Source organism: Microbacterium resistens (assembly GCF_031456305.1).
Taxonomy (GTDB): domain Bacteria; phylum Actinomycetota; class Actinomycetes; order Actinomycetales; family Microbacteriaceae; genus Microbacterium; species Microbacterium resistens_A.
The window spans coordinates 1-54,817 of the sequence record NZ_JAVDUM010000014.1 but is presented as its reverse complement, the minus strand read 5'-3'; the positions used below and the strand labels follow the sequence as shown (position 1 = coordinate 54,817).

Sequence of the window (54,817 nt, the reverse complement as noted above, 5' to 3'; positions counted from 1 at the left end):
ATCACCGCCGGCGCCCTGGCGCTCGCGCTGGTCGGCGCCCTCATCATCGCGATCTCGACAGGAGCATTCTCTTGATGCAGTCCTCAGCAACCGCCACGGAGATGCTCCGCCTCGCCTCGGAGGCCGCGATCGCCAAGGGCGGCGAGGATCTGGTCGCGCTCGATGTCTCCGAGCCGTTGCCGCTCGTCGACGTCTTCCTCCTCGTCACCGGGAACAGCGAGCGCAACGTCGCAGCCATCGCCGATGAGATCGAGGACCGGCTGATCGAGTCCGGTCACAAGCGCGTCCGCCGCGAGGGCCGGGCAGAGGCCCGCTGGGTGCTCCTCGACTTCGGGGACCTCGTTGTCCACGTCTTCCACGAGGAGGAGCGCACGTACTACGGTCTCGAGCGCCTGTGGAAGGACTGCCCGGTCGTCCCGATCGCGGCCGTCGAGACGGCGACCGTCCCGGAGTGAGGCCGGCAGCGGTGCGTCACCGTGGGTGAGGCGCCGCGCCATGCCGCGGAGCACGCGAGATGACCGACACCGCCGCACCGACCGCCCGCGTGCGGTCTCCTCGCCGTCGGACGACGCTGGCGCGCGGGCTGGCCGTCGTCGCGGCCGTGCTGCTCGTCGTCCTGCTGGCGGGGCTCATCCCCGGGCCCCCAGGGTCCGTGGTCGCCGCGGCGCTGCCCTGGATCGGGATACCCGTGGCCGGCCTTCTCACTGCGGCCCTCCTCCTTCGCCGGAGGCTCTGGATCATCGCCGTCGTTCCGGTCGCCGCCTGGCTGATCGCCGTCGGCTCCATGTCCGGCTTGCCCGCTGGATTCCCGTTCGGGGCGGGAGCGGGTGACACGCTCACGTTCGCCGCGCAGAACGTCGAGGCGCATTCCGGGACGGCGGGGCAGTCGGCGCTCGATCTCGGTCGGACAGCGGACGTCGTCGCCCTCACCGAGCTCGACGGCGACGCGCGGGAGGAAGCCGCCGCCGCGCTCGACGCCACGCACCCGTATTCCTACGCGGTCGGCACGGTCGGCGTCTGGAGCCGTCTGCCGATCGTGGATCAGCGACCCCTGGACCTGGGGCTGGGGTGGAACCGTGCGCTCGCCGCCGAGGTGGAGACGCCGGGCGGAATCATCACCGTGTTCGTCGTGCACGCGGCGTCGTGGCGGCCGGGCGACCAGGCCGAGCGGGACACGATGCTCGCGGAGCTCGGTCGCGAGATCGCGGACACGGGGTCCGAGCGCGTCGTCGCGCTCGGGGACTTCAACGCGGCGCCGACCGACCCGGCTCTCGCCGGCATCCGCGCGGAGCTGTCCGAGCCGGGGCTCTCCTCGCCGTCCTTCGGCTTCACCTGGCCGGCGGCGTTCCCCCTCGTCCGCATCGACCACCTCTACCAGCGGGGCCTCACGCCCGTTGAGAGCCGGGTGCAGCGGGTCGGGGCGAGCGACCATCTCGCCGTGATCTCCCGCCTCTCGTTCTGACCACATCGTGGACACGCTGCGGCACTCTGGACAGAGCTCTGGACAGGGCTCTGGAAGGGCGCTCTGAGCTTTCATCGACGCTCGGGTTGACCTGGCCCCTTGGGGCCGACTTTAGGGTGGACGCATGAGCGAGATGTTGCGTGTCGGCGAGGTCAGCGCCGAGGTCGGGGTGTCATCGAAGGCCCTCCGCGGCTATGAGGAACGGGGCCTGGTGGTCCCGGCGCGCGGCGAGAACGGCTACCGCCTCTACGATCGGCACCAGGTGCGCGTCGTCGCGCAGATCAGCAGGCTGAACGCCCTGGGCATCTCGCTCCGCGACATGCACGCGTTCGTGGACTGCCTGAACACGGACAGCGAGTATGCGGATGCCTGTCCGTCGACGCTCACGGAGTACCGGAGGGCGATCGATCGGATCGACCGCACGGTCGCGGTGCTGAGCGCGCAGCGGGACGCGCTCGTGCAGAGCCTCTCGGCGGCGAGCAGAAGGATGCTGGGCGAGCTCGCCGAGCTCGACGCCGCCAATCCGAACCTCGCGCCGCTTCCGGCCGACCTGCCGGCCCCGGTCGACGACGGAGCGGCCGATGCGCTGCTCGGCCGGCGTCTGCCCGCGATCCAGGTCGAGTCCACGGACGGCGAGCGCATCGACCTGGGCGATCTGGGCGCCGGCCGGACGCTCGTCTACGTCTTCCCGATGACCGGTGCGCCGGAGCAGGACATGCCGGACGGGTGGGATGCGATCCCCGGGGCACGGGGATGCAGCCCGCACAACTGCGACATGCGCGATCACTACGTCGAGCTCGTGCAGGCGGGCGTGCAGCGGGTGTACGGGCTGTCGAGTCAGCCGGCCGCCTATCAGCGCGCCCTGGTCGAGGCGCTGCGCCTGCCGTATCCGCTGCTGACCGACGAAACGCTCTCGCTCGCCGCCGATCCTGGCCTGCCGGTCCTGCGTGCGGCGGACCTCACCGTGTACCGGCGGCTTGCGCTCATCGTCCTCGACGGCGTCATCGAGCACGTCTTCTTCCCGATCTTCCCACCCGACCGTCACGCACAGGTGGTGCTGGACTGGCTGCGGGCCAACCCGCGCTGATGGCGGACTACCTGCCGTTCGCCGTGGCGTACCTCGTCCCGGCGTTCGTCCCCGGCGTGGAGGCCGCGACCATCATGAGCGTCGCGGTCTCGCCACGTCGTCGCGACGTGATCCCGCTAGGCCTCGGTCTGCTGGCGGGGAAGGTGGCGATCCTGCTGATCGCCCTCGCCGGGGCCGTCGCCCTGATGGCCGTCCTCGGGCCGTGGTTCCAGGTCCTGCGCTACGCCGGGGCGGCCTGGCTGCTCTGGCTGGCGATCGGAGGCCTCCGGCGCGCGTTCTCGAAGACGCCGACGGGACCGACGGGACCGGGCGTCGCGCCGCGAAGGGCTACCGGGGCCGTCGCCTCCTTCGGGATCGGCGCGGCGCTCACGCTCGGCAACCCCCTGGCGCTGACGTTCTACTTCGCGGTGCTGCCCGCCGTGGTCCCGCCGGGCGGGGCGTTCCAGGCCGCCCTCGTACTGTCCGCGATCGTCGTCGTCATCATGACGGCCTCGATCGGCCTCTACGCACTCCTCGGCGGGCTGCTCGGCCGTGTCCTCGCCGCCCGCCCGCGGATCGTCGACGTCGGGGCCTCCGCCCTGCTGATCCTCGCCGCCGCGCTGGTCCTGCTCCTCTAGCGCGATCCGCTACCGCCCACCGACCCCCGATCCGGCCTCGGAGCCGGCTGTGGGGTCGGCCTCGGGGGAGAAGAGCGGGAAGCGCTCGCCGGCGGTGACCGGCGTCGCGATGCGGTTCGAGGCCGGGGGCAGCGGGCAGTTGTACTGATCCGAGAAGCCGCAGGGCGGCACGAAGGAACGGTTGAAGTCGAGCACCACCGGGCGGGGTCCGTCGGAGGCGTCCTCCTCGTGATGGACCACGAGGAACCGTCCCGGTCCGTAGGTGCGGGTCGACGGGTCCTCGGTGCGGTTGGTCGGGTCGCCGAAGACCAGCAGCAGCGTGCCATCGTTGTCGAACGCGTCCAGGGCGTACTCGGTCCCGTCGATCGTCACGACGAGGTCGCCGGGGACCGCGTGATCGCGAGTGAGACCGTTGTCGCGCAGATGCTCGGAGGGCACGGTTCGTCCACCCTCGACCGGGATGAATGTGCCGGCCAGTCGCCAGGCGGGATCGTAGGGGAAGGTCTCGATGCCCTGGAACGCCCGCCGGCGCGGCGAGTCCGCGTCCCAGAAGCGCAGGCCGTGCTCGAGCTCTCCCGTGGTGAGGTGGCGGCGGGTGAGCTCCGTGACCGAGACGCTATCGGGCAGGGGCGCCGCGGCCTCCTCGGTGGTGACCGTCTCGCCCGGCTCCAGCCACCGGGTCTCGATCAGGGCCAGGTTCCCCTGCGGTGCCGTGACCGCCCCGATCCGCCGCGCCGTCCAGTCCTCGTGCGCGGTGCGGAGCTCGGCGTCGGACGGGGCCTGGTTCTCGGGCATGTTTTCAGCCTAGGTCCGGATGAACCCCGCGGCGCCGCCCCGCGTCATCGTTCGTCGCACACACCCCGACTGCAGATCCACACCCCGGGCTCGTTGCGCTGGATCCGGGCGCATGGCATCATATTGGAAAGCGCTTACCCAGGGCGCAAGGGAGCTTCGACGCACCGGCGTCGACCCGGACGCAGAGAATGGACCAGCAATGCCGCAGGAGAGCACTCGCGAGATCGGCATCATCTTGAACGGCGTCTCCGGACGCATGGGGTATCGGCAGCACCTCGTGCGCTCGATCCTCGCCATCCGCGACCAGGGCGGCATCGAGCTCCCCGACGGCACGAGGGTCACGGTCCGGCCGATGCTCGTCGGCCGCAGCGAGCAGAAGCTCGCGCAGCTCGCGGAGAAGCACGGGATCAGCGACTACACGACCGACCTCGACGCGGCCCTCGCGGACCCGGCCTGGGAGATCTATGCGGACTTCCTGGTCACGAAGGCGCGCGCGTCGGCGATCCGCAGGGCGATCGCGGCGGGCAAGGCCATCTACACCGAGAAGCCGACCGCGGAGAGCCTGGAGGAGGCTCTTGAGCTCGCCCAGCTGGCGAAGGACGCCGGCGTCAAGACCGGGGTCGTGCACGACAAGCTCTACCTTCCGGGGCTGCAGAAGCTCCGGCGTCTCATCGACTCCGGCTTCTTCGGACGCATCCTGTCCGTCCGCGGCGAGTTCGGCTACTGGGTCTTCGAGGGCGACTGGCAGCCCGCGCAGCGTCCGAGCTGGAACTACCGCGCCGAGGACGGCGGCGGCATCGTCTCGGACATGTTCCCGCACTGGAACTACGTGCTGGAGAACCTCTTCGGCGAGGTGCGGAGCGTGTACGCCCAGACTGCGACGCACATCACCGAGCGCTGGGACGAGAACGGGGAGAAGTACACCGCGACCGCGGAGGACGCGGCCTACGGCATCTTCGAGATCGAGGGCGGGATCGTCGCCGAGATCAACTCGAGCTGGGCGGTCAGGGTCGATCGAGACGAGCTCGTCCAGTTCCAGGTCGACGGGACGTTGGGGTCCGCGGTCGTCGGGCTCTTCGGCGCGAAGATCCAGCCGCGCAACGCCACGCCCCGCCCGGTGTGGAACCCCGATCTCGAGGACGCCCACGACTACGACGCCGACTGGATCGGGGTGCCCACCAACGAGGTGTTCCTCAACGGCTTCCGTCAGCAGTGGGAGGAGTACCTGACCTCCTACGTGCTCGGGACCGAGTACCGGTTCGATCTGCTGGCCGGCGCCAGGGGCGTGCAGTTCGCCGAGGCGGGCCTCGCCTCCAGCGCCCAGGGGCGCAAGATTGCCCTCGACGCCCTGAGCCTGGGCTGAGCGGATGAGCACGCTTCGTCTGCTGACCGCGAGCGGGGAGACCACCAGCGTCGACCTGGCCGAGGGCGGCCGCTACACCCGGCCGGAGCACCCGCTCCGGAGCCGGGTCGCCTATGCCGCAGCCCACGTTGTGCCGCGGGTCGTCGCCGACAACACACCCGGCCGCCCCGCCGACATCGACTGGGATGCGACCCTCGCATTCCGGCGCAACGTCTACTCCTGGGGGCTCGGCGTCGCCGACGCCATGGACACCGCGCAGCGGAACATGGGGCTCGACGCCAGGGCGACGAGGGAGCTCATCGCCCGCAGCGCCGAGGTCGCCAGGGAGGAGGGCGGGCACGTCGTCGTGGGGGTCAACACCGATCACGTCGAGGACGCGACCCTCTCGATCGACGGGGTGATCGACGCCTACACGGAACAGCTGCACTTCACGGAGGAGCAGGGCGCCGGCCCGGTCCTCATGGCCTCCCGGCATCTCGCGAGGGCGGCCGTCGGCGCCGAGGACTATCGTCGCGTCTACCGCGCGGTGCTCGCCGCCGCGACCACGCCGGTGGTGCTGCACTGGCTCGGCCCGGCCTTCGACCCTGAGCTGGAGGGCTACTTCGGCTCGCCCGACTGGCGGACGGCCTCCGAGGTCCTCCTGGAGATCATCGCGGAGAGCCCGGACCGGGTCGCCGGGGTGAAGATGAGCCTCCTCGACGCGGAGTCCGAGGTCGCGGTGCGCGCGAGGCTGCCCCATGGCGTCCGGATGTTCACCGGGGACGACTTCAACTACGTCGGGCTCATCGGCGGCGACGAGGTTCCCGCGGCCACCCAGCCGGAGGGGACGGGGCATTCCGACGCGCTGCTCGGGGCCTTCGCGGCGATCACGCCCGTCGCGTCGGCGGCGATCCAGGCGCTCGACGCCGGGGACGCCGAGGCCTATCTGCGGATCCTCGGGCCGACCGAGGAGCTCAGTCGTCAGGTCTTCGCCGCGCCGACCTTCTACTACAAGACCGGCGTGGCCTTCCTCTCCTGGCTGAACGGCCACCAGCCCGCGTTCCAGATGGTCGGCGGACTGCACTCGGCACGGAGCCTCCCGCACCTCTCGCGCATCGTGGAGCTCGCCAACGGCGCGCTCGCCCTGGAGCGGCCAGAGCTCGCACGCGAGCGCTGGCACGGCATGCTCCGGCTGAACGGAGTGGACGCATGAACGTCCCCGACTCCCGCCTGTCGATCAACCAGGCGACGATCAAGCACGCTCCGCTCGACGAGGCGCTCCGCGTCACGGCCGAGGCCGGCGTGCAGAGCATCGGGCTGTGGCGGGAGCCCGTCGACCACGTCGGGCTCGATGTGGCGACGCGGATGCTCGCCGACTCGGGGCTCCGGGTGACCAGCCACTGCCGAGGCGGGTTCTTCACCCTTCCGGACGGGGAGCGTCGCCGCGCGGCTCTCGCGGACAACAGGCGGGCGATCGAGGAGACCGCGGCGCTGGCCGCGGCGGGGGCACCAGGATCGGTCGCTGTCCTGGTGCTGGTCGCCGGCGGGCTCCCGGACGGATCCCGCGATCTCCTCGGAGCACGGGATCGGGTGCGCGACGCGATCGGTGAGCTCGTCCCCGATGCCGCCGCCGCCGGCGTGACGCTGGCCGTCGAGCCGTTGCATCCGATGTACGCCGCCGACCGAGCCGTCGTCTCCACGCTCGCCCAGGCGCTCGACATCGCGGGAGACTTCGACGCCTCCGTCGTCGGCGTCGCGGTGGACACCTTCCACATCTGGTGGGATCCGCAGGTGCGGGAGCAGATCGCCCGTGCGGGCCGGGAGGGGCGGATCGCAACCTACCAGGTCTGCGACTGGCGGACCCCGCTCCCGGAGGACGTCCTGCTCGCGCGCCATCAGCCGGGCGCCGGGGTCATCGACTTCGCCTCGCTCACGGGGGCGGTGATCGACGCCGGCTACACGGGCGACGTCGAGGTGGAGATCTTCAACGCTGACATCTGGGCGCGGGACGCGGCGACGGTCGTCGGGGAGACGGTCGAGGCGTTCGCACGATCGGTGTCCCCGCATCTGCCGTGAGCGCTGTGCGAGCCATACGGGGCTGTGTGTGGGCCGTTGCGGCGGGCCCGCTAGGGTCGCCTCATGAGCTCTGAGGCGTCATCGACGCGTGCCCCCGCCCAGGGCACCGCGACCCCGTCCGTCCGCGCAAGCGCCCCGACGCTGCACGACGTCGCGCGGGAGGCCGGCGTGTCGCTCGCCACCGCCTCGCGGGTCCTCAACGGCTCAGCGCGGAAGGTCGCCGAGTCGTTCCGCGAACGCGTCGAGGGGGCGGCCGAGCGGCTCGGCTACACCGCCAACCTCTCCGCCCAGGCCACGGCCCGGGGCACGTCCCCGATCATCGCTCTGCTCGTCGCCGACATCGCGGACCCCTATTTCGGACTCATCGCCGCCGGCGTCGCGCGCGGCGCGGACGAACGCGGCCTCATCGTCACGATCGCGGTCACCGAGCGGGACCCCGCCAGGGAGGCCCGGATCGTCAGGGCCTTGCGCGGGCAGCGTCCACAGGGGCTGATCCTGGCGGCGTCCCGGCGCGGGGAGGAGGATGCGACGAGCGCCGAGCTCGCGGCCTTCACCGCCCTCGGCGGACGCGTGGTGAGCTTCGGCGAGAGCATCCTGGGGGAGCGGTCGATCGAGATCGACAACGTCGGCGGGGCCCGTCTCCTCGGCCGCGAGATGGCGGCTCTGGGCTATCGGGAGGCCGTCGTGCTCGGGGCGGCCGAGGGCATCCGGACGTCGGATGACCGCATCGACGGCTTCATCGACGGCTTCACCGATGGTGTCCGCGGCGGCGGGGGGCGCATCGTCCGGATCCATCGCGGAGACTTCACGCGAGAGTCCGGGGCGGCCTCGATGAGGCGGGCGCTCGCCGACGGCGTCGAGCCGGGCACGGTGGTGTTCGGGATGAGCGATGTCGTGGCGATCGGCGCGATGTCCGCGATCCGCGATGCCGGTCGTGAGGTCGGCGCGGACATCGCGGTGTGCGGGTTCGACGACGTTCCCGCCAGCCTCGACATGACCCCGCCGCTGACGTCGGTGCGGGTGCCGCTGACGGAGCTGGGCCATCAGGCGTTCCGGGCTACCGTCGACGCCGAATGGACCCCGGAGCCGCTGTCCCTGGACGTCGTCCTCCGTGCCAGCACGCCGCGGGTGGACGGGGACCGGGCATGACCCGGGTGGTGCTGGCTCCCGACGGCTTCAAGGGGTCGATCTCGGCGGCCGATGCCGCCGACGCCCTCGCAGAGGGATGGGCCGACGTCGATCCCGGTGCCGAGCTGCTCCTCCGACCGATGGCGGACGGAGGAGAGGGCACCGTCGCGGCGTTCGCGGCGGCCGTGCCCGGCGCGCGGACGATGCGGGTGACCGTCGAGGGACCGGCCGGCGCGCCTGTCGAGACCACCTGGCTCCTGCTCCCGCCGACGGCGGACGCCCCGGAGGGCACCGGCGTGATCGACCTCGCGTCCACCTCCGGCATCGAGCTGCTCGACGCGCCGAGGCCCTGGGACGCCGACACCACCGGGTTCGGGCAGGCGATCGCCGCCGCGCTCGCCCACGGCGTCTCCCGGCTGATCCTCGGCATCGGATCGAGCGCGTCGACCGACGGAGGCACAGGGTTCCTCGGCGCTCTCGGCGCGCGTCTCCTCGACGGCGGCGGCGCCCCGATCCCTCGCGGCGCGCGCGGCCTCGCCTCCGTCACCCTCGTCGATCGTTCGGAGCTGGTCGCCCCGCCGCCGACGCTCGTGCTCACCGATGTGACCAATCCCCTCACGGGCCCGCAGGGCGCCGCCGCCGTCTTCGGGCCGCAGAAGGGCCTCATCGCCGCCGACGCCATCGCCGAGGTCGACCGGGGCCTCGACCGCCTCGCCGCCCTCCTGGACCTGGACCCCCGGACCCCGGGCGCCGGCGCGGCCGGGGGAACGGGCGGAGCGCTCCTCGCCTGGGGAGCGACGCTCGCGCCGGGGGCGCAGGAGGTCGCACGCCTGGTCGGGCTCGCCGAGGCCGTGGCGGGTGCCGATGTCGTGATCACCGGCGAGGGATCCTTCGACGGGCAGTCCGGAGCGGGAAAGGCCCCCGCCTACGTGGCCGCCCTCGCCGCGGAGGCGGGCGTCCGCGTCGCGCTCGCGGCCGGGCGGATCGCGGGCGACGCCGATGTGTCGTCGTTCGCCGCGTCGACCTCGCTCGTGGAGATCGCCGGCTCCACCGCCGCCGCGCTCGGCCATCCGGCCCGACACCTCCGCACGGCGGGATCGACCCTCGCACGCATGCTCCTCGGCTGAGCTCGGGCGCCCATCGAACGACAGAGGGGGCCTCGACCAGAACGGTCGAAGACCCCCTCCGCGTGGGCGATGCCTGCGTGGGCGATGCCTGCGTGGGTCAGACGGTCGCGGTCCCGGAGAAGTTCACGGTTCCGGCGCCGAAGACGACCGCGCCGGTCGCGAGCGCGTGGAGGTTCCAGCTGAGCGTCATCGGGCACTCCAGGCTCAGGCCGACGCCGTACTGGAGGGTCGTGGTCACCGTCACGGTGAGCGTCTGCGGGACGACCGGGTACGGCGGGATGCCGCCGATCGAGCCGCCGTTCGGCAGGAGCACGTTGGTGAACAGGAAGGCCGCGGGGAAAGCGCCGACGGTGGAGATGTTGCCGGCGCCGACGCCGAGTCCGACCGACGAGTTGTAGCTGTTGCCGTCGGACATCGTCAGCGTGGCCTGGGTCACCACGAAGGTGAAGGCGGGCTGGAAGATGTTCTGGAAGTCGATGCCGCAGCTGGTGCCGTCGAGACCGAACACGTTCGGCATCGCGATCGCGCCGCGGTTGCCGGCGACGATGGCCTGCGAGGTCCACGCCCCGGCGATCGCCCCGCCGATGATCGGAAGGCCGGCCTTGATGCAGGTCGGGCAGAGGGGGGTCGAGGCGGATGCCATCGGCGCGGCGGTCGCGGCGGCGACCACGGGGACCGCCCAGGCGGCGGTCTTCATGATGCTCCGGCGGCTGACGCCGGTCGGCTGCGCATCGGTGGGGGTGACGTTCTCGTTCATCGTCGTCGTTCTCCGTTCGAAAAAACGCTGCGGAGGACTCTGGCGGGGCGGCCTCCAAGGGACGTAACCGATCATTCTGAGAGGGGGCGATGCCGAGGCGGAAGATGTCGCCCAGAGATCGGAAGTCGTCGTCGGCTGATCCATCCGGCGGTCCCTTGCGCGAGGGACAGGAGAGGGCCGGCCGTCGCCGGTGGCGTAACAGGAGGTCGCATTCCGGGGCGGATCCGGCCCGGTCGTGGCACTCTCTTTGGACATCCGTGCGCACATCGCCGCGCGGACCGAGAGGAGCCGCATGCCCGCCGACACCGCCCGCTTCGCCACCCGGGCGGTTCACGCGGCCCGCGTCAGGGACACGGCGAACGCCAGGGCGACGCCGATCTATCTCACGGCCGGCTTCGAGTTCGACGATTTCGCGCACGCCGCCGATCACTTCGGCACGGGGACCGGATTCGGGTACACCCGGACCGGCAACCCCACGGTGCGCGCGGTCGAGCGTCAGCTCGCCGCCCTCGAGTCCGGCGCCGACGCCCTCCTGGTCGCGAGCGGCCAGGCCGCGGTATCCACGGCGCTGCTCACGGTCGCCGGGGCCGGCGACCACATCGTCTCCTCCACGCACGTCTACGAGGGCACGCGCGGTCTGCTCGCGGACAGCCTCGCACGCCTCGGCATTCAGACGACGTTCATCGACGACATCGCGGATCCGCAGGCGTGGCGTTCCGCGATCCGCCCGAACACGCGCGCGCTCTTCGCGGAGTCGATCGCCAACGCGCGCAACGACGTCCTGGACGTCGCCGCCATCGCACGGGTCGCCGATGAGGCCGCGATCCCCCTGATCGTCGACAACACGCTCGCCACGCCGTTCCTGCTGCGTCCGATCGAGCACGGCGCCGCCATAGTCGTACACTCCGCCTCCAAGTTCCTCGCCGGTCAGGGGTCCGTGCTCGGCGGCGTCATCGTGGACGACGGGCGTTTCGACCAGGCCACGGCGGGGCGAAACGCGCCGCACCTCCTCCTCCCCGGCCCCGGCGGCCTCGCGAGCACGGCGGAGCGGCACGGCGGGAACGCGCGCATCGCCTATGCCAGGGAGTCCGTGGCCCCGCGTTTCGGGCCTTCGCCCTCACCGCTGAACGCCTTCCTGATCGGTCAGGGCGTCGAGACCCTCGGGCTGCGGGTCGAGAGGCAGTCCCGCAACGCCCTCGACGTCGCACGATGGCTCGCCGCGCAGGAGTCGGTCGAGTCGGTCGACTATGCCGGCCTTCCCGGCCACCCGGAGCACGCGCGCGCGGAGCGCTACCTCGACGGGGGTTTCGGGTCGGTGTTCACGTTCACCCTGCGCGGAGGGCTGGCGGCGGCGCGGAGGGTCGTGGAGACGGTGCGGGTCTTCACCCACATGACCCACATCGGCGACGTCCGCTCCCTCGTGCTCCATCCCGCCACGACCAGTCACGTGCTCCGGACGGACGAGGAGCGCGCCGTCCTGGGGGTCGCCCCGGGGACCCTGCGCCTGTCGATCGGCATCGAGGACGTCGACGATCTCATCGAAGACCTCGCCGAGGCGCTCCCGACCGCGAAGGAGAACGCAGCATGACCGCCAGACCGCAGCACTTCGGATGGTTCCTCGCCCGTGGATTCGGCCCGCAGGGGTGGGGCTATCCCTCCCTGGACTGGGACTACGACTGGACGAGGCCGGACATCTACCAGGAGGCGGCCAGGACGCTGGAACAGGCCGGGTTCGACCTGGTCATCATCGAGGACGCGCCCTCGCTGGGATCGCCCTCCACGATCGACCTGCGGGTCAGGCACGCCTTCGGCGGCCCCAAGCACGACCCGCTGCTGCTGGCCCCCTACCTCTTCCAGGCGACCGAGCACCTCGGCGTCGTGCCGACGGTCAATCCGGCCGCGTACCTCCCGTACACCGCCGCCCGCCAGTTCGCTACGCTCCAGCATCTGAGCGGCCACAGGCTCGGGCTGAACGTCGTGACCGACACCGGCAGCGCACGACACTTCTCGGATGCGCCGCAGCTGGGTCACGACGAGGCCTACGACCGGGCCGAGGAATGGCTGGCGGGGATCAGGGACCTCTGGCGCAGCTGGGATGAGGGGGCGCTCGTGGCCGACCGCGGCAGCGACGTCTACGCGGACGGCACGAAGATGCGCGCGGTCCGCCATCGGGGAGACCGGTTCTCCTTCGACGGCCCCTTGAACGCCCTGCCGTTCACCGACGGCGAGCCGGCGATCGTCTCGCCTGGCGGGTCGGGGAGGGGACTGGGCTTCGCCGGGGCGAACTCGGACGTCCAGCTGGCGCTCGCGCCCCTGCACGAGGCCTCGGTCCGCGCCTACCGGACCAGGATCCACGACGCGGCCCGCGCGGCGGGCCGGCGTCCCGAGGACATCAAGATCCTGTTCGCGATCCAGCCGGTCATCGTGTCCTCGGCCGAGGAGGCAGACCGGATCGTCTCCGCGTCCCTCGACCCCGACGACGCCGCACTGCTCCAGATCGCGCGGAAGCAGTCCAGCGATCTGGAGACGGACCTCACGGCCCTGGATCCGGACCAGCCGCTGGACCTCTCGGTCTTCGGCGCCCACGTCTCACAGGGGAGCATCCAGCGCCTGCTCGGAGACCGTGGTGAGAAGGCGCCGCTGCGCGCGCACCTGGCGGCCCTCGCCCGGGCCGGCCGGATCTCCGACCGGACGGGATTCGTCGGCACCGCGGAGGAGTTCGCCGATCTCGTCGAGGAGCTGGGCGAATGGGGCAACGACGGCGTGCTGTTGTGGGGCGACTTCCACCCGGTGACGCTGCACCGCACGCTGGACGAGCTGGTCCCGGTGCTGCGGCGCCGGGGGATCCTCCGGCGCGAGTACGCGCCGGGAGGGCTCCACGCCAACCTCCGGGCGTTCTGAGCGCTCACCCTCTCGGACCGGGTTCCTCAGAGCGACCAGCGCGTTTAGAGCGACTGGCGCCTTAGTCCGACCGGCCTCTCAGGCCGCGTCCGAGGGGGGAGCGCTCAGGCGGACGAGGTGTCCCGGTGCGATCTCCCGCAGGTCTCCGATCGTCGTGATCGTGTCCGCCTCGTCCGCGCCGACGCGGGCGAGGCGCTCGCGGGCGATCTCCGGCTCCCGCACGAGCATGGCCTCCAGCAGTCGTCGGGTGTACGGGTGCTGCGGGGAGTCGAAGATCTGCGCGGTCGGTCCGAGCTCGACGACGCGGCCGCGATACATCACCGCGGTACGGCGGGCGATCTCACGGACCACCGACAGGTCGTGCGAGATGAACAGATAGGTGAGCCCGAGCTGCCGCTGCAGGTCGCGCAGGAGGTCGGCGACCTGTGCCTGGGTCGACCTGTCCAGGGCCGACACGGGCTCGTCGCACACGATGAACGAGGGGCGGACCGCGATGGCCCGCGCGATCGCGATGCGCTGGCGCTGCCCGCCGCTGAAGGACCGGGGGAGCCGTGCGGCGGCGTCGGCCGGGATGCCGACCCGCTCCAGCGCCTCGATCGCGCGCTCGACGGCGTCGGGCGCGCGGAGGACCTGCAGCGGCTCGAGGACCTGCTGCAGCGCGGAGCGCGTCGGGTTCAGCGACGAGTAGGGATCCTGGAAGATGATCTGCATGTCGCGCTGCCGCAGGCGCCTCCGTGCGGGGGACATCGCGGTGAGATCCTCGCCGCGGTAGTGCACGGACCCCGAGGTGGGGCGTTCGAGCTGAAGGATCGCGCGACCGAGGGTGGACTTCCCGCTTCCGGACTCGCCGACGACGGCCAGCGTCTCCCCCTCCTCGATGTCGAGCGTCACGTCGTCGACGGCGACGAGGCTGCGCGCGCCCCTGCCGCGCCCCCGTACCCGGAACTCCTTGCGGAGGGCGTCGACCCGGATGAGGGGATCCTGGTGGGCCGTCTCCGCCGTCGCCGCGTGCTCTGCCTGCTGCTCAGTCATCATGCGTCTCCGCTCCCGGCGTCGCGGCGAGGAGCTCTCGCGTGTAGGGGTGCTGCGGATCGGCGAACACCGTCTCGGTCGCGCCGGTCTCCACGACGTGCCCGTCCTTCATGACCGTCACGCGGTCGCACAGCGCGGCGACGACGCCGAGGTCGTGCGTCACGATCACGATCGTGAGGCCCTGCTCGCGCTGCAGGCGCGCCAGCAGGGCGAGGATCTGCGTCTGGATCGTGGCGTCCAGCGCGGTCGTCGGCTCGTCGGCGACCAGGATCTCGGGGCGGGCGAGCAGAGCCATCGCGATCAGGGCCCGCTGGCGCATCCCGCCGGACAGCTCATGCGGGAACTGACGCAGCACGCGGTCCGGATCGGGGATGCCGACGTCGTCGAGCGCGGCGGATGCGCGGCGCCGGGCCTCGGCACCGCGCACGCCCTGGAACCTGCGCACGACCTCCGTGAGGTGCCCGCCGATCCGGCGCAGCGGGTCGAACGACGTCAGCGGATCCTGGAACACCATCGCGATCGGCAGGCGCGGCGCGCGGGCAGACGCTCCGACCTCGGCGCCGTCGAAGGCGAGACGGCCGAAGGAGGCGGTCGCGCGATCCGGGAGGATGCGCATGAGCGCGCGGAGCAGCATGGTCTTGCCGGAGCCGGACTCGCCGACCACGCCCATCACGGTGCCGCGTCCGACGGCCAGGTCCACATCGTGGAGGATCCGTACCGTCTCGCCGTCGGGGCGGACGACGTCCACCGAGAGGCCGCGGACGTCCAGCAGCAGGTCGCTCATCGGCCGCCCTCCCGGAGCACGGCGGCACGGAGGCCGTTGCCGACGACGTTGGTGCAGAACACCGTGACCGCGATCAGGAGACCGGGCACGACGGCCAGCAGGGGCGCCTTCTGGAGCGAGCCCTGCGCCGCGTTGAGCAGGCTTCCCCAGGAGGCGAGCGGGGCCTGGATGCCCATGCCGAGGAAGCTGAGCGCGGACTCCGTCATCATCGCGTTGCCGACCGTCGCGGTCGCGGCGACGACGATCGTGGGGACGGCGGCGGGCAGGATGTGGCGCACGATGATCCGCAGCGGACGCTCGCCGACGAACGCGGCATAGCCGACATAGGTCCGCTCCCGCGCGGAGAGCGCCTCGGCGCGGACCAGGCGCGCGGTGTCCATCCAGCTGAGCAGGCCGATGATCAGGATGATGGTCCACAGGCCGGGGCGGAAGAACACGCTCGCCACGATCACGAGCACCATCCACGGCACGGACGAGAGCAGATCGACGAGCCGCATGAGCAGATCGTCGATGAAGCCGCCGAAGTAGCCCGCCACGAGGCCGACGACGACGCCGACCGTCATCGACGCGACGGTCGCGGCAACCCCCACGAACAGGGAGATCCGCCCTCCTTCGAGGACGCGGACGAGATAGTCGCGACCGAGGTCGTCGGTGCCGAGCCAGTGCGCGGCGCTCGGTCCCGTCCAGCGCTGGTCGGTGTGCGAGGTCGTCCCGTCGAACGGCAGCAGCGGCGAGAGGACGCAGAGCGCGGCGATGACGGCCAGGATCACGAGGGCCGCGACCGTCCCGGGACGGCGCAGCATGCGTGCCAGGACCGAGTCCTCTGTCGTGCGGATGCGGCGAGGGCGTTCCGCCGGGGTGGTCGAGGTGGTCATCGTGCCCTCCTTCCCAGGCGGATACGGGGATCCGCCGCGACGTAGAGCAGGTCTGCCAGAAGGTTGCCGAGCACGACCAGGACGGCCGACAGGAGCAGGACCGTGAGGATCACCGGATAGTCCAGGCTCGACGAGGCGGTGAGCAGGTACTCGCCGACGCCCGGCCACCCGAAGATCGACTCGGTGACGATCGCGCCGGTCACGAGGATCGGCACGGCGAGGCCCACCTGGGTGATGACGGGAAGGAGCACGTTGCGGCTGACGTGCCGCGAGAGGATCGTCCAGCGACCGGCGCCGAACGCGCGCTGGACGAGCACGTAGTCCTCGGCCTGCTGGGTGGCCGCGGCCGCTCGGACGTAGCGGGTGAGGTTGGGGAACAACGCGACGACGAGCACCAGGAACGGCATCGCGAAGTGCGCGAGGTAGTCCGCGTAGTCGGTGCGCCCGACGCTGTGCATCCCGAGGATCGGGAAGGCGCGCAGCTGGAACCCGAAGACGAAGATCACCAGCAGCGCGAACCAGAAGGTCGGCGTCGCGATGGCGACGGAGCAGACGCCGTCGATGATCCGGTCCAGGCGGCTGCCCGGACGGGAGCCGGCGGCGAGTCCCAGGACGATCGCGAGGATGAACGCGGTGAGGTATGCGGGGCCGATCAGCGCGATCGTGTTCGGGATGCGCGTGGCGAGGTCGGCGGCGATCGAATGGCGGCTCACGAGCGAGTAGCCGAAGTCGCCCTGGACCACGTTGCCGAGCCAGAGCCCGTACTGCACCCACAGCGGCTGGTCGAGGCCGAACTTGGCGCGCATCGCCTCCTTCGTCGCCTCCGACATCGACGGCGTGGTGATCGCGTCCACCACGTCGTAGCCGGCCGTGTTGATCAGGGCGAAGATCACGGCGGTGACGATCAGCAGCATCGGGACGAGCTGCGCCAGCCGCCGCGCGGCGAACATGAGCATTCCCCGGTCTCCTTCCGCTGTCTGTGCGCACGCAGGATCGTGCGCGTCCCTCAAGGATCATGCCGCAGAACGCCCGCCCCTCGGGATCCGTCGGGCGGATGCCGAGGGCGGGCGACCTGCGTCAGCTCACTGGACCTTGAGCTTGCCGAAGTTCTCCAGCGTGTAGATCGGGACCGGCGTCGCGTCCTCGACACCCGTGATCCGCTTGTTCACCGCGAGGATCTTCTTGTTGTCGGCGATGGGGTAGAAGACCGCGTCCTCGGCGATCTTCTGCTGCAGCTCCGCATAGGTCGCCGTGCGGGCGTTCTTGTCGAGCTCCGCCGCTCCCTTGTCGAAGAGGGCGTCGACGGCCGGGTTCGAGTAGGAGAAGTAGTTCGCCGAGGCTCCGGTGCGGAACAGCGCGCTGTAGGCGTCCGGGTCGTTGCCCATGATGTAGCCACCGAGGAAGAGGTCGAACTGCGAGTCCTTGCCCTTCTGCACCTCGGGGGTCAGGGCGTTCGGGTCGACCGCCTGGAGCTCGACGGTGATGCCGGCCTTCGCGGCCTGCTCCTGGATGAGGGTCGCTTCCGTCTGCTGCGCGGGATCGTTCGCGCTGTAGCCGAGGGTCAGGGCCGGCGTCGCGCCGGCGAGGAGCTTCTTGGCCGCGTCCACGTCGGTGTCGTACTTCTCCACGTCGGCCGTCGCGAACGGGTTGCTCGGGGGGAGGATCGAGTAGGCCTCGGCGTAGTAATCGGGGCTCAGGAACGCCCCGTCGCCGATCTGCGCGCGGTCCAGGCTCGTGAACAGGGCCTTTCGGACGTTCACATCGGGCACCTTCGCCGCGTTCACGCCGAGGTAGGCGACTCGGCCCTCCGCATAGGGGTAGGTGGTCACGTCCGTGCCGGCGAACTCCTCGACCTGGGCGGGCGTGACGAACGAGGCGTCGACCTCGCCGGTCTGGAGAGCCGTCTTCACGGTGTCGGCGTTGGAGACGATCCGCAGCGTGAGGTCCTTGATGTTCGGGGCATCGCCGTAGTAGTTCGGGTTCGGCTCGAACCGGAGGTACTCGCCGCGCTTGTACTCCGTGAGCCGGTACGGACCCGAGCCGACGGCGGCGGGATCGAGCGCAGTGACCGAGAAGTCCGTGACCGCGCCGTAGACGTGCTTCGGGATGATGTAGGTCTCGGTGGCGATGTTGCTGATCGCGGCGGCGCTGACGCTCGGGAGGTGGAAGACCACGGTCCGCGCGTCGGTCGCCTCGGCGGTGATCGGCTTGTCGCCGACGTACAGCAGGTCGGCGTTGCCGTTCTCCCGGATCGCCTTGTTCGTGTAGGTGAAGACGACGTCGTCCGCGGTGAGCGGCTCGCCGTCGGACCACTTGAGCCCGTCCTTCAGCGTCACCGTGACGGACAGGCCGTCGGCGGCGGGCTCGATCGACTCCGCGAGCTCGTTGACGACCTTCCCGTCGCCCTCGACGCGGGCGAGCGGCGAGTACACGATGTTCGAGAACGTGAGCCCCCAGCGGTCGCTCGCGTTGATGGGGTTCGTCGAGGACGGGTCCGAGGCGATCACATAGGTGAAGCTGCTCCCGGTCGTCCCCGCGGACGCGGCGGTCCCGGCGGCGTCGCCGGTGGCGGGGGCGCAGGCCGTGAGGGCCAGGCCGGTCGCTGCGACGATGGACAGGACGGTGGCGATGCGGTGGCGTCGCGCCATAGGAGGGCTCTCTTCGCTGTGGATGACAGATGTGCGGCCGTGCTCGGGAAGACGGCCTTCGAGGATAACCACGAGGTGCGGCCGATCCATTCCGGATGTAACGCCGTATGACGCGATCACGGCCGTGGCGCTCCGCGGCCACTCACGAGAACAGCGCGACGACTCGCATCGACCGCATTGCGGTTCGCACACCAACGATCCAGGTAGCCCAGAGGGTGGAGAGCCGCGATGTCTACGCGGCTGAGGAGTACGGGCGCGTCCCCTAAGACGCCTTGTCGCGGTGAACGACGACGTCGCTGCCGTTGAAGGTCACACGGATGTTGGTTCCTTCAGGGAACTCGTCTCGCAGGGCTTCGGGAGCAGCGGGCCCTACGGCGAACTTGACGAACGCGTCTTCGGACTTCGGTGCGCAGCTGCCTTTTATCTGGTCGTTGATCACGACCATCAGGCAGTGGTCCTCCTCGGGGCTCGGGTCCTTTACCGTCGACGTCCCGATCATCACGCCGTGGAAGTCCTCGTAGCGCGTCTCCGCACCCTTGCCGATCGCGTACTTCTCTGGCCAGGGCGATGATGATACGGACACCGTGGCGATACGCCCTTCGTCTCTTGTGATCCAGGCCCAGCCGACCCAGACCGCGGCGACGACGAGAACGAGTGCGATTCCGCCGGCGATATACCAGCGTGGACGTGAAGATGATGCGGTTCCTGATTCAGCCATGAGAGTTCCCTCAATTGACGAGAACTGCGCCACCGTAGGTCATGGTGTCGAAGTCGAGCAGCACCTGGACGTTCTGAGTGGGGCTCGCCATCGCGATGATCTTGTCGATATCCGCCTGGCTCTGAGTGGCACCGATCTTCTGGAGCTCGGCCGGTGAGAGGACTTCATCCACTCGCGTGACCACAGTCTCATCGGTCTGACTGGAGTCCGTCGCGTCCGGCGGGGTACCGGGAGAGGAACCGCCGTCGGGGAAGGCCGGCCCCGCGGCGAAGCCTGCCGACAAGACCATCGCAGCGGCGAGCGCCGAGACCTGGAAAGCAGTGCTGAATTTCTTCACTTCTACCCCCGTGTATGGTGAATTTCTTGCTACGAGATCGTCGCAGTTGCAAAACCGAGAGTTGCCCGGCATCTCGTGGCCGTTTCAGCATTCGCCTTTGCGAACCCGCATTTGAGACGATATGACAGTAGGCTGTGTAACGATTGAATCGTTGCCTGTTTGTGATGAGTGTCAGAGGTCCGTGCGATCGCAGCTCGATCCGGTGCGTGGGGTCTTCAACCCCCAGCTGACGCTTTCGGCGGCTGCGCTCCGTCGCGAACCGCGGTCATTCGCTCAGAGGGCGCGGACGGGCTGGCGAAGGAGGGTCCGCAGCTTCTCCGGCGCGGTCCTCCGCGGATCCTTGAAGTAGATCTCGTGGTGCGTGCCGACCATCTCCAGACCCTCGCCGGGGATGAACTCGTCATGCATCCGCGCGAGCACGTCGGCCTCGTCGTCGAAGGAGCCGACGTGAAGGGTCTGCACGCACCGGCCCTCCGAGAGCGTCGCGAGACGGACGTCGTCGAGTCGTGCGGGACGGTCCTTCGCGCCGGCTCGCGCGATGGCGCGATCGAACATCTCCTCGTCGATCCAGTCGGGGGTCATGATCATCATCGTCCAGTCCCACCGGCTCTTGTCCCGTGCGGCGGTGAAGGCCTCCATGTCCGCGGACCACCACAGGCCCTCGAGCGGCATCACGACGTAGTCCCGCCCCAGCTCCTGCTTGCTCGCGAACTTCAGCGTGTAGGCGACCGGGTAGAGCGCGGCGAGGGCATCCGCGTAGGCGGGCGAGCTGTTCGGGTCGCCGTGGCCGTCGACCATGAGGTACTGCATGTCGGGGACATCGAGCATCCGGAACCGCCCCTGCCTGGCGTGGTAGGAGTCGAGCTCCTTCTTGAAGTCGATCTTTTCGGTCATCAGAGCACCTGGACTCGGCTGGCGAGCCACGACCTTTCCGCCTCCAGGAGGCATAGCGAATAGGAGAAGACCTCGCGGGCGGCGAGGGGCAACGGGGACTGCTGCTCCTCGGCGGCGGTGATCGCGGCGAGACGCGCGTCGATCTGCCGCAGACGGGCGAGCAGCGTCGCCTCGTACTCGCCCTCCGGGATCAATGGGAGGTTGGCGAGCCCGACGAGGAAGGGGTGCGGGGGAGTTCGGACCTCGGCGAGCAGCGCCCTGGCGTTCTCGGATGCGGCACCGTACGCCGCTGAGGTGGGATGGAAGATGCGACGGGCACGCGATCCCGCCGGACGCTCCCTGACCTCGACGAGCCCCTTCTTCTCGAGCTTGGCGAGCAGGTAGTAGATCGAGGAGAAGCCGATGTCGGTCCACTGACGGATCCCGCGCTGCTCGATCACCTGCTCCAGGTCATAGCCGTGCTGGGGGCGTTCGATGAGAAGCCCCAGGATCGTCAGCTCGGAGGCGGTCAGAGTCATGGCCATACTCTAGCACTAGAATAATCAGCCGATCCCGCACGATGGTCGGCCCAGATGCAGGTCGATTCCCCGGATGGCGGGAGTCCCCGGCCGGACCGGGCCGTCAAACGGGGGATTTCCCGCCATCCGGGTCGCATGCGCAGTGCCGGATCGCACGCGCAGCGCCGGATCGCATGCGCAGTGCCGGATGGTGGGCGCAGTGCCGGATCGGACAGCGACTGTAGCCATTTCCGACGCCGTGGGGCGCTGGGCGCGGTTCGCCTCCGGCCCGCCCGCAGTCTTGTTCTCCGTGCGGGATCACCGCACGCATACGGAACGAATGGGGAGATACATGGCTGAAGTGAGTCGTCGAAGCGTCGTCAAGGGCGCCGCATGGAGTGTGCCGGTCATCGCGGCGGCGGTGGCCGTCCCGACCGCGACCGCATCCCCCGAGGTCATCCCCTGGAACCTCCAGGTCGAGGGGTCCTGCTCGGGGCTGATCGGGATCACCTCGGGCGGCGGGTTCATCCTGACGAACACCGGATCCGAGCCGATCCCCGGGGGCACCGTGTTCGCCTGGACCGAGCAGTACGACGTGACCGGAGAGCTGATCTGGCGCTCGCTCTCCAAGAGCTGGGTCGACAACGACACCGGCCTCACCTGGTGGGACCGCTCCTCGGACGGGTTCACCTTCTCGCGGTGGAGCAGCTGGACGAGCGATGACCCGTGGTGGGCCGTGATCAAAACGGACCGCAAGAGCCGCACGGTGACGTACGTCGTCCCCGCCGAGGGGTTCGCCCCTGGGGCCCGCGTCAGCACAGGATGGCAGACGGCCCTCATGCACTCGACCTTCTCGGCGAAGTTCGTCTTCACCTCCGGCAACGGCGGTGCGATCACGGGCGATGAGAGCGTGGAGTTCCGGCCCAACCTCATCGTCGGGTGCAACGTGCAGGACCCGAAGAGCCTCTCCGACGAGGAGCTGGCGGTGCTGGCGCCGGACCTGAGCGCGGAGGAGCTCGAGACGCTCAAGCAGGAGATCGCGCGCCAGACCCCCTGAGACCGCCCCGCCGTGTTGAGACCGCCTCCGCCGTGTTCGGGCGAGCGGGGGCGAGGGGTGGGAAGGCGTCTCGGGGGAGGCGCCTTCCCACCGTTTCCGCCGGCGTACGACGAGGCTCCGTGACGGGGGACCCGTGGCGCGGCTCCGTGATGTAGGCCGCGTGATGCGGAGCCGGTCAGCCGGCGCGGCCGTCCCGATGGCGCTCGGCCTGACGGACGAGATCTTCGAAGAGGCCGCGGTCGGCCGCGTCCTGCTCCGGATGCCATTGGACGCCGACCGCGTACCGGTCCTCCCGGGGATCCTCGACGGCCTGCACCAGGTCATCGTCGCTCCGGGCCGTGACGATGAGACCGTCGCCGACCCGCTCCACGCCCTGATGGTGGTGGCTGTGGATGACGCGCCGACCGCTCCCGACCGCGGTCGAGAGGCGTGATCCCTCCGGCACGTCGACGGGGTTCTCCGCGAACCTTCCGCCCCCGGCGCGGTACCTGTCCGTCCCGAGGGTCTCGGGGAGGTGCTGGTGCAGGGTCCCGCCGCGGACCACGTTGAGGAGCTGGAATCCCCGGCAGATCGCGAGGAGGGGCAGCCGGAGTCGTTCGACCTCGCGTAGGAGCGCGGTCTCCCAGGAGTCGCGGCTCTCATCCGCCGGATCGGACTCCGGATGCCGGGGGCGTCCGTAGATCGCTGGATCGATGTCGTAGCCGCCGGTGAGGATCAGGCCGTCGATGCGATCCAGGACCGCCGCCGCGTCCCCGGGGCGGGTGAGCGGCGGAAGAAGGACGACGGTGCCGCCGGCCGCGCCGACCGGGTCGATGTACGAGGCGTGCAGGAACGCCGCGCGCGCATCCCACACCCCCTGCTGGATGCGGTCGAGGTAGGTCGTGAGACCGATGACCGGGCGACTGCGCGGTGGCGCGCCGTCCTGTTCCGCTGCCTTCATCTGTGCGTCCTCTCTGGGCGAAGCGACCCCGTCGCGATGCTGCTCCTCCGGCCCGCGGGAGGGCGTCAGGATGCGCCTCCGGAGCGGTCCGAGACGGCCACGTCGGAGGGTTTCCCCGGTGTTCGTCGACGGGTTGACGAATCGGGGGTCGTCAAGCATAATGACTGATTAGCGAGCGCTAAGTCAAGAGCGTGAGGTCGAAGGTGACCCGCGCAGATCGCATACATCAGATCGTCTGTCCGGGTCCGGTTCCCGACCGGCCCCCAAAAGCTGGGAGAAGATCATTCACACGCTACGAAACCCACGGATCGGCCAGGGGCGTCCCGACGCCCGACGGCCCCTTCCCCGCGTCCTCGGCGTCCTCGCCGTCGTCTCCGCCGCCTTCGCGGTCTCCGCCTGCACGGCGGGCCCGCCGACGGCAGAGGCGACGGGGGAACCCGTCAAGGGGGGAGCGATCACCGTCGGGGTCAGCATCGACCCCGGCTGCATCGACCCGCACCAGACCTCGGCGATCGCCGCGCAGGAGATGCTCGGGCAGACCGTCGACCGTCTCACCGATCAGAACTCCGAGACCGGCGAGATCGTCCCCTACCTCGCCGAGTCCTGGGAGATGGGCGCGGACGGACGGTCGTTCACGTTCCACCTCCGCGACGGCGCGACGTTCAGCGACGGCACGCCGGTCGACGCGACCGCGGTCAAGGCGACTTTCGACGGCCTTGTCGCGCTGGGCGCCAAGGCGCCCAGCGCCTCCCAGGCGCTCGCCGGATACGGCGGAGTCACCGTGATCGATGACCGGACGGCCGAGATCAGCTTCGATCAGCCCAACGCGCAGTTCCTCCAGGCCACCTCGACGGCGACGTTCGGCATCGTGTCCGCCGCGAGCGCCGCGAAGACGCCGGAGGAGCGGTGCGCGGACGGCGTCATCGGCTCCGGTCCGTTCGTCCTGTCCTCCTACGTCCACAACGACCAGCTCCAGCTGAAGAAGCGCGACGGCTACGCCTGGGGCTCGTCCGCCCGGGAGAACAAGGGGGAGGCCTACCTCGACGAGGTGACCTTCAAGATCATCCCCGAGCCGGGTGTGCGCGCCGGCGCGCTGACCTCCGGCACCATCCAGATCGCCTACGCCCTCCAGGACCAGAGCGTCCCGGTGGTGGAGGCCGCAGGGCTGAAGACGATCATCAAGCCCTACCCGGGCATGCCGGTGAGCGCGGTGTTCAACATGGCGAGCCCGCTCGGCTCCGACCCCGCGGTGCGCGAGGCGGTCATGCTCGCGGTCGACCGTGCCGACATCGCCGCAGTGGTCGGGAGCGCCGGCTCGCCGGCCGCGACGTACCTGTCGGCGACCACGCCAGGGGCGTCCGACATGGGCGACGTGATGAAGACGGATGTGAAGAAGGCGGAAGAGGTCCTGGACTCCGCGGGCTGGAAGCTCGGGAGCGACGGCGTCCGGGAGAAGGACGGCGTCCGGCTCTCCCTCCGCCTGCCGTTCTTCTTCCTCCCGGCGCCGGTCGAGCTCCTCCAGCAGCAGCTCGCCAAGGTCGGCATCGATGCCCAGCTGCGCCAGCTCCCGGTCGCCGACTACACGAGCGTCCTCACCCAGGGCGACTTCGACGTCACGACCACGAACTGGGGAACGGCCGACGCCTCCGCGCTCGCGTCCCTCGCGAGCAGCCGCTACGGGCAGCAGGATCCCGCATTCCTCGAGCTGCTCACGAAGCAGAACAGCGAGACGGACCCCGGCAAGCGCGCGAAGATCACCGAGGAGGTCCAGCGCTACATCTACGAGAAGGCGTTCGCGGTGCCGATGTTCTTCGTGAACACGGTCTTCGGCGTCGCGGCGGACCTCAACGGGGTCGCCCTCGACGGGTCGAGCAGACTCGTGCTCTCCAGCGCATGGCTTCAGAAGGCGAAGTGACCATCGCCGTTCCCGGGCCTCGCCGAGGCCCGGGAACGGCGGAGGGACCGGGCGGGAAAGGGACAGGAGGTCGTCGATGATCAGGTATGTGGCCTTCCGGCTGCTCCAGGGGCTGTTCGTGGTCTGGGCGGCCTTCACGGTGTGCTTCGTCATCCTCTATCTGCTGCCATCCGACCCCGCCGAGATCATCGCGAACAAGGGCGTCGAACAGGGCGGCGAGCCCGATCCGGCCCAGCTCGCCCAGCTCCGCAGCGAGCTGGGCCTTGATCGGCCGATCCTGGTCCAGTACATCTCGCAGATCGGCGGCTTCCTCGTCGGCAGCTGGGGTCGTTCGTTCGCCAACGGCAAGCCGGTGATCGATCTGATCGCGGGGGCGTTCCCCGGGACCGCGACGATCGCGCTGTTCGCGCTCATCGTCGGGACCGTCATCGGCGGCGTCATCGCCCTCGCCGCCGCGTACACCCGCTCGGCCCGGCTCCGGTCGATCCTGGAGACCCTGCCGTCGCTGGGCGCGTCCCTGCCGACCTTCTGGGTCGCGCTGCTGCTCATGGACCTCTTCGCGTTCCGGCTCCGGATCCTCCCGCCGCTCGGCTCGGAGGGAGCGGCCACCATGGTGCTGCCGACCCTGGCCCTGGCGGTCCCGGTCGCCGCCGCCGTCGGGCAGGTCCTCACCCGTGGGCTGCTCACGGCGATGGACGAGCCGTACGTCGACGTCGCCGTCGCCAAGGGGCTGGGTCGTCTGCGACTGCTCACCGTCCACGTCCTCCGGGCATCGGCGCTCCCGGCGCTCACGATCCTCGGAGTCCTCGTCGGGCAGCTGCTGGCCGGGGCCGTCGTGGTGGAGACGGTCTTCGCGCGGCAGGGGTTCGGCCGTCTGATCAATGAGGCGGTGAGCTCACAGGACATCCCTCTCGTCCTCGGCCTCGTCGTGTTCTCGGCGATCGTCTTCGTCATCGTGACCCTCGTCGTCGATGTCCTCTACGTCGTCGTGGACCCTCGTCTGCGCGTCCAGGTCCGTCGCCGACGCAGCCAGCCCATCGGGGCGGGAGGAATCTCATGACCATCACCGAGACCCAGAGCATGGCGGCCCAGCGCGCTGACGGAGCTCGCCGTCGGCGGTCGCCCCTGAGGCGGGCGCTCGGCTCCGCGGGGCGGAACGTCGGGCTCGTCCTGGCGAGCGCCTATGTCCTCCTCGTCATCGCCTGGGTGACGCTGCCCGGCCTGTTCACCTCCCACAGCCCCATCGAGGGCGTCGTCGCGGAGCGCCTGCGCCCGCCGTCCCTCGACCACCTATTCGGAACGGACGGTCTGGGACGCGATCTGTTCTCCCGCGTGGTCTATGGAGCGGCGAACTCGGTGTCGGCGGTGCTCATCGCCGTCGCGATCGCCGCGGTCGTCGGATCGGCGATCGGCCTGCTCGCCGGATTCTCCGGACGAAGGGTCGAGGACGCCCTGATGCGCGTCGTCGACACGCTCCTCGCGATCCCCGCGCTGCTGCTGTCGATGACCATCATCGTCGTGCTGGGATACGGCCTGGTCAACATCGCCGTGGCCGTCGGGGTGGCGAGCATCGCGAGCTTCGCCCGGCTGATGCGCTCGGACGTCGTGCGGGTCCGCAACGAGCTCTACGTGGAGGCCGCCCGCGCGGCGGGCGTCCGCTGGGGCGCGGTCCTGCTGCGACACGTCCTGCCCAACGCGATCGGGCCGGTCCTCGCCCTCGTCGCGCTCGAGTTCGGCATCGCGATCCTCGCGGTCTCCGCCCTGAGCTTCCTCGGCTACGGGGCACCGCCTCCCTCGCCGGAGTGGGGCAGGCTCGTCGCGGACGGGAGGGACTTCATCGCCACCTCCTGGTGGATCGCGACCCTGCCGGGTCTGGCGATCACGCTCCTCGTGCTGTCGACGAACCGCATCTCGAAATTCATCACGGAGGCGCACCGATGATCCCTGCAAGCCCGTCGACCGGGCGTCACGACGATGGGGGCCCCGCGCCGCTGCTGACGGTCCGGGACCTCGACGTCTCCTACCGCACGCGCGGCGCGGTCGCCGACATCGTGCAGGGCGTCTCCTTCGATGTCATGCCCGGTGAGGTCGTCGCCCTCGTCGGCGAGTCGGGATCGGGCAAGAGCACGATCGCGCAGACCCTCATCGGAATGCTCTCCCGCAACGGGACGGCCCGCGCGGGCACCCTCGAGTTCGACGGTCAGGACCTCCTGAACCGCACCGAGCGCGAGTGGAGGCGTCTCCGGGGCGATCGGATCGGCTGGGTCCCGCAGGATCCGATGAGCTCGCTGAACCCCGTGATCCGGATCGGCGCCCAGGTCGCCGAGCCCCTGATGATCCATCGGGGGCTGTCCAAGGCCGCCGCCCAGGAGGCCGCGGTCGGGCTGCTGGAGGGGGCGGGGCTGACGGATCCCGCCGCTCGCTCCCGTCAGTATCAGCATCAGCTCTCGGGCGGCATGCGGCAGCGGGTGCTGATCGCGATGGCGACGGCCTGCGGTCCGCAGCTCCTGATCGCCGACGAGCCGACGTCCGCGCTCGACGTGACGGTCCAGCAGCACATCCTCGACCAGCTCTCGGGGTTCGTCCAGGCCCAGGGCATGGCGATGCTCCTGGTCACGCACGATCTCGGCGTCGCCTCCGATCGCGCTGACCGGCTGCTCGTGATGAACCGCGGGCGGATCGTCGAGCAGGGGCCGACGGCGGATGTGCTGAACCGCCCGCAGGATCCGTACACCCGCCGGCTCCTGGCCGCGCTGCCCGGCTCCCGGCCGTTCCGCAGCGCACAGGTCCCGAGGGAGGAGGGCACCGAGCGTCCGGCGCCCCCGCTGCTGGAGGCGCGTGCGATCCGCAAGGAGTTCGCGCTCCCCGGCTCCGCGCGGCAGAGCATGGTCGCGCTCGACGAGGTGTCGCTGACGATCGCGCGCGGACGCACGCTCGGCGTCGTCGGCGAGTCCGGCTCGGGCAAGTCCACCCTCGCCCGCATCGCGCTGCGCCTCGAGCAGCAGGACCGGGGCGAGATCCTCTTCGACGGGGAGGACATCTCCGGCCTGAAGGGGGAACGACTGCGGCAGGTGCGGCGGCGCATGCAGGTCGTCTACCAGAACCCGTTCACCTCGCTGTCGCCGCGGATGACCGTCCGGGAGATCGTGGAGGAGCCGTTGCGCGCCTTCGGGGTGGGGAGCCGAGCGGAGCGACGCTCGCGTGCGGAGGGGATGATCGACCGGGTGGCCCTCCCGTCCGGTGTCCTCACCCGGCGCCCGAGGGAGCTCTCCGGCGGTCAGCGTCAGCGCGTGGCGATCGCCCGCGCGCTGATCCTGGAGCCGGACCTGCTCGTCTGCGACGAGCCGACCAGCGCCCTCGACGTCTCGGTGCAGTCGCAGATCCTCCTGCTCCTCGACGAGCTGCAGGGGGCGCTCGGACTGGGGATCATGTTCATCTCGCACGACCTCGCGGTCGTCAAGGATATCGCGCACGACGTCATGGTGCTCCGGCGAGGGGTCATGGTCGAGAGCGGCGCCGTCGAGCGCGTGTTCCTGCGCCCTGAGGAGGACTACACCAGGGAGCTCCTGGCGGCCGCCCCCGGTACGATCGCCATACGCGAGGAGTCGGGACAGCCGGACACCGAGAGGTCGGAAGGGACTCGCCCATGAGCGGGGAGACGACGACGGAGGGCGGCACCGAAGCGGTCGTACGCACGGCCTACGACCGGGACGCCGCCCTCGACCCGCGTGTGTCCGCGCTCCTCACGGAGGAGGCAGCGACCCGCTGGGCACTGGGGAGGTCGGGATACGCCCCGATCCTCTACACGCTGTCCGACGGTGAGCGCACCGCGGCACTGCTCACCTCCGCCCGCCCGGGAACGGGGGCGTTGAAGATCGTCGACCTCCTCACCGACGACGCCTCGCTCGGGGTGCGGCTCCTCGCCGCCGTCGTCGAGGACGCCCGCTCCGACGGGCGCGTCTGCGTGAAGTGGGAGACCCGCGACCGGCGATCGATCGTGCGGGCCGAGGAGCACGGTTTCGTTCCGCTGCCCGCGCCGATCAGGTCGGGACCGGGGACGGAGCAGCCGGAGCACGCCTTCGTCCTCTGGCTCGACGGATCGGTCGCGGCACGGCCGATCCCGTACTACCGGCAGACGGTGGAATACACCTGCGGGCCGGTCTCCTCGCTCCTCGGAGCGGCCCTCCTCGCGCCGGCGCGGATCGGCGTCGAACGCACCTGGAACGAGAACCACGACGTCGAGATGGCGGTCTGGCGGCGGGCGACCATGTCGTTCCCCTGCGAGCCCTACGGCCTCGTGGTCGCCCTCAGGGAGGCGCTGCTCACGGTGGAGCAGGCGGGGATCCAGCTCTTCACGGACAGGGAGACGCCCTTCGTCGTGCCGGTCGCCGCGGGCTTCAGGGACGAGGTCCGTGCGGCGCTGTCCGATGAGCTGCGCGAGTGGTACGACGCAGAGCTCGCCGAGTTCCGGACGCGCACCGTCGGCCTCCAGGACGACCTGCGGCGCAGGGCGCGCGAGCTGGGGATCCCGGTGCGCGCGGTGCGCCTCACCGCGCGGGAGATCGCGCAGGAGGTCGAAGGCGGAGGCGTGGCCCTCGTGATGATCTCCCAGGGGATCATGCACCCGGGGAACGGGGGCGGCCACTGGATCGTCCTGCACGGGACCGCCGGCGGGATGCTCCTCGCCCAGGACCCGTGGGTCGACGCCGACGCCGGCGAGACGTGGGTCGACGGGAGCCTTCTGCCGATCCCGGAGGCGGCGCTCGACGAGATGTCGCTGCTCGGCGGTGCCGAGCCCTATCGCGCGGTCATCCTGCTCTCCCCGCCGGACGCCGATCGGTCCTGACCCGCGGACGCCGAGATCCCGGACGCCGATCGGCTCCGTGGAGCGGGCGCGGACGTCAGCCCGACGTATGATCCGTGCCCGGTCGGTGGCGCTTCAGCTCCCGGCGGGCGATGGTGCGGCGGTGGACGGCGTCCGGCCCGTCGACGATCCGCAGCGCCCTCGCCCAGGCGGAGAAGTAGGCCAGCGGGGTGTCGTCGCTGACCCCGGCGGCCCCGTGCACCTCGATGGCGCGATCGATGACGGCGTTCGCGACCTGAGGGGCGGCGACCTTGATGGCGGCGATCTCGGTGGCAGCCGCACGGGCGCCGCTCCGATCGATGAGCCAGGCGGTCTTCTGGACCAGCAGGCGCACCTGCTCGATCTCGATGCGCGACCGCGCGATGAGGTCCTGCACCGTCCCTTGAGAAGCGAGCGTCTGGCCGAAGGCGGTCCGCTCCTGCGCTCGCCGCACGAGGAGCGCGAGGGCGCGCTCGGCCATGCCGATCGCCCGCATCGCATGGTGGATGCGCCCGGGGCCGAGGCGGGCCTGGGCGAGGGCGAATCCCGCGCCCTCCTCGCCGAGGAGGTGGGACGCCGGCACGCGCACGCCCTCGAGCAGCAGCTCGGAGTGGCCGTGCTGATCCTGATAGCCGAAGAGGGGGAGATGGCGGACGATGGTCAGCCCTGGAGTGTCCCGGGGGACCAGGACCAGGGACTGCTGCCGATGCGGGTCGGCGGACGGATCGCTCTTCCCCATGACGATGAACACCTCGCACCGCTCGTCGGCGGCCCCGGTGATCCACCACTTGCGGCCGTCGATGACGTACTCGCCGCCGTCGCGCGTGATCGAGGTGGCGATGTTCGTCGCATCGGAGGATGCGACGGCGGGCTCGGTCATCGCATAGGCGGAGCGGATCACGCCGTCCAGGAGCGGCTGCAGCCAGCGCTCCTTCTGCTCGGGGGTGGCGAACAGGTGGAGCAGCTCCATGTTCCCGGTGTCCGGGGCCTGGCAGTTGATCGCCTCGGGAGCGATGACCGGCGACCAGCCGGTGATCTCGGCGATCGAGCTGTACTCGAGGTTCGTCATCCCGGAGAGCGCCGGGAGGAAGAGGTTCCAGAGGCCGCGTCGGCGGGCCTCGCTCTTCAGCTCCTCCATGACGGGCGGATGGGCGTGCGGGCCGAGCTCGGCCAGCTGCTCCGCCCACACGGGCTCGGCGGGCAGCACATGCTCGTGCATGAACGCCCACATCTTCTCCTGCGTGCGCTCGGCGAGCGGGGTCGGGGTGAAGTCCATCGGGTCTCCTCAATCCTGTGCCGATCCGGTCGGCCTGCTCTGCGGTCAGTCGTGGCTCAGTGCGGTCAGCTGTTGCTCAGTGCGCTCAGGCCGGCCTCGGCGATCCGGCTGACCTCGCCGGTGAGGTCGCCGAAGTCCTGGCCGGCCATCGTCCCGGCGCGCACACGCGCGGCGACGCCCTGCGTGATCGCGGCGAACTTGAAGTGCGCGAACGCGTGGGCGAAGCCGATCGAGGAGACGTCGGCGCCAGTGCGTCCGGCGTATCGCTCGATCAGCCAGGCGCGGCCGGGGAAGCCGTTCGCCCTGGTCGGCGCCGGCGCCAGGCGCCAGGGCTCTTCGCCCGGCTCCCGCCAGGAGAAGAGGAGCAGACCGAGGTCCGCGAGCGGGTCGCCGAGGGTGGACAGCTCCCAGTCCAGCACTCCGGAGACCCGTCCAGGATCGGCCGCGTCGATCACGCAGTTGTCGATGCGGTAGTCGCCGTGCACGATGCGCGCGGGGCCGGCCGCGGACGCGGCGGGCAGCCGGGACTCCAGCGCCGTCCGCAGCGCGTCGAGGGCGGGCTCGTCGCCGGCGTCGGACCGCGCGGACTGCCCGGACCAGCGGGCGAGCTGGCGGGCGAAGTAGCCGTCTGGCCGTCCGAAGCCGTCGAGGCCCACGGCCTCGGGATCGACGGCGTGGAGGGCGGCGAGGGTGTCGACCAGGCCCGCGGCGAGCGCCTCCCGTTCCCGCGGCGTCTCGGCGAAGCCGTCGGGCAGCGCATCACGGACGATGACGCCGGGGACGACCTCCATGACGTAGTAGTCGACGCCGAGGGCATTCCCCTCCCCACCGAAGTGCAGGACGGCGGGCACGGGGACCGGTGTCGGGGCCAGCGCGTCGAGGATGCGACGCTCCCTCCCCATGTCGTGCGCGCGGGGGAGGAGATCGCCGAGCGGCGGACGCCGGAGGATCAGCTCCGTGCCCGCGGCGGAGAGCCGGAAGGTGAGGTTGGACTTCCCACCGGCGATCAGCTCGGCGTCGAGGTCGCGCCATGCCGGGTCGCCGAGCGCCGCGGCGAGCTCGGGGCCGAGCACGGAGGGGCGGAGCGCCTCGTCGATCGCGTCAGTCATCGTTCAGCATCTCCCTGAGGGCGGACTTCAGGACCTTGCCGGCCGGATTGCGCGGCAGGCTCTTGACCGTCCGGACGGCGGTGGGCAGCTTGTAGCGGGCGAGCAGCGTCGCCCCATGGGCGCGGACGGCCTCGATGTCGAGCGGGGCAGCGGGGTCGGCGAGCACCACGACCGCGACCGGGGTCTCGCCCCAGGTCGTGTGCGGCATCCCGACGACCGCGACGTCGGCGATCTGCGGATGGGCCGCGAGCGCGTTCTCGACCTCGGTGGAGTAGATGTTCTCTCCGCCGGAGATGATCATGTCCTTGGCGCGATCGACGACGTACACGAATCCGTCCTCGTCCCGGCGGACCAGGTCGCCGGAGTGGAACCATCCGCCCTCGAAGGCCTCGGCCGTCGCCTCCGGCTTCTCCCAGTACCCCTGCATCAGGCCGACGCCGCGATAGACGATCTCGCCGACCTCGCCGCGGGGGACGTCGTTCCCGTCGGCGTCGAGCACCCGGACGCTGACGGAGGGGATGGGGCGACCGACGGAGCCCAGCTTGCGGACCGCGTCCTTCGCCTCCAGCACGCAGGTGACCGGCGACATCTCCGTCTGGCCGAAGAGCGCGACGGCCCTCGCCTGCGGGAACACCTCGGCCATCCGGTGCAGCAGCGACTCGCTCGCCGGCGCCGCTCCCCAGCCGAGGACCCGCAGCGCGGCGAGGTCGCGGCCGGCGACGGTGGGGCTGTCGCAGAGTGCCTGCCACTGCGTCGGGACGAGGAAGCAGGTCGACGCCTGCTCGCTCTCGAGCAGGTCGAGCGTCGCCTCCGCGCTGAACGCCCCGGTCGGTGCGATGACGATCGTCGCGCCGATGTGCAGGCAGGGGGCGACGGAGCCGAGCGCGCCGATGTGGAATAGGGGCGAGGCGACGAGGCTGGCCTCGCCGTCCCCGGTCAGATGGAACGCGCGGATGATGGTCAGCGACTGGGCGATGAGGTTCCGGTGCGTGAGGACGGCACCCTTGGGGCGCCCCGTCGTGCCCGAGGTGTACATGATGAGCGCCGCGTCGTCCTCGCGCACGTCGATGAACGGCGCGGGCGGTCCCTCCTCCAAGAGTGCCTCGTATCGCCGTCCGCCTTCGGCGGAGATGTCGATCAGGACCGGCGGGGTCAGCGCGCCTGCGGCCGCGGCGCGCGCGGCGTCACCGGTGGTCTCATCGGCGATGAGGACGCGGGCGCCGGAGTCGTCCAGGGCATAGGTGATCTCGGGCGCCGCGAGCCGGAAGTTGATCGGGACGGCGATGGCCCCGATCCATCCCGCGGCGATGAGGGCCTCGAGGAACTCGGGGCGGTTCCCGGTCGCGATCGCGACGCGGTCGCCGCGGGCGACGCCCCGCCGGGCGAGGACGCCGGCGAGCCGGCCGACGCGGTCGCGCAGCTGCGCCCAGGTCGTGGTCTCTCCGGCGAAGCGGAGCGCCGCCTGATCGGGACGTGCCTGGGCATGGCGATCGAGCTGCGCCATCCAGTGGCCTCTGCGGGAGGCCTCGAGCTGGGCGAGCTGCTCGGGAAGGGACATCATCGGCTACCTCTCGATGGGGGGATCTGTCCTGCAGGCGTCGAGGCGCGGACGACCCGCGCGTCGATGAGGGTCTCGACGGCGTGGGCGTCGAGACCGAGCTCAGCGAGCACCTCGTGCGTGTGCTCGCCCGGCGAGGGGGACGCCGTGGGCGGTGTGGTCCGTGTACGGGAGAAGCGTGGCGCGGGGGAGGGCTGCACGAGGCCGTCCTCCCGGGAGTAGGTGCCGCGGATGGAGAGATGGGCGTTGTCCATGACCTCGTCGGGGGCGATCACCGGCGTGGTGCAGGCATCGAGCCCGTGGAACCTCTCCTCCCACTGCGCGCGCGTCCGCTCCGCGAACCGGGTCGCGAACCGCGAACGGGTCTCCGGCCAGCTCAGCGGGTCGGTCTGTCGCGCGGCGTCCACCTCGTGTGCGAGGTCGAGGCCGCGCAGGAGCTCGGCGTAGAACTTCGGCTCGATCGCGCCGACCGCCATCCACCGGCGGTCGGCGGTCCGATAGACGCCGTAGTACGGCGCACCGCCGTCGAAGAGGTTGCCGCCCCGAGGTGCATCCCACAGGCCGGAGTGGAGCATGGACCGGTGCATCGCCGTCATCAGCGCCGCGCCGTCCACGATCGCGGCGTCCACGACCTGCCCCGCGCCGCCGCCGCGCGCGGAGAGCAGGGCGGCGAGCATCCCGGTGACCAGGAGCATGGCCCCGCCGCCGAAGTCCCCGAGCATGTTCAGGGGCGCCGCCGGCGCCCCGTCGCCGCCGGCGATGGGCTCCAGCGCCCCCGACACGGCGATGTAGTTGATGTCGTGACCGGCTGTCTGGGAGAGGGGCCCCTCCTGCCCCCAGCCCGTCATCCGCCCGTAGACGAGCGCGGGGTTGCGGGCGAGTGCGATCTCGGGGCCGAGCCCCAGCCGCTCGGCGACGCCGGGGCGGAACCCCTCGATCACCCCGTCTGCGCGGGCGATGAGGGACAGCGCGAGGTCGCGGCCGCGCGGGTCCTTGAGATCGACGCCCACCGAGCGCCGGCCCCGCAGCAGGATGGTGTGCGTCGCGGCCTCGCCGTCGGGGAGCCCCTCGACCCGATCGATGCGGATGACGTCGGCGCCCAGGTCGCCCAGCATCATCCCGGCGAACGGGGCCGGGCCGATTCCGCCGAGCTCGACGATCGTGACCCCGGCGAGCGGCCCGCTCATGCAGCCCCTCCCGCGGGCGCGGCGGCGATCAGCGCCTCCCCGCCCTCCGGAGCAGCGAGGGCGACGAGCGTCATGCGGTCGCCGACGTGCAGGGCGGCGTCCGCGGCCACGACCAGCCGCACCAGGATCCAGGGCCCTTCACCGAGCTCCACCAGCCCGACGGTGTACGGCGTGCTCAACGAGGGGAGCATCGCACGGTGGACGACGGTCCACGAGACGAGCGTCGCGTCGCCGCGGGCGCGGAGCCCGTGCGCGGCCACGGCCCGGCATTCGGGGCAGGCCTCGTCGAGCGGCCCGCGCGCGGTGCCGCAGTCGTCGCAGACCGAGAGGAGGAGCGCGCCGGCCTCCGCCGCGTCGAAGAACGCAGCGCTCGCCGCCGTGCGCCGGACGATGACGGTCATCGCTCCTCCTTCCCGAGGACGAGGGTCGAGTGGTATTCGAGGAATCCGCCGTTCCCGCTGACCAGGGCGGTGCCCGGCTCGCCGGCCTGACGTGCGCCGCCGTCGCCGCGGAGCTGGATGACGGCCTCGCTCAGGGGGGTGAACCCCCACATGTAGAAGGAGGAGAGCTGGCCGCCGCCGGTGTTGCAGGGGAGCGATCCGCCCGGTCGCAGCCGGCCGTCCTCGACGAACGCGCCGCCCTCGCCCTTCTCGCAGAACCCGTAGTCCTCGAGGGTGACCAGGACCGTGTAGGTGTAGCAGTCGTAGAGCTCGACGACGTCGATGTCGGACAGCGTCACGCCCGCCATCCGGGACGCCCTGGCCCAGGACTCGGGCGCGGCGGTGCGCAGCCCCCAGTCCGAGTCCCGTCTGAGCCGACGCGGCCGATGCGCCTGGCCGTGGCCCTGGATGTGCACCGGCGGCGCGGCGAGGTCCCCGGCGCGCTCGGCGGAGGTGACGACGACCGCCACGGCCCCGTTGCTCACCAGGCAGCAGTCGAGGCGGCGCAGGGGGTCCGCGATCCAGGGCGAGGAGCGATGGTCCTCGGGCGTGATCGGATCGCGGAACCGCGCAAGCGGATTGCCCGCCGCCCAGAGCCGCTGGCTGATGGCGATCTCCCCGAGGTGCTCGGTCGTGGTCCCGTACATCTCCATGTGCCGGCGGGCCGCGAGCGCGTAGTAGGCGTTGGGCGCTGTGCCCCCTGACGCGGTCTGCCAGCCCTGCACGCCGTCGAGCGGGGCCCGGGCGGCGCTCCACGCGTCTCCGGTCCTGCCCTTCTCCGTGAGGGGGGTGTCGGCGAACACGCACACGATGGTGGACGCGGTCCCCGCCGCAATGGCCTGCGCGCACATCCCGATCATGACGCCGGCGCTCGCGCCATAGGCTCCGACGCTGGAGACGAGGGCGAGCTCGTCGAGGCCGAGCCGGCCCGCCAGCTGCGGGGTGAGCTCGCCGCCGAGCCCCGAGGTCACCAGCAGCCCGTCGACCTCGCCCATGGCGAGCCCCGCGTCGGCGACGGCGGCGCGGACCGCGTCCGCGGCCAGCTGAGGGGCGGTACGCCCGAACACGGCGCCGAGCTCGGTCATGCCGAGCCCGACGATGGCCGCCCCGGTCATCGACCGGTCCATTCCGGACGGCGCTTCTCCGCGAAGGCGCGAGGACCCTCCACGGCGTCGGAGGACGAGAACACGGCGGCCATCGCCTCCTGGTTGGCGGCCCACGGGTCGATCCCGGACCACGCCGGATCCCACGTCGAGCCCGCGCTCGCCGTGCTGTGCAGGAGGGTCTTGCTGCGCCGGACCGCCAGCGGGGCGTTCATCGCGATGCGGTCGGCCAGCCCGAGCGCGACCTCCAGAGCGTCGCCGGCCGGGGTCACCCGATTCACCAGGCCCCACTCCAGCGCGGTCGATGCGTCGATGGGGTCGCCGGTCAGGACGAGCTCCAGGGCGCGCTTGAGAGGGATCTGGTGCTGCAGGCGGACGACGCCGCCGGCGGCGGCGATGAGGCCGCGGGTGACCTCGGGCAGCCCGAGGGCGGCGTCCTCGGCGATGACCGCGAGGTCGCTCGCGAGGACGATCTCGGTGCCGCCGCCCATCGCGTATCCGTTGACCGCGGCGATGACGGGCTTGTCGATCCAGTGCCGGACGAATCCGGCGAACCCCCATTCGGGGCTGCCCGGCGCGGAGAGCGACTCGCCGCGCGCGAGCGCCTTGAGGTCGGCGCCGGCGCAGAAGGCCCGTCCCGCGCCGGTGATGACGACCGCCCGCACCTCGGGGTCGGCGGCTGCCCGTTCGAGGCTCTCGCCGACGGCGGCGGAGAGCGCGGCGTTCACGGCGTTGAGCGCGCGGGGGCGGTTCAGCGTGATCAGCGCGACGTGGCCTCGGATCTCATAGAGCGCGGCCGGCTCCTCGGCGGGGACGGCGGTCGTATCGGTGTCGGTCATCTCAACGCACTCCCAGGACGTCGCGGGCGATGATGGTCTTCATGATCTCGGTCGTGCCGCCGAAGATCGTCGTGACGCGCGTGTCGGCGTAGGCACGGGCGATGGGGTACTCGCTCATGAAGCCGTAGCCGCCGAACAGCTGCAGGCAGCGGTCGACGGCCCGCTTGTGCGACTCGGTCGCCCACCACTTGACCTTCGCCGCGTCCACCGGGGTGAGCTCTCCGCGGTTGTGGCGCAGGACCATCTCATCGACGAACGCCTGGGTCGCCTCCAGCTCGGTCACCAGCTCGGCGATCGTGAACTGCGTGTTCTGGAACTCCGCGAGCGCTTTGCCGAACGCGCGGCGCTCCAGGACGTACTCGATGGTCCAGGCGAGGGCGGCGCGCATGCCGGCGACGGCGTTCGCGGCGATGCTCAGGCGCTCGAGCGGCAGGTGCGAGACGATCGCCCGCATGCCGCGCCCCTCCTCGCCGAGGAGGTGCGATGCGGGGATCCGGACGTCCTCGAAGCTGAGCTCGGCGGTGTCCTGGGCCTTCAGGCCCAGCTTCTCCAGTTTCTTGCCCCGCCCGAAGCCCGATGCGCCGTCCTCGACGACGAAGAGGCTGAGGGGAGCGTCGGGCGCCCGTCCCGTCCGTGCCGCCACGACGACGAGCTGGGAGTGGATGCCGTTGCTGATGAAGGTCTTCGTGCCGTTGAGGACCCACCCGTCGCCGTCGCGGTCGGCGGTGGTCGCGATCGCGCGGAGGTCGGACCCGGCTCCCGGCTCGGTCATGGCGATCGCGCCGATCCACTCGCCGCTCGCCAGCCTCGGCACCCAGCGCTCGGCCTGCTCGGGGGTCGCGAGATCCACGACGTAGTGGAGGAGGATGTCCGCATGCGTCGCGATGGTCGCGGCGGGCGAGGCGGCGCCGACGCGGGTGAACTCCTCGATCGCGGCCATGCGGAAGCGGTAGTCCGGCTCGCCGCCGCCGCCCAGGTGCTCGGGGGCGGCGAGGCCGAACAGGCCGAGCTCGCCGGCGGAGTCCCACACCGACCGGGGGATGTCGCCGTGGCGCTCCCAGTCCTCGACGTGGCCGGTGACGTCGCGCGCCAGGAAGCTGCGCACGCTCGTCCGGAACGCCTCGTGGTCCTCGGAGAAGAACGGGCGTCTCGCGTACAGGTCGTAGGTCACGGTTCTCAGAGCCTCTCGATGATCGTCGCGTTGGCCATGCCGCCGCCCTCGCACATGGTCTGGAGGCCATAGCGTCCGCCGACCGCCTCCAGGTGCTGGAGCATGGTCGACATCAGACGGAGGCCGGAGGCGCCGAGGGGATGGCCGAGAGCGATGGCACCGCCGTGCGGGTTGAGCTTCTCGGGATCCGCGCGGAGGTCGGCGGCCCAGGCGAGGGGGACGGGCGCGAAGGCCTCGTTGACCTCGTAGACATCGAGGTCCTCGATCGTGAGGCCGGCCCGGTCGAGGACCTTCCGCGTCGCCGGGATGGGAGCCGTGAGCATCAGGAACGGGTCGTCGCCGACGACGGAGAACGCGTGGAAGCGGGCGCGGGGCGTGAGGCCCAGCCGGATCGCGGTCTGCTCCTCCATGATGAGCGTGGCCGAGGCCCCGTCGGTGAACGGTGAGGAGTTCCCGGGGGTGATCCGCCACTCGACATCGGGGAAGCGGGCGCGCATCTCGTCCGTGTCGAAGGAGGTGCCGAGTCCGGCGAGTCCCTCCGGCGTGGTCGTCGGGCGGACGGTCTCGTCCACGACGTGGGTGTGCGGGGTGCCGTCGGCCGCGGTGGTGGTGACGGGGACGATGTGGCGGGCGAAGCCTCCTGCCGAGGCGGTCTCCGTGGCCAGGCGGTGCGAGCGTGCGGCGAAGGCGTCCAGCTCCTCGCGGCCGAGGCCCCAGCGCTCGGCGATCAGCTCCGCGGAGACCCCCTGGTTGACCAGGCCCTCGGGGTAGCGGGCGCGCACGGAGGGGCCCAGCGCGTCCCTGCCCGTCGAGGACGAGCCCATCGGAACCCGGCTCATCGACTCGACGCCGGCCGCGACGACGATGTCGTAGGCGCCGGCCAGGACGCCCTGCGCGGCGAAGTGGGCCGCCTGCTGGCTGGACCCGCACTGCCGGTCCACCGCGGTGGAGGGGACGGACTCCGGCCAGCCCGCGGCCAGGACCGCCTGCCGGCCGATGTTGAGCGACTGCTCGCCGATCTGGCTGACGCATCCGGTGATGACGTCCTCGACGAGCACCGGATCGAGCCCGTTGCGCTCGACGAGCGCCCGGAGGACCGTGGCGAGCAGCTCGACCGGATGGGTGCCGGACAGCGCCCCGCCGGGCTTGCCCCGGCCCGAGGCCGTGCGGACGATGTCGACGATGACGGCGTTCCTCATGAACGGTCTCCTGCTTCCCTGATGAGCGATTCGTGTTCCCCGAGGGCGGGGAGGGTGAGCGATGACGAGGAGTCGAACTCCGAGTACCGGGCGGGGGAGCGGGGGACGCCGACCTCGTGCTCGCCCTGCGAGACGGTCAGACGCAGCCCGCGCTCCTCGAACACGGGGGAGCGCACCACCTCCGACCAGGTGGAGACGCGCGCCGCCATCAGGCCCGCGGCGTCGAACCGTCGCACCCACTCGTCGGCGTCGTGGGCCTGGAGGAGCTCGGTCACCCGCGCGCGCAGCGCGACGGAGTGGATCGACCGCGCGGCCTGGTCCGCGTACCGGGGGTCCTCTGCCAGGTCCGCGGCGCCGAGCAGCTCGACGAACCTCTCCCAGTGGGCGGGCACGTAGGCGGCCAGCACGATGTCGCCGTCTCCGGTGCGGAAGACGCCGGAGGGCTCGACGGCGACGGCGCGCCGCCCGCCGTTCGCCTCGGGAGCGGTCGAGAGGGGGCCGAGCTCATCCGGCATGGCCATCGCGAGGGTGAGGTAGTTGGCCTGCAGGCTGCAGGCGACGTCGTACATGGCCACCTCGACGCTGTTGACGACCCCGAACCGCTCACGATGGAGGAGGGCCGCGAGCACGGCCTGAGCCAGGACATGGCCGGTCGCGCCGTCGATCAGCTGGAACGGGATCAGCCGCGGCACGTCCCCCGGGGGCTGGCTGCTGAGGCATCCGGCCTCGGCCTGCAGCAGCATGTCGATGCCGGGGCGGTCCTGGAGCGGGCTCCCGCCGCCGTATGCGGAGATCGACGCGTAGACCAGGCGGGGGTTGATCGCGCGCACGTCCTCCGGGCCCAGGCCGTGCTTGGCCAGGGCGCCGGGGCGCATCCCCTGGACGAGCACGTCCGCGGTCTCCAGGAGCTCGCGCAGCGACTGGGCGTCCGCCGGGTCCCTGGGGGAGAGGCGCACCGACTTCTTGCCGCGGTTGAAGGGGCTGAAGTAGGGGGTCACGTGCTCGATGCCCGCGGCGGTCGCCGTGATCTTCCGGGACGCGTCGCCCGTCGGGGGCTCGATCTTGATGACCTCGGCGCCGAGGTCCCGGAGCACCTGGGTGGCGAGGGGACCGGCGACGTTGGCCGTCAGGTCGATGATCCGGTAGCCGTCCAGCGGTCGGGTCGCTGTCTGGGGCATGGGCGTGTCTCCTTCGACTCCGCGTTCTTGACTTAGCGCTCGCTAATCAGTCATTCTGCTTGACGACAACCGATTCGTCAACCCGTACGGAGGAGCCCCCGATGGACCCCATGCAGTCATTCCGGCTCGACGGCAGATGCGCCGTCGTCACAGGCGCGAGCTCCGGGCTCGGAGCCCGGTTCGCCCGGGTCCTCGCGGCGGCCGGGGCCGATCTGCTCCTGGTGGCGCGACGGGCGGATCGGCTGGAGAGGCTGGCGGACGAGCTGCGCGGAACGGGGCGGACGGTGGTCGTCCAGCGGGCCGACGTCGCGGACGTGGACGACGTCAGGGAGGCCGCGCGACGGGCGCAGGAGGAGTTCGGGCGGATCGACGTCCTGGTCAACAACGCGGGGATCGGCACGGCGGTCCCCGCGTCGAGGGAGACGCCGGAGTCGTTCCGGTCCGTCATCGACGTGAACCTGAACGGCACCTTCTGGATGGCGCAGGCGTGCGCCCCCTCGATGCCGCCCGGATCGTCGATCATCAACGTCTCGAGCGTCCTCGGGCACATCGCCCCACGGTTCCCCCAGGCGGCGTACGCGGCCAGTAAGGCGGGCGTCCTCGGGCTGACGAGGGATCTCGCCCAGGAGTGGACGGGGCGCAAGGGGATCCGGGTCAACGCGCTCTGCCCCGGCTACTTCGCGAGCGAGATGACGGACGGTGACGGCGACCAGATCGGCGCGATGGTGCGGGAGCACAGCATCATGGGGCGCCTGGGCGAGGCGCACGAGCTGGACGGCGCGCTGCTCTTCCTCGCCTCGCCCGCCTCGTCCTACGTGACAGGGACCAGCCTCCTCGTCGACGGCGGGATGGTCGCCCTGTAGTCGTCGGTGCCCGCGGGGCGGTTCGCTCCGCGGGCACCTCCAAAGCCCTTCCCTACTCGGCGAAGCGGGGGCGACGGCGCTCCTTGAACGCCGCGACCCCCTCGCGGAAGTCGGGATCGCCGGCCAGCCTGACCTGGTACTCGCCCTCGCGGACGAGGGCGTCGCCGAGCCCGTCGAGGGCTGCGGTGTTGATGGCCTTCTTCGTCAGCGCGATCGCGGTGCGGGGGCCTCGGGCGAGATCCTCCGCCCATTCCGCGGCGGTGGCGGCGACCTCGGCGTCCTCGCAGACGGCGGCGATGAGGCCGAGGTCGTACGCCTCGCGGGCGGGGAGCCGCTCGCCTCGGAGGGCGAGACGCAGGGCACGGGCACGACCGATCGCGGCGGCGACGACGAGGGTCGCGCCGCCGTCGGGGACGAGGCCGACGCGGAGGAAGGGGAGCAGGAAGAACGCGCTCTCGCCGGCGATCACGAGATCCGCGGCGAGGGCGAGCGATGCGCCCCCTCCGGCGGCGACGCCGCGCACGGCGGCGATCACGGGGAAGGGTGCGTCCGTCATCGCCCGCACGATCCGTCCCATGCCGGCCAGGGTGGTGGTCGCGTGCGCCGATCGGCCGATCGCCGCGGGGTCGCTGTCGAGGTTGGCGCCGGAGCAGAACGCGTCCCCGGAGCCGGTCAGCACGACGACGCGCACCGACGGATCGACGGCCAGCGCCTCCATCCGTGTCGCGAGCTCCAGGATCTCGGCCTGGCCGATCGCATTGCGGTGAGCGGGGTCGTCGATCGTGATCGTGACGATCCCGCCGTCGCGTGCTGTGCGGATCTTGTCGGTCATCCTCGGGCCTCCTGGTCCTCTGCCGGTCCACCGGGAGCGGTGACGGGAGCGGTGAGCGCCGTCCCGGTCATCGTGGCGCCATGCGGATCGCGCCGTCGAGGCGGATCGTCTCGCCGTTCAGCATGGGATTGCCGATGATCGAGGCGACCAGATCGGCGTACTCGGCGGGGCGGCCGAGGCGACTCGGATGCGGCACCTGCGCGCCGAGCGAGTCGCGGACGTCCTGCGGCAGGGCGCCGAGAAGGGGCGTCTCGAAGAGCCCCGGCGCGATCGTGACGACGCGGATCCCGGCGGGCGCGAGGTCCCGGGCGATCGGAAGGGTCATCCCGGCGATCCCGGCCTTCGAGGCGGAGTAGGCGGCCTGGCCGACCTGTCCGTCGAAGGCGGCGACCGAGGCGGTGCTGACGATGACTCCGCGCTCCTCCTCGGGTCGCTCGTTGCCGAGCATGGCCTGCGCGGCGAGGCGGATCACGTTGAACGTGCCGATGAGGTTCACGTGGACGACCCTGGTGAACGCGTCGAGGGGGAACGCCCCGCGGGAGCCCGCGGTCTTGATCGCGTTGCCGATCCCCGCGCAGTTCACCACGATCGCGAGGTCGCCGTCACGGTTCGCGCGATCGACCGCCTCCTGGACGGCCGTCTCGTCGGTCACGTCCGCGGGGACGAACTCCGCGGACGCCCCCAGGGCATCCAGCGCCGTTCGGTCCGCGGAGGGGAGATCGACGACGGTGACGCGCGCTCCCTCCTCGACGAGGCGGAGGACGGTGGCGAGGCCGAGTCCGGATGCGCCGCCCGTGACGAGGGCGGATCTGCCTTGAATCTTCATCGATTCTCCCTAAATGATCTAGCGTTCGCTAAACTAATCGGAAACAATCCGACTCGCAAGTCTTCGCACCTGGCACAATCGACGGGTACTCTCAGCGGAGGAGAAGGGACGCAGCGTCACACGCATGTCAACTCGAACCCTCAACGACGAGGTGCCGGCCACCGGCGTCCCGCAGAACGTCGCCGACTGGCGCGTCTATCCGCCGCTTGCCCTCCATCCTGTGCTCACCGTCGCCCTGCACCAGATCGTCGAGAGCGGATTCCACGCGACGACCGTCCGCACCATCGCCCGCGACGTCGGCGTCACGGTGCCGGCTCTCTACTACCATTTCGAGAACAAGCAGGCGATGCTGGTCGCCCTCCTCGACCACGCGATGGACATCGTCACCTCCCACGTCGCCGACGCCCTCGCCGATGCGGGGGACGACCCCGCCGAGCGGCTGAGCGTCGTCGTCGAGGCCATCGTCCTCTACATGGCGAACCATCCCGATCTCGCCTTCCTCGACTCCGAGCGCCGTGCGCTCACGACCGAGAACCTGGCCCACTACGCCCATCGCCGTGACGCCGTGGAGCAGGCGGTGCGCGAGGTCATCGCCGCGGGGACCGCGGACGGAGCCTTCACGACACCGGACCCGGACGAGTGCGGCCGCGCGATCCTCACCATGTGCCAGGGCATCGCGGGGTGGTACCGGATCGGCGGCCCCATCTCGCCGGAGGAGATGGCGCATCGCTACCGGCGGATCGCGCTCGCGGTCGTCGAGTACGAGCCCCGCGGCTGACCGCCCACCCAACCTCTGCAGCGGAGATCTCGGACCGAGATCCCGGATCGAGATCCGGCCGCGGAGATCCGCGCGGCGCTCCGCATCGGCTCTGCGCGGGCGTTCCGCCGCGTCTCACCAGAAGGAAGAACGATGACGATCGACCTCGAAGCGCTCTACATCGACCTGCACCGCCACCCGGAGCTGTCGTTCCAGGAGACCAGGACCGCGGGCATCGCCGCCGCCCATCTGCGGGAGCTCGGGCTCGCCGTGGAGGAGGGCGTCGGCGGCACGGGCGTCGTCGGGATGCTGCGGAACGGCGACGGCCCGGTGGTCTGGATGCGCGCGGACATGGACGGGCTGCCCGTCGAGGAGCGGACCGGGCTGCCGTATGCGAGTACGGCGACCGGGACGGGAGCCGGCGGAGTCGAGGTCCCGGTCATGCACGCGTGTGGGCACGACATGCACGTCACAGCGATGATCGGCGCCGTCGAGGAGCTGGTGAAAGGCCGGGCGGACTGGTCGGGCACCGTCGTCGTGCTCCTCCAGCCCGCAGAGGAGCTCGGCGCGGGTGCACGCGCGATGCTCGACGCCGGCGTGCTGGAGCGGTACCCGGCGCCGACCGCCGTGATCGGCCAGCACGTCACCCCTCTGCCCGCCGGCGTCGTCGGCGTACGCTCCGGCGCGCAGATGTCCGCCTCCGATGCCCTGACCGTCACCCTGCACGGACGGGGCGGCCACGGGTCCCGTCCGCACTCGACCGTGGATCCCGTCGTGATGGCGGCGGCGACCGTGATGAGGCTGCAGACCGTCGTGTCGCGCGAGGTCGACCCGAAGGACGTCGCGGTCGTCACGGTCGGCTCGATCCATGCGGGGCAGAAGAACAACATCATCCCCGCCGAGGCGACGCTCGAGCTGAGTCTTCGCTACCCGGACGATGCGCTGCGGGCGAAGGTGCTCGCCGCGGTCGAGCGGGTCGTGCGCGCCGAGGCCATGGCGTCCGGCGCCGAGGTCGAGCCGGACATCCGCATCGACCACACGCTGCCGGCCACGATCAACGACGAGACCGCGACGCTCCGTGTCGCCTCGGCGCTGAGGCGCGCACTCGGCGAGGACGCCGTGATCGATCCCGGCATGTCCGCCGGCAGCGAGGACGTGTCGTGGTTCGCCCGCGATGCCGGTGTGCCGCTCGTCTTCTGGTTCTGGGGCGGCTCCGACCCGGAGCGCTGGGCCGCGGCGTCGGCGGCCGGGACGCTCGATCGCGACATCCCGGTGAACCACTCCGCGGTCTATGCCCCGGTGATGCATCCCACGATCGAGGTCGGTGTGACGGCACTTGTCGCCGCGGCCCGCGAGCTCCTCGGCTGACCTCCTCCCGGACGGTCCACTCCCGGGGATGCGTCTACGTCGAGCCCGCGCGGCTCAGGCGGAGAGGAGCAGGCGCAGGCCGGAGGACGAGACGCTGCCTGGTTCCGCGGCGTAGGCGAGGATGCGCTGCCCGTCCCCCTCCGGCAGGTGGAGGACCTCGTACCCGAGGGTGAGCTCGCCGACCTCGGGATGATGGAGGCTCCGGCTCCCGCTCGTGCAGAGCCGGACGGCATGCCCGGCCCACAGCGCCGCGAACTCCGGGCTGTTCACGCTCAGGTCGCCGACCAGCTCGGTCAGCCGTCGGTCGTCGCTGAACTGCGCGGCCACGTAACGCAGGGAGGCGACGGCGAGCGCTGCCTCGTCGTCCCAGTCCGCGTAGAGATCGCGGGTGTGCTCGTCGAGGAAGAGCATCCGGATCTGATTCGGCCGCGATGCCGCCTGGTCCGGGGCGTCGGAGGCCAGGTGCCCGGCGAGCAGGAGGTGCCCCGCCCGATTCCAGGCGAGGATGTCGTTCAACCGGCCCAACAGCAGAGCCGGCACGTCGCTCATCGCGTGCAGGAGCTGGAGCGCACCCGGCTTCGCGATCTCCGCTTTCAAGGGGCGCCGGCGTCTCGGCGGTGTCGGATGGGCCAGCGCGAACAGGTGCGTCCGCTCATCGGGGTCGAGCTGCAAGGCGCGGGCGAGCGCGTCGATGACCGAGTCGGACGCGTTCTGCGACTGGCCCTGCTCCAGACGGGTGAGGTAGGTGACCGACACCCCGGCGAGCTGTGCGAGCTCCTCGCGCCGGAGACCGGGCACACGCCGACGACCAAGGCTGCGCACGCCGACGGCCTCCGGGTCGAGCCGGTCGCGCCGTGAGCGCAGGAACTCGCCCAGCTCGGTCATCGGACGCGAGGCGTCCACGATCTCGGCGGGCGAGCGCTGGGGGTCCATGCCATCCATTGTGCTCTCCGCGCTCCGGCGCAGCCTGTCCCTGACGGTGGTAGGCAAAGCGTGCTCCTGGCTACGGCGATCCCGGACGCCGAATGTGGAGGCATGACTCGACAGGACATCCCCTCGCAGACGGCGGTACGGCGCGGACACCTCGCCGGAGGTCAGGGGCTCGCGGTCGCCGTGCTGCTCACTGCCAACTTCATGCTCGCCGTCGACTTCTCGATCCTCAACGTCGCGCTTCCCCGCATCGGCGCCGACCTGGGCTTCGCCACCGCCTCGCTGCAATGGATCGTGACCGCCTTCGCGCTCTGCGCCGCCGGATTCACCCTGTTCTTCGGGCGGGTCGCCGACCTGTTCGGCCGCAAGCGGCTGTTCCTCCTCGGCATGGTCCTCCTGGGCGTCTCCTCCCTCGCCGGCGGTCTCGCGCAGGATCCCACCGTGCTCCTCGCGGCGCGTGTCGGTCAGGGCGTGGCGACGGCCATGGTCAGCCCCGCGGCCCTGTCGCTGATGACGACGATGTTCGCGGAGGGGCCGGCCCGCGCCCGAGTCCTCGGCCTCAACGGAGCGCTCATGGCCGCGGGCTTCACGACGGGCGCCGTGCTCGGCGGAGTGCTCACGGGGACCGTGTCCTGGCGGTGGGCGTTCTTCGTCAATGTCATCGTCGCCCTCGCCGTCGTCCTCATCGGGCCCGCCGTGCTCCGGGACCCCGTCGTCCGCCGTCGTCCGCGTCTGGACGCGCCAGGAGCGATCCTCGTGACGCTCTCGCTCATCGCCCTGGTCCTCGGCATCGACACCGCCGGCCGCGTCGGCTGGGCGCATCCCGGGACGTGGGGGCTCATCATCGCCGCCGCCGTCCTGCTGGTCGTGTTCTGGATCGTCGAGTCCCGGTCCGCGGAGCCGCTCGTCCCTCCGGCGCTCCTCGGCCGCGTGAACGTGATCTGGGGCAACGCGGCCGGGCTCCTCGCGTTCGCGACGGAGACGTCGCTCGTGTTCCTGCTGACCCTGTACCTCCAGGACCTGCTCGGGTTCAGCGCGGTCGCCGCCGGACTGATCCTCGCCGTCCTCGGTCTCGGCACCGTCATCGGCGGCCTCATCGCCCCGAGGATCATCGGCAGGACCGGTCCGAGGGCGGCGATCGTCATCGGGCTGCTGGTCCAGTCCGCGGCGACCGCGCCGCTCGCCTTCGTCTCCGCCGACCGGGTGTGGGTCGTTCCGCTCCTGATCCTCACCTTCGTCGGCGGGATCGCGAACCTCGTCGCCATCGTCGGCTACGTCGTCACCTCCACGACCGACGTGCCCGCCGACCTGCAGGGCCTTGCAACGGGGCTCGTGACCATGAGTCAGCAGATCGGTATCGCCCTCGGCACGCCGGTGATGTCGGCGATCGTCATGGCGTTCGCGACGTCCACCCTGCTCCCGGGCATCCAGATCGCAATCGGCGTCGACGCGGCGCTCGGTGTTCTCACCGCCGTGGCGATCGCCGTGGCGCTGAGGGGACCCCGCCGGGCCTGAGCCTGCGCGCCCGCGGGCAGTCTCGGGCCGCCGGCCCGGGAACGCCGGCCCGGGAACGCCTGCATGCCGTTTCCCCGCCCGGCGGGAGCTCCGGCGCGGGGAGACCCGCCAACCGGGAAATCTCCAGCCGAACGGGAAGGGCGGACGTGGCGACCATGTCGGCCCGTCCGCGGCGGCGACCGCCGCCCTGCGTGCCCGCTCCTGCTCATTGTGCGCGTGCGCACACGGTGTGTGCGGATCTTCTGCTCGAAGACGATCCCCCAGGGGCGGATACTCGGAGCACCGGACGTGGAGGGTCGCGTCCAATGGGACAAGGAGGTTCCTCATGAGGACGACCGTGGCCGAGAACGGCGCGAGACGAACGCTGCGGCGGGGGAGAGGCATCGCCGTTACGGCGGCGATCGCGCTGGCTGCCGCATCCCTGACCGGCGTAACGGCAACGACGACCGCGCAGGCTGCGACCGGGAGCTGGTCGACGGAGACGATCGCGGGGATGTCCGTGCGCATCTACACACCGGCCACGTCCGGCACCATCGGGGACGGGCGGGCCCTGATGATCAACCTCCACGGATGCCTGCAGAAGGCCCAGGACCTGCAGACGAACGGCAACTGGACCGCGACGGCCGACGCGTACGGCATGGTCGTCGCGATTCCGGATGCGCCGAGCGGCGGCGTGCTGCTGGGGTGCTGGGACTACTACGACAGCAATCACAGCTCGACGTCACCGGCGCGACACGACGACAACCTTCGGGATCTCGCGCAGATCCTTGCGGGGCGAAGCTCCCTGGGCATCGATGACGCCCAGGTCTATGTCTCCGGCCTCTCCTCGGGCGGCGGGGAGGCAATGGCCATGGGCTGTCTGTTCCCTGGCATCTTCGCGGGGGTGGGGATCAACGCCGGGCCCACCGTGGGCACGACGTCCGGTCAGATTAGCTACGTCGCCACCAGCGAGAGCGCGGCGACGTCCACGTGCAAGAACTTCGCGGGGGGCGGAGTCTCGGATTTCCAGACCCAGCTCACATCGGTCGTGTACGGAAGCAACGACACGACGGTCGCGACGGGCTACGACACCCTCAACGGGAAGGTGATGGCGGGGCTGTACGGGGCATCGTCCGTCACATCCTTCTCCCTGTCCGGGCTCCAGGGCGCGAACACCCAGGGAACGGGGACGCTCTACAGCGACGCGACGGGCCCACGGGTGTCCGTCATCCAGAACACCGGCCTCGGACACAACTGGCCAGCGGGCGCGGGGGCCGGCGGGACGTATATCTCGGGCAACAGCATCGACTATCCCGCGTACGTCACGAAGTTCTTCTTCGAGAACAACCGCAGGGTCGATCGCTCCGGCACTCCGACGCCCACACCGACGCCGACTCCGACTCCGACTGCCACACCGACGCCGACGCCCACTCCGACTCCGACTCCGACTGGCTGCGTCACCGCGACCAACGCGGAGCACGAGACTGCAGGTCGGGCGAAGAGCTACGGCGTGAATCCCTACAACCCGTACTACGCGGTCGGTTCGCTGGGCTACATGGGGCAGGGTGACTCGACGGTCACGAACCTGGCTCCGCAGCAGGGAGGGTGGGCCGTGGTCGCCGCCTGCAGCTGATCGACACGCCTGATCCTGTGCGGACGGGCGCCGCAGAAAAACAAGATCCCCTGGGTCACCAGGGGACTTGTGGCGTTGATGACGCGTGTCTCACAGGTCGATACCAGGGTCCGTGTCGATGACTCGCGCGAGCAGCCGGAGCGTTAGGCGGACAACGCCGCCTGGATCTCGCGGATCGTCGTGGCGAGCATCCCCGTCGCGAGAAGGCCTGCTCCCAACGGTCCAGACGAGTCCTCTCCGAGCAGCGGTAGCTGCATCAAGGCGGCTCGGACATCCGCCGTCATGCGACGGAGTTGCCAATCAACCTCTTCGTGGCGGGCGGCGTCCTGGTCGGTCGAGGCAAGGGCGGCGGCCTTCGCGGCGTAAGCGGCCGCACCCAGCGCGTGTGCGCCCATGTGCGCGACACCCGACGCTTGCCCGGCAGCTCTGGCGGCTGCCACCGCAGCCGGAGCTTTCGCGGACTGAGCCGCACGACCTGCGACGAACCGGCGACGGATCTCCTCGGCAGTGTCTAGCTCACCCCGGCCGAACGCCCGAGTACGGTCGATGCCGTCTCGCGGACGATCGTCGTCCGTGACTTCCGCTTCGAACAGGGGCAGGACACGCTCCGCGCAATCCGCTGCCCACAGCGCGACGAGTCGCCGGTCAGCCTCACTGAGCGCCTGCGGGGATGGCATTCATCTACTCTCGCACGACACGCTGTGTCGGTGGAGGGCTCAGCTTGCTCATGGACTGCCACGGCATCGAGATCGCCGAAGACGAAAGGCGACGATCCGACTTGAAAGCCGTTCGCCGCCTTCGCACCCGCCTCAACCGAAGTCGGGTGTTCTCGTACGTCTGAAATGGTGGACGCAGCGAGGATCAAACGAAGTGACTGGGAACGCATCGAACGGCTCAGTTCCTTGTGGGATCAGGTCAGGAGCAGGGTTACCGGCGGGACTGTCGTCGTCGAGACGGCCGATTCCGAGGTCGTTCGGAACCCAAAGAGACGGGCTCGAACTCCACTCAAGGACGCCGAAGTCTCCGCGATCCGGGCCGCGCGGGAGGAAGGCGAGGGTGTCATGGCGATCGCGGAGCGGTTCGGCGTGAGCCGGATGACCGTGTGGGAGAAGACCCGGCAGGCGATGGTCGAGGTTGCGTCGTGAACCGCCGCAACCGTGCTCGTCAATATTCACTTGAGTCGATATCGAGTCGAATCTATACTGAGGGTATGTCTTGGGACGTGCGGCTCTGGGAAGATGTGGAGTCGTGGGTCCTGGGGCTGGATGACGAGACCTACAACCTGGTCGCTGCCGCGATCGCCCGACTGGAGTCCGAAGGCCCCACGCTCGGGAGGCCGACGGCGGACAGGATCAAAGGCTCCCGGCACCACAACATGAAGGAGCTGCGTCCTGGATCGGCGGGACGTAGTGAGATCAGGGTTCTGTTCGCCTTCGATCCGAAGCGCAGAGCCATCCTGCTCATCGCCGGAGACAAGGCGGGCAGGTGGAAGCAGTGGTACGACCAGAACATCCCGATAGCCGACGACCGGTTCGACGAGTGGCTGACAGATGAGGAGGAGTGAGATGAGCACCAAGACGAAGACCACATCGTGGAGCGACGTGCGTGCCAAGCGACCCGTCAACGAGGCCGCTGTCGCCGAGCACGTCGCACGCATGGAGGCGGAGGAGCGTGCCTACCGGTTGCGCGAGATCCGCGAGGAGCAGGGCGTGACGCAGAAGGAACTCGCCGAACGCATGGACCTCACCCAGCCCACCATCTCCGCGCTGGAGGCTGGTGACCTCGACCGCTCCGGGCTCGCCACCCTCAAGTCCTACGTCGAGGCCCTCGGCGGCACAGTCGAGGTCACCGCCACCTTCGGCAACCGCAAGGTCGTTCTCTCTCCTCAGCCATGGGCGCGGGTCGAAGCTCGACCTGGGACGAGCCGTGCAGAATGAGCCGAGCAGATCGCTTCATATCTCGCTGGATAGACGATCGCTGCCGTTGAGGTTCCCAACGCCTCAGCAAGCGCACCGTGGCGGTGCGCTTGAACTCGTTCATGGAATCGACCGCTTGCGGTGACGCTAAGCCCTATTATTAGGCCAACCCGACCATTCCGGGCCTAGCCAACGATGACTAGCGCGACAGGCGCTCGCATCGACCAGCCCGAGGAGGTCGGTGGTGGCAGCGAAGTCGATGTCGATCTATCTGCTGAAGTCTGGCGTGACAGTCGAACAAGCGATCAAGGACAGCAGCGACTACGAAGAGACCGAGGTAGCGGCCAGTGCTATCTCCAACCTTCGCGTGTTTCTAAAACCAGGAAATCCAAAGCAACCCTGGTGGAAGACATACCTAGGCCTCAGCGGTAATCTCTTCCAACAGTCAAACTCTGCAACAGCTTTCGTTGAGATCGGAAAGCGAACATTTGCACTGACTTTTGGCGCGGGACAACATCTTCTCAAGGAAGACTCCTATGTTCACGACTTCGGTACGCGAGTTGTCCTCAACGCCGTCGATCCAAAAAAGTTGAAAAGCACCGATACGCTCGACCCTGAATCTTCGCAACGGCGTAGGACCCAGATTCCATATGACGGCGACCTCGCGCTGCTGAGCTTCACAAGTGACAGCTCTGTTCTCAAGAGCTTGACCGGCAAAGCAAGATCCGAGCACAGCGACCTCGTGCGCAGTGTTACAGGTGCTGCCAGCCTCAGGGTCACTACCCCGACGGAGCCCGGTGATCTTGCGGTTCTACTGAAACGCCTGCACAAGCTATACAAGTCAAAGGGGTTCCGTAAGACCTTTCCGGACATCGCTCAGATTCGGCCCATCACAGATCCCTCAACAATTGACCCGCTCAATGAAATATTGGTCGCGTCGGTCTTCGACGTCTCCGCACCCATAGTTCTCACCGTGCCAGATGTTCTGGACTATGGTGACGAAACCTACGTCCAGTTTGCGGGTCGCGGAGCGAGCGAAATATTCGACGACGTTTACATTAAGCATTACCGCGAATACCTTGAAGGGAAAGGATTCACTGCTGAATCCTTCGCCGTCGACGATCTGAAACACGATGAACTACTTCTCCTCGACGGTAGTCACGAGATGAGGCAACGTTGGAGCATCTTCCGCTCGTTAGTGTTCGAGACAGAGGCCGACGAAGGGTACAGCTACCACTTCAGTGATGGATCTTGGTTTCGAGTGGCGACAGGGCTCCTCGAATCGCTCCAAGAATTCCTTGATCCGTATTGGATTGATGCGACGCTCCCCACGCACGAGTGGGCAAGTGAAGCCGAGTACAACACCGAAGTCAGCGCCGCTACTGGGAGCGTCTGTCTCGATCAGACCAACATCAGCCCTGCGGGACAAACTCAGGTCGAACCTTGCGACATTCTTAGTATCGATACGGGCAGCATCGAGTTCGTTCACGTCAAGATCGGCACGAGTTCGGCAACGCTCAGCCATCTCTTCAATCAAGCCGCAAACTCGGTGCAACTCCTTCGCACAAACGAGGAAGCGGCGAAAAAGTTGCTGAAGCTCGTAAAGGAGAAAGCTGGTGATGGTGCTGCGCAGCAAGTCGCGGGAGCACTTGAGAATAACGCGTACATGGTTTCAATCGCGATCGTGAGCCACAAACGTACTCCGGAAAGAAAGTCCGCGAACCTACCCGTCTTCTCGCGAATCTCACTGCGCCGCGCACTCGTAGCGTTGAAAGCGATGGGGGTCCCGACGACCGTTCAACTAGTCCCTGATGCGACAAACCGAGCTGGCCGTCCGAAGCCGCGGAAACGGCGGAACGCCACCTCGCAGTCATAGCCATGTCTGACAGTCCCCCGGTGAGCCGGTACGGCTCCGCGCGAGACCTACCTTCGGTTCAGGAGATGGAACAGCAACTCGCTGGAGCCGACTCTGTCCTTGGGTCCAACCATGCGGTGGCGAGTCAGAGCGCGGAGGAATTTCCGGCTTCGAAATTGATTGCCCCTATCGGAATGGATCACGCAGCCAGCGACGTCGCCGCGCATTGCCGCGGCGTTCTCGAGGCTTGGACGGCCAGTCTCGATTTCATCCTCGAGTCGATCGAGTAGCCGACGATATACGGCCGCTGAAGACGTCCTTGATCGCGCAGAGATAGAGCTTGCCCTCCGCGGTCTTGTGCTCGGTGATGTCAGTCAGCCAGAGCTCGTTGGAGGTCTCGGCGGCGAACACATGCCGTGTTCTCTCGTCCTCGTCGATGACCGCGCAGGGGTCGTCGTGGACAGGCGGACCGGGCCGGCGTCCCTTGCCGCGCTTGGGCTTGCCGAACGCAGACCACCAACCATTGGCCGACGCGATCCGCCACGCGGTCCGGTCCGGTATCGCCTCTCCGACGTCGCGGGCCTCGTCGGCGAGGAGCCGATGCCCGAACTCCGGGTCATCCCGGTGCGCGCCGAAGAGCGCGTTCGCGCGATACGCCTCCACGACCTCGCTGCGGGTGAGGGGAGCTGCCAGCCACCGGTAGTAGGGCTGGCCGGAGAGCTTGAGAACCCGGCACGTCACCGTCCCAGAGATCCCCGCAACGGCGAGCTCGCTTACGAGCGGGTACCACCTTTTCCCGGCAGATTCGCTTGCGACAGATACACCGCGGCCCGTCGGAGGACTTCGTTCTCCCGCTCGAGCAGCCGGATCCGCCTACGCGCTTCGCGCAGCTCGGCATCCTCGCCAGGAGTCGGGCCAGGTTTGACGCCCTCTTCGATGTCGGTGCGGCGCATCCACTTCTGCAACCTCATCGGGTGAACACCGAAGTCTTTCGCGATCTGCTCGATCGTCACTCCAGGTTCGCGGTTCCGCGCGATGCGCACCACATCGTCACGGAACTCACTCGGGTAGGGCTTGGGCACAGCAACATCCTTCCAGGCCCGCCCCAGGGGCAAGCCAGGTCAGATGTCGCCCAACCGTGCAGCAGTCCCTTGCCTATAACCCGACTCTGGACCCGCTCAGGATGGGCAGGACGAGGATGACACACCCGACCGATCCACTCTTTCTGGCCTATAACCCGATAACCCAGACCTACTAGCGCAACAACGAAAAAGAGCCCGGCCGATGGCCAGGCTCTTCCCCTGAGTGACATATCCCGCGACTCATCAGCGACACATGTCCCGACTCATCACAATTGTGGACCTGAGGGTGTCTGGGTTCGGGACATAGGCGACAGGTGATCGGCGACACGTGAGTCGGGTCATAGGCGACAGACTCGGGCATGTCGAAGC

The 54,817-nt window shown here is 70.2% G+C and carries 55 protein-coding genes (1 of these 55 cut by a window edge); 27 read left to right on the top strand and 28 right to left on the bottom strand.

Annotated features, from left to right (window positions below):
- The 5 genes from J2Y69_RS14905 to J2Y69_RS14885 all read left to right on the top strand — a co-directional run.
- Window positions 1-75, top strand: partial view of a ribonuclease E domain-containing protein gene (locus J2Y69_RS14905; protein WP_310022159.1) — the final stretch only. It extends 1,227 nt beyond the left edge of the window; only the last 75 of its 1,302 coding nucleotides appear in the window; its start codon lies off the left edge, out of view; it ends in the stop codon at window positions 73-75.
- Window positions 75-455: a ribosome silencing factor gene (gene rsfS / locus J2Y69_RS14900; RefSeq protein WP_310022157.1), complete on the top strand. Its 381-nt coding sequence runs from the start codon at window positions 75-77 to the stop codon at window positions 453-455. The genes J2Y69_RS14905 and rsfS overlap by 1 nt, the downstream gene beginning before the upstream one ends.
- Before the next feature lie 59 nt (window positions 456-514).
- The gene (locus tag J2Y69_RS14895; protein WP_310022155.1) at window positions 515-1,462 is read left to right on the top strand and encodes an endonuclease/exonuclease/phosphatase family protein; all 948 of its coding nucleotides are present in this window, start codon (window positions 515-517) and stop codon (window positions 1,460-1,462) included.
- A 124-nt stretch (window positions 1,463-1,586) separates the two neighbouring features.
- Entirely contained in the window at window positions 1,587-2,549 is a 963-nt protein-coding gene (locus J2Y69_RS14890; protein ID WP_310022153.1) for a MerR family transcriptional regulator, read from the top strand.
- Window positions 2,549-3,166: a LysE family translocator gene (locus J2Y69_RS14885; RefSeq protein WP_310022151.1), complete on the top strand. Its 618-nt coding sequence runs from the start codon at window positions 2,549-2,551 to the stop codon at window positions 3,164-3,166. Before J2Y69_RS14890 ends, J2Y69_RS14885 begins: the two co-directional genes overlap by 1 nt.
- Window positions 3,167-3,175: 9 nt before the next feature.
- Here the strand turns inward: J2Y69_RS14885 and J2Y69_RS14880 are convergent, their stop codons facing one another.
- Entirely contained in the window at window positions 3,176-3,961 is a 786-nt protein-coding gene (locus J2Y69_RS14880) for a DUF1684 domain-containing protein (protein WP_310022149.1), read from the bottom strand.
- A 199-nt stretch (window positions 3,962-4,160) separates the two neighbouring features.
- On the opposite strand from J2Y69_RS14880, the gene J2Y69_RS14875 reads away from it, so the two are divergent.
- From J2Y69_RS14875 to J2Y69_RS14855, 5 genes are all read left to right on the top strand, one after another.
- Complete coding sequence (locus J2Y69_RS14875; protein ID WP_310022147.1) at window positions 4,161-5,324, top strand: Gfo/Idh/MocA family protein; 1,164 nt, start codon at window positions 4,161-4,163, stop codon at window positions 5,322-5,324.
- 4 nt (window positions 5,325-5,328) lie between these two features.
- The gene (locus J2Y69_RS14870) at window positions 5,329-6,516 is read left to right on the top strand and encodes a dihydrodipicolinate synthase family protein (protein WP_310022144.1); all 1,188 of its coding nucleotides are present in this window, start codon (window positions 5,329-5,331) and stop codon (window positions 6,514-6,516) included.
- Window positions 6,513-7,379 carry a sugar phosphate isomerase/epimerase family protein gene (locus J2Y69_RS14865; protein ID WP_310022142.1) on the top strand — a complete coding sequence of 289 codons (867 nt, stop codon included), beginning with the start codon at window positions 6,513-6,515 and terminating at the stop codon, window positions 7,377-7,379. Before J2Y69_RS14870 ends, J2Y69_RS14865 begins: the two co-directional genes overlap by 4 nt.
- 63 nt (window positions 7,380-7,442) lie before the next feature.
- Complete coding sequence (locus J2Y69_RS14860; protein WP_310022140.1) at window positions 7,443-8,528, top strand: LacI family DNA-binding transcriptional regulator; 1,086 nt, start codon at window positions 7,443-7,445, stop codon at window positions 8,526-8,528.
- Complete coding sequence (locus tag J2Y69_RS14855; RefSeq protein WP_310022139.1) at window positions 8,525-9,634, top strand: glycerate kinase; 1,110 nt, start codon at window positions 8,525-8,527, stop codon at window positions 9,632-9,634. The genes J2Y69_RS14860 and J2Y69_RS14855 overlap by 4 nt, the downstream gene beginning before the upstream one ends.
- A gap of 97 nt (window positions 9,635-9,731) precedes the next feature.
- Here J2Y69_RS14855 and J2Y69_RS14850 read toward each other — a convergent pair whose 3' ends face one another.
- Entirely contained in the window at window positions 9,732-10,391 is a 660-nt protein-coding gene (locus J2Y69_RS14850; RefSeq protein ID WP_310022137.1) for a hypothetical protein, read from the bottom strand.
- Between the two features lie 292 nt (window positions 10,392-10,683).
- Here J2Y69_RS14850 and J2Y69_RS14845 point away from each other — a divergent pair, with 292 nt between their 5' ends.
- Window positions 10,684-11,979, top strand: coding sequence for an O-acetylhomoserine aminocarboxypropyltransferase/cysteine synthase family protein (locus tag J2Y69_RS14845; protein WP_310022135.1), 1,296 nt, complete (start codon window positions 10,684-10,686; stop codon window positions 11,977-11,979).
- Window positions 11,976-13,292: an LLM class flavin-dependent oxidoreductase gene (locus tag J2Y69_RS14840; RefSeq protein ID WP_310022133.1), complete on the top strand. Its 1,317-nt coding sequence runs from the start codon at window positions 11,976-11,978 to the stop codon at window positions 13,290-13,292. Before J2Y69_RS14845 ends, J2Y69_RS14840 begins: the two co-directional genes overlap by 4 nt.
- A 78-nt stretch (window positions 13,293-13,370) precedes the next feature.
- Here the strand turns inward: J2Y69_RS14840 and J2Y69_RS14835 are convergent, their stop codons facing one another.
- From J2Y69_RS14835 to J2Y69_RS14795, 9 genes are all read right to left on the bottom strand, one after another.
- Complete coding sequence (locus tag J2Y69_RS14835) at window positions 13,371-14,327, bottom strand: ATP-binding cassette domain-containing protein (protein ID WP_310022131.1); 957 nt, start codon at window positions 14,325-14,327, stop codon at window positions 13,371-13,373.
- On the bottom strand, window positions 14,317-15,108 hold the full coding sequence (locus J2Y69_RS14830) for an ABC transporter ATP-binding protein (protein WP_310022129.1): 792 nt from the start codon (window positions 15,106-15,108) through the stop codon (window positions 14,317-14,319). The genes J2Y69_RS14835 and J2Y69_RS14830 overlap by 11 nt, the downstream gene beginning before the upstream one ends.
- Window positions 15,105-15,983: an ABC transporter permease gene (locus tag J2Y69_RS14825; RefSeq protein WP_310022128.1), complete on the bottom strand. Its 879-nt coding sequence runs from the start codon at window positions 15,981-15,983 to the stop codon at window positions 15,105-15,107. The genes J2Y69_RS14830 and J2Y69_RS14825 overlap by 4 nt, the downstream gene beginning before the upstream one ends.
- Complete coding sequence (locus tag J2Y69_RS14820) at window positions 15,980-16,939, bottom strand: ABC transporter permease (RefSeq protein WP_310022126.1); 960 nt, start codon at window positions 16,937-16,939, stop codon at window positions 15,980-15,982. The genes J2Y69_RS14825 and J2Y69_RS14820 overlap by 4 nt, the downstream gene beginning before the upstream one ends.
- Before the next feature lie 126 nt (window positions 16,940-17,065).
- Window positions 17,066-18,631 (bottom strand): ABC transporter substrate-binding protein, encoded by a 1,566-nt coding sequence (locus J2Y69_RS14815; RefSeq protein WP_310022124.1) that lies wholly within the window; start codon window positions 18,629-18,631, stop codon window positions 17,066-17,068.
- A gap of 262 nt (window positions 18,632-18,893) precedes the next feature.
- Window positions 18,894-19,349: a hypothetical protein gene (locus tag J2Y69_RS14810; protein ID WP_310022122.1), complete on the bottom strand. Its 456-nt coding sequence runs from the start codon at window positions 19,347-19,349 to the stop codon at window positions 18,894-18,896.
- A 10-nt stretch (window positions 19,350-19,359) separates the two neighbouring features.
- Window positions 19,360-19,686: a hypothetical protein gene (locus J2Y69_RS14805; protein WP_310022119.1), complete on the bottom strand. Its 327-nt coding sequence runs from the start codon at window positions 19,684-19,686 to the stop codon at window positions 19,360-19,362.
- 273 nt (window positions 19,687-19,959) lie between these two features.
- Window positions 19,960-20,580, bottom strand: coding sequence for a GyrI-like domain-containing protein (locus tag J2Y69_RS14800; protein WP_310022117.1), 621 nt, complete (start codon window positions 20,578-20,580; stop codon window positions 19,960-19,962).
- Complete coding sequence (locus tag J2Y69_RS14795) at window positions 20,580-21,098, bottom strand: PadR family transcriptional regulator (RefSeq protein ID WP_310022115.1); 519 nt, start codon at window positions 21,096-21,098, stop codon at window positions 20,580-20,582. Before J2Y69_RS14795 ends, J2Y69_RS14800 begins: the two co-directional genes overlap by 1 nt.
- Before the next feature lie 331 nt (window positions 21,099-21,429).
- Between J2Y69_RS14795 and J2Y69_RS14790 the strand changes: the two genes are divergently transcribed.
- The gene (locus tag J2Y69_RS14790; protein ID WP_310022113.1) at window positions 21,430-22,134 is read left to right on the top strand and encodes a hypothetical protein; all 705 of its coding nucleotides are present in this window, start codon (window positions 21,430-21,432) and stop codon (window positions 22,132-22,134) included.
- Window positions 22,135-22,309: 175 nt separating this feature from the next.
- Here the strand turns inward: J2Y69_RS14790 and J2Y69_RS14785 are convergent, their stop codons facing one another.
- The gene (locus J2Y69_RS14785) at window positions 22,310-23,074 is read right to left on the bottom strand and encodes a gamma-glutamyl-gamma-aminobutyrate hydrolase family protein (RefSeq protein WP_310022111.1); all 765 of its coding nucleotides are present in this window, start codon (window positions 23,072-23,074) and stop codon (window positions 22,310-22,312) included.
- Window positions 23,075-23,600: 526 nt separating this feature from the next.
- Here J2Y69_RS14785 and J2Y69_RS14780 point away from each other — a divergent pair.
- The 5 genes from J2Y69_RS14780 to J2Y69_RS14760 all read left to right on the top strand — a co-directional run bounded on the left by J2Y69_RS14780 (window position 23,601) and on the right by J2Y69_RS14760 (window position 29,835).
- Complete coding sequence (locus J2Y69_RS14780) at window positions 23,601-24,989, top strand: ABC transporter substrate-binding protein (protein WP_310022109.1); 1,389 nt, start codon at window positions 23,601-23,603, stop codon at window positions 24,987-24,989.
- A 76-nt stretch (window positions 24,990-25,065) separates the two neighbouring features.
- Window positions 25,066-26,049, top strand: coding sequence for an ABC transporter permease (locus J2Y69_RS14775; RefSeq protein ID WP_310022107.1), 984 nt, complete (start codon window positions 25,066-25,068; stop codon window positions 26,047-26,049).
- A complete protein-coding gene (locus J2Y69_RS14770) occupies window positions 26,046-26,930 on the top strand; it encodes an ABC transporter permease (protein WP_310022105.1) in 885 nt (294 codons plus the stop codon). Before J2Y69_RS14775 ends, J2Y69_RS14770 begins: the two co-directional genes overlap by 4 nt.
- On the top strand, window positions 26,927-28,639 hold the full coding sequence (locus J2Y69_RS14765) for an ABC transporter ATP-binding protein (RefSeq protein ID WP_310022103.1): 1,713 nt from the start codon (window positions 26,927-26,929) through the stop codon (window positions 28,637-28,639). Before J2Y69_RS14770 ends, J2Y69_RS14765 begins: the two co-directional genes overlap by 4 nt.
- The gene (locus tag J2Y69_RS14760) at window positions 28,636-29,835 is read left to right on the top strand and encodes a peptidase C39 family protein (RefSeq protein WP_310022101.1); all 1,200 of its coding nucleotides are present in this window, start codon (window positions 28,636-28,638) and stop codon (window positions 29,833-29,835) included. The genes J2Y69_RS14765 and J2Y69_RS14760 overlap by 4 nt, the downstream gene beginning before the upstream one ends.
- Before the next feature lie 55 nt (window positions 29,836-29,890).
- On the opposite strand, the gene J2Y69_RS14755 is transcribed toward J2Y69_RS14760, so the two are convergent.
- The 10 genes from J2Y69_RS14755 to J2Y69_RS14710 all read right to left on the bottom strand — a co-directional run bounded on the left by J2Y69_RS14755 (window position 29,891) and on the right by J2Y69_RS14710 (window position 40,892).
- On the bottom strand, window positions 29,891-31,108 hold the full coding sequence (locus J2Y69_RS14755; protein ID WP_310022099.1) for an acyl-CoA dehydrogenase family protein: 1,218 nt from the start codon (window positions 31,106-31,108) through the stop codon (window positions 29,891-29,893).
- 65 nt (window positions 31,109-31,173) lie between these two features.
- Window positions 31,174-32,217, bottom strand: a complete 1,044-nt coding sequence (locus J2Y69_RS14750) for a phosphotransferase family protein (protein ID WP_310022097.1) — start codon at window positions 32,215-32,217, stop codon at window positions 31,174-31,176.
- Entirely contained in the window at window positions 32,210-33,778 is a 1,569-nt protein-coding gene (locus tag J2Y69_RS14745; protein ID WP_310022095.1) for a long-chain-fatty-acid--CoA ligase, read from the bottom strand. The genes J2Y69_RS14750 and J2Y69_RS14745 overlap by 8 nt, the downstream gene beginning before the upstream one ends.
- A complete protein-coding gene (locus J2Y69_RS14740) occupies window positions 33,775-34,962 on the bottom strand; it encodes a CaiB/BaiF CoA transferase family protein (RefSeq protein WP_310022093.1) in 1,188 nt (395 codons plus the stop codon). Before J2Y69_RS14740 ends, J2Y69_RS14745 begins: the two co-directional genes overlap by 4 nt.
- Entirely contained in the window at window positions 34,959-35,363 is a 405-nt protein-coding gene (locus J2Y69_RS14735) for a Zn-ribbon domain-containing OB-fold protein (protein WP_310022091.1), read from the bottom strand. Before J2Y69_RS14735 ends, J2Y69_RS14740 begins: the two co-directional genes overlap by 4 nt.
- The gene (locus J2Y69_RS14730) at window positions 35,360-36,517 is read right to left on the bottom strand and encodes a thiolase family protein (RefSeq protein ID WP_310022089.1); all 1,158 of its coding nucleotides are present in this window, start codon (window positions 36,515-36,517) and stop codon (window positions 35,360-35,362) included. Before J2Y69_RS14730 ends, J2Y69_RS14735 begins: the two co-directional genes overlap by 4 nt.
- Window positions 36,514-37,344, bottom strand: a complete 831-nt coding sequence (locus tag J2Y69_RS14725) for a crotonase/enoyl-CoA hydratase family protein (RefSeq protein ID WP_310022086.1) — start codon at window positions 37,342-37,344, stop codon at window positions 36,514-36,516. The genes J2Y69_RS14730 and J2Y69_RS14725 overlap by 4 nt, the downstream gene beginning before the upstream one ends.
- 1 nt (window position 37,345) lies before the next feature.
- Window positions 37,346-38,515, bottom strand: coding sequence for an acyl-CoA dehydrogenase family protein (locus J2Y69_RS14720; RefSeq protein ID WP_310022084.1), 1,170 nt, complete (start codon window positions 38,513-38,515; stop codon window positions 37,346-37,348).
- Window positions 38,516-38,520: 5 nt separating this feature from the next.
- Window positions 38,521-39,714 (bottom strand): thiolase family protein, encoded by a 1,194-nt coding sequence (locus J2Y69_RS14715; protein WP_310022082.1) that lies wholly within the window; start codon window positions 39,712-39,714, stop codon window positions 38,521-38,523.
- Window positions 39,711-40,892, bottom strand: a complete 1,182-nt coding sequence (locus J2Y69_RS14710; RefSeq protein ID WP_310022080.1) for a CaiB/BaiF CoA transferase family protein — start codon at window positions 40,890-40,892, stop codon at window positions 39,711-39,713. Before J2Y69_RS14710 ends, J2Y69_RS14715 begins: the two co-directional genes overlap by 4 nt.
- A gap of 101 nt (window positions 40,893-40,993) precedes the next feature.
- Here J2Y69_RS14710 and J2Y69_RS14705 point away from each other — a divergent pair, with 101 nt between their 5' ends.
- Window positions 40,994-41,755 carry an SDR family NAD(P)-dependent oxidoreductase gene (locus J2Y69_RS14705; RefSeq protein ID WP_310022078.1) on the top strand — a complete coding sequence of 254 codons (762 nt, stop codon included), beginning with the start codon at window positions 40,994-40,996 and terminating at the stop codon, window positions 41,753-41,755.
- A 52-nt stretch (window positions 41,756-41,807) separates the two neighbouring features.
- Here the strand turns inward: J2Y69_RS14705 and J2Y69_RS14700 are convergent, their stop codons facing one another.
- Together J2Y69_RS14700 and J2Y69_RS14695 are read right to left on the bottom strand one after the other, a co-directional pair.
- A complete protein-coding gene (locus J2Y69_RS14700) occupies window positions 41,808-42,587 on the bottom strand; it encodes an enoyl-CoA hydratase-related protein (RefSeq protein WP_310022075.1) in 780 nt (259 codons plus the stop codon).
- 67 nt (window positions 42,588-42,654) lie between these two features.
- Window positions 42,655-43,413: a 3-hydroxyacyl-CoA dehydrogenase gene (locus tag J2Y69_RS14695; RefSeq protein ID WP_310022073.1), complete on the bottom strand. Its 759-nt coding sequence runs from the start codon at window positions 43,411-43,413 to the stop codon at window positions 42,655-42,657.
- A gap of 124 nt (window positions 43,414-43,537) precedes the next feature.
- On the opposite strand from J2Y69_RS14695, the gene J2Y69_RS14690 reads away from it, so the two are divergent.
- Together J2Y69_RS14690 and J2Y69_RS14685 are read left to right on the top strand one after the other, a co-directional pair.
- The gene (locus J2Y69_RS14690; RefSeq protein WP_310022071.1) at window positions 43,538-44,191 is read left to right on the top strand and encodes a TetR/AcrR family transcriptional regulator; all 654 of its coding nucleotides are present in this window, start codon (window positions 43,538-43,540) and stop codon (window positions 44,189-44,191) included.
- A 132-nt stretch (window positions 44,192-44,323) separates the two neighbouring features.
- Window positions 44,324-45,538, top strand: coding sequence for an amidohydrolase (locus J2Y69_RS14685; protein WP_310022068.1), 1,215 nt, complete (start codon window positions 44,324-44,326; stop codon window positions 45,536-45,538).
- A 54-nt stretch (window positions 45,539-45,592) separates the two neighbouring features.
- On the opposite strand, the gene J2Y69_RS14680 is transcribed toward J2Y69_RS14685, so the two are convergent.
- Window positions 45,593-46,471: a helix-turn-helix transcriptional regulator gene (locus tag J2Y69_RS14680; RefSeq protein WP_310022066.1), complete on the bottom strand. Its 879-nt coding sequence runs from the start codon at window positions 46,469-46,471 to the stop codon at window positions 45,593-45,595.
- 102 nt (window positions 46,472-46,573) lie between these two features.
- Here J2Y69_RS14680 and J2Y69_RS14675 point away from each other — a divergent pair, with 102 nt between their 5' ends.
- Both J2Y69_RS14675 and J2Y69_RS14670 read left to right on the top strand, forming a co-directional pair.
- Complete coding sequence (locus J2Y69_RS14675) at window positions 46,574-47,983, top strand: MFS transporter (protein WP_310022064.1); 1,410 nt, start codon at window positions 46,574-46,576, stop codon at window positions 47,981-47,983.
- Between the two features lie 325 nt (window positions 47,984-48,308).
- Window positions 48,309-49,595: an extracellular catalytic domain type 1 short-chain-length polyhydroxyalkanoate depolymerase gene (locus J2Y69_RS14670; RefSeq protein WP_310022062.1), complete on the top strand. Its 1,287-nt coding sequence runs from the start codon at window positions 48,309-48,311 to the stop codon at window positions 49,593-49,595.
- A gap of 143 nt (window positions 49,596-49,738) precedes the next feature.
- On the opposite strand, the gene J2Y69_RS18100 is transcribed toward J2Y69_RS14670, so the two are convergent.
- On the bottom strand, window positions 49,739-50,272 hold the full coding sequence (locus J2Y69_RS18100; RefSeq protein WP_396653111.1) for a putative immunity protein: 534 nt from the start codon (window positions 50,270-50,272) through the stop codon (window positions 49,739-49,741).
- A 165-nt stretch (window positions 50,273-50,437) separates the two neighbouring features.
- Between J2Y69_RS18100 and J2Y69_RS14660 the strand changes: the two genes are divergently transcribed.
- From J2Y69_RS14660 to J2Y69_RS14645, 4 genes are all read left to right on the top strand, one after another.
- The gene (locus J2Y69_RS14660) at window positions 50,438-50,740 is read left to right on the top strand and encodes a helix-turn-helix domain-containing protein (RefSeq protein ID WP_310022059.1); all 303 of its coding nucleotides are present in this window, start codon (window positions 50,438-50,440) and stop codon (window positions 50,738-50,740) included.
- Window positions 50,737-51,159: a type II toxin-antitoxin system RelE/ParE family toxin gene (locus tag J2Y69_RS14655; RefSeq protein WP_310022057.1), complete on the top strand. Its 423-nt coding sequence runs from the start codon at window positions 50,737-50,739 to the stop codon at window positions 51,157-51,159. The genes J2Y69_RS14660 and J2Y69_RS14655 overlap by 4 nt, the downstream gene beginning before the upstream one ends.
- 1 nt (window position 51,160) lies before the next feature.
- A complete protein-coding gene (locus J2Y69_RS14650; RefSeq protein WP_310022055.1) occupies window positions 51,161-51,532 on the top strand; it encodes a helix-turn-helix domain-containing protein in 372 nt (123 codons plus the stop codon).
- A gap of 223 nt (window positions 51,533-51,755) precedes the next feature.
- On the top strand, window positions 51,756-53,387 hold the full coding sequence (locus J2Y69_RS14645; protein ID WP_310022053.1) for a DUF6119 family protein: 1,632 nt from the start codon (window positions 51,756-51,758) through the stop codon (window positions 53,385-53,387).
- 246 nt (window positions 53,388-53,633) lie between these two features.
- On the opposite strand, the gene J2Y69_RS14640 is transcribed toward J2Y69_RS14645, so the two are convergent.
- Both J2Y69_RS14640 and J2Y69_RS14635 read right to left on the bottom strand, forming a co-directional pair.
- Window positions 53,634-54,107 carry a hypothetical protein gene (locus J2Y69_RS14640; protein ID WP_310022051.1) on the bottom strand — a complete coding sequence of 158 codons (474 nt, stop codon included), beginning with the start codon at window positions 54,105-54,107 and terminating at the stop codon, window positions 53,634-53,636.
- A 32-nt stretch (window positions 54,108-54,139) separates the two neighbouring features.
- Window positions 54,140-54,448 (bottom strand): transposase, encoded by a 309-nt coding sequence (locus J2Y69_RS14635; RefSeq protein WP_310022050.1) that lies wholly within the window; start codon window positions 54,446-54,448, stop codon window positions 54,140-54,142.
- Window positions 54,449-54,817: the final 369 nt, after the last annotated feature.

Bases quoted from the DNA above. Each gene is read 5' to 3' on its own strand.
- rsfS (WP_310022157.1), top strand. From the start codon at position 75: ATGCAGTCCTCAGCAACCGCCACGGAGATGCTCCGCCTCGCCTCGGAG.
- J2Y69_RS14895 (WP_310022155.1), top strand. From the start codon at position 515: ATGACCGACACCGCCGCACCGACCGCCCGCGTGCGGTCTCCTCGCCGT.
- J2Y69_RS14890 (WP_310022153.1), top strand. From the start codon at position 1,587: ATGAGCGAGATGTTGCGTGTCGGCGAGGTCAGCGCCGAGGTCGGGGTG.
- J2Y69_RS14885 (WP_310022151.1), top strand. From the start codon at position 2,549: ATGGCGGACTACCTGCCGTTCGCCGTGGCGTACCTCGTCCCGGCGTTC.
- J2Y69_RS14880 (WP_310022149.1), bottom strand. From the start codon at position 3,961: ATGCCCGAGAACCAGGCCCCGTCCGACGCCGAGCTCCGCACCGCGCAC.
- J2Y69_RS14875 (WP_310022147.1), top strand. From the start codon at position 4,161: ATGCCGCAGGAGAGCACTCGCGAGATCGGCATCATCTTGAACGGCGTC.
- J2Y69_RS14870 (WP_310022144.1), top strand. From the start codon at position 5,329: ATGAGCACGCTTCGTCTGCTGACCGCGAGCGGGGAGACCACCAGCGTC.
- J2Y69_RS14865 (WP_310022142.1), top strand. From the start codon at position 6,513: ATGAACGTCCCCGACTCCCGCCTGTCGATCAACCAGGCGACGATCAAG.
- J2Y69_RS14860 (WP_310022140.1), top strand. From the start codon at position 7,443: ATGAGCTCTGAGGCGTCATCGACGCGTGCCCCCGCCCAGGGCACCGCG.
- J2Y69_RS14855 (WP_310022139.1), top strand. From the start codon at position 8,525: ATGACCCGGGTGGTGCTGGCTCCCGACGGCTTCAAGGGGTCGATCTCG.
- J2Y69_RS14850 (WP_310022137.1), bottom strand. From the start codon at position 10,391: ATGAACGAGAACGTCACCCCCACCGATGCGCAGCCGACCGGCGTCAGC.
- J2Y69_RS14845 (WP_310022135.1), top strand. From the start codon at position 10,684: ATGCCCGCCGACACCGCCCGCTTCGCCACCCGGGCGGTTCACGCGGCC.
- J2Y69_RS14840 (WP_310022133.1), top strand. From the start codon at position 11,976: ATGACCGCCAGACCGCAGCACTTCGGATGGTTCCTCGCCCGTGGATTC.
- J2Y69_RS14835 (WP_310022131.1), bottom strand. From the start codon at position 14,327: ATGATGACTGAGCAGCAGGCAGAGCACGCGGCGACGGCGGAGACGGCC.
- J2Y69_RS14830 (WP_310022129.1), bottom strand. From the start codon at position 15,108: ATGAGCGACCTGCTGCTGGACGTCCGCGGCCTCTCGGTGGACGTCGTC.
- J2Y69_RS14825 (WP_310022128.1), bottom strand. From the start codon at position 15,983: ATGACCACCTCGACCACCCCGGCGGAACGCCCTCGCCGCATCCGCACG.
- J2Y69_RS14820 (WP_310022126.1), bottom strand. From the start codon at position 16,939: ATGCTCATGTTCGCCGCGCGGCGGCTGGCGCAGCTCGTCCCGATGCTG.
- J2Y69_RS14815 (WP_310022124.1), bottom strand. From the start codon at position 18,631: ATGGCGCGACGCCACCGCATCGCCACCGTCCTGTCCATCGTCGCAGCG.
- J2Y69_RS14810 (WP_310022122.1), bottom strand. From the start codon at position 19,349: ATGGCTGAATCAGGAACCGCATCATCTTCACGTCCACGCTGGTATATC.
- J2Y69_RS14800 (WP_310022117.1), bottom strand. From the start codon at position 20,580: ATGACCGAAAAGATCGACTTCAAGAAGGAGCTCGACTCCTACCACGCC.
- J2Y69_RS14795 (WP_310022115.1), bottom strand. From the start codon at position 21,098: ATGACTCTGACCGCCTCCGAGCTGACGATCCTGGGGCTTCTCATCGAA.
- J2Y69_RS14790 (WP_310022113.1), top strand. From the start codon at position 21,430: ATGGCTGAAGTGAGTCGTCGAAGCGTCGTCAAGGGCGCCGCATGGAGT.
- J2Y69_RS14785 (WP_310022111.1), bottom strand. From the start codon at position 23,074: ATGAAGGCAGCGGAACAGGACGGCGCGCCACCGCGCAGTCGCCCGGTC.
- J2Y69_RS14780 (WP_310022109.1), top strand. From the start codon at position 23,601: ATGCTCGGGCAGACCGTCGACCGTCTCACCGATCAGAACTCCGAGACC.
- J2Y69_RS14775 (WP_310022107.1), top strand. From the start codon at position 25,066: ATGATCAGGTATGTGGCCTTCCGGCTGCTCCAGGGGCTGTTCGTGGTC.
- J2Y69_RS14770 (WP_310022105.1), top strand. From the start codon at position 26,046: ATGACCATCACCGAGACCCAGAGCATGGCGGCCCAGCGCGCTGACGGA.
- J2Y69_RS14765 (WP_310022103.1), top strand. From the start codon at position 26,927: ATGATCCCTGCAAGCCCGTCGACCGGGCGTCACGACGATGGGGGCCCC.
- J2Y69_RS14760 (WP_310022101.1), top strand. From the start codon at position 28,636: ATGAGCGGGGAGACGACGACGGAGGGCGGCACCGAAGCGGTCGTACGC.
- J2Y69_RS14755 (WP_310022099.1), bottom strand. From the start codon at position 31,108: ATGGACTTCACCCCGACCCCGCTCGCCGAGCGCACGCAGGAGAAGATG.
- J2Y69_RS14750 (WP_310022097.1), bottom strand. From the start codon at position 32,217: ATGACTGACGCGATCGACGAGGCGCTCCGCCCCTCCGTGCTCGGCCCC.
- J2Y69_RS14745 (WP_310022095.1), bottom strand. From the start codon at position 33,778: ATGATGTCCCTTCCCGAGCAGCTCGCCCAGCTCGAGGCCTCCCGCAGA.
- J2Y69_RS14740 (WP_310022093.1), bottom strand. From the start codon at position 34,962: ATGAGCGGGCCGCTCGCCGGGGTCACGATCGTCGAGCTCGGCGGAATC.
- J2Y69_RS14735 (WP_310022091.1), bottom strand. From the start codon at position 35,363: ATGACCGTCATCGTCCGGCGCACGGCGGCGAGCGCTGCGTTCTTCGAC.
- J2Y69_RS14730 (WP_310022089.1), bottom strand. From the start codon at position 36,517: ATGACCGGGGCGGCCATCGTCGGGCTCGGCATGACCGAGCTCGGCGCC.
- J2Y69_RS14725 (WP_310022086.1), bottom strand. From the start codon at position 37,344: ATGACCGACACCGATACGACCGCCGTCCCCGCCGAGGAGCCGGCCGCG.
- J2Y69_RS14715 (WP_310022082.1), bottom strand. From the start codon at position 39,714: ATGAGGAACGCCGTCATCGTCGACATCGTCCGCACGGCCTCGGGCCGG.
- J2Y69_RS14710 (WP_310022080.1), bottom strand. From the start codon at position 40,892: ATGCCCCAGACAGCGACCCGACCGCTGGACGGCTACCGGATCATCGAC.
- J2Y69_RS14705 (WP_310022078.1), top strand. From the start codon at position 40,994: ATGGACCCCATGCAGTCATTCCGGCTCGACGGCAGATGCGCCGTCGTC.
- J2Y69_RS14700 (WP_310022075.1), bottom strand. From the start codon at position 42,587: ATGACCGACAAGATCCGCACAGCACGCGACGGCGGGATCGTCACGATC.
- J2Y69_RS14695 (WP_310022073.1), bottom strand. From the start codon at position 43,413: ATGAAGATTCAAGGCAGATCCGCCCTCGTCACGGGCGGCGCATCCGGA.
- J2Y69_RS14690 (WP_310022071.1), top strand. From the start codon at position 43,538: ATGTCAACTCGAACCCTCAACGACGAGGTGCCGGCCACCGGCGTCCCG.
- J2Y69_RS14685 (WP_310022068.1), top strand. From the start codon at position 44,324: ATGACGATCGACCTCGAAGCGCTCTACATCGACCTGCACCGCCACCCG.
- J2Y69_RS14680 (WP_310022066.1), bottom strand. From the start codon at position 46,471: ATGGACCCCCAGCGCTCGCCCGCCGAGATCGTGGACGCCTCGCGTCCG.
- J2Y69_RS14675 (WP_310022064.1), top strand. From the start codon at position 46,574: ATGACTCGACAGGACATCCCCTCGCAGACGGCGGTACGGCGCGGACAC.
- J2Y69_RS14670 (WP_310022062.1), top strand. From the start codon at position 48,309: ATGAGGACGACCGTGGCCGAGAACGGCGCGAGACGAACGCTGCGGCGG.
- J2Y69_RS18100 (WP_396653111.1), bottom strand. From the start codon at position 50,272: ATGCCATCCCCGCAGGCGCTCAGTGAGGCTGACCGGCGACTCGTCGCG.
- J2Y69_RS14660 (WP_310022059.1), top strand. From the start codon at position 50,438: ATGGTGGACGCAGCGAGGATCAAACGAAGTGACTGGGAACGCATCGAA.
- J2Y69_RS14650 (WP_310022055.1), top strand. From the start codon at position 51,161: ATGAGCACCAAGACGAAGACCACATCGTGGAGCGACGTGCGTGCCAAG.